The 48265-nt window shown below is 71.9% G+C and carries 48 protein-coding genes and 1 tRNA gene (1 of these 49 running past the window's edge); 35 read left to right on the forward strand and 14 right to left on the reverse strand.

Features of this window, described 5'->3' with window-relative positions; translation table 11 throughout:
* Together K5S26_RS04215 and mmsB are read left to right on the forward strand one after the other, a co-directional pair.
* Positions 1–66, forward strand: partial view of an ATP-binding cassette domain-containing protein gene (locus tag K5S26_RS04215; protein WP_246603579.1) — the 3' end only. 1536 nt of this gene lie to the left of the window's left edge; the window shows 66 of its 1602 coding nt (coding positions 1537–1602); its start codon lies beyond the left edge, outside the window; its stop codon occupies positions 64–66.
* Complete coding sequence (gene mmsB / locus K5S26_RS04220; protein WP_221856315.1) at positions 63–1286, forward strand: multiple monosaccharide ABC transporter permease; 1224 nt, start codon at positions 63–65, stop codon at positions 1284–1286. The genes K5S26_RS04215 and mmsB overlap by 4 nt, the downstream gene beginning before the upstream one ends.
* 52 nt (positions 1287–1338) lie before the next feature.
* Here the strand turns inward: mmsB and K5S26_RS04225 are convergent, their stop codons facing one another.
* Positions 1339–2970, reverse strand: coding sequence for an ABC-F family ATP-binding cassette domain-containing protein (locus K5S26_RS04225; RefSeq protein WP_221856317.1), 1632 nt, complete (start codon positions 2968–2970; stop codon positions 1339–1341).
* A gap of 117 nt (positions 2971–3087) precedes the next feature.
* A complete protein-coding gene (locus tag K5S26_RS04230) occupies positions 3088–3558 on the reverse strand; it encodes a DUF2000 domain-containing protein (protein WP_221856319.1) in 471 nt (156 codons plus the stop codon).
* A 105-nt stretch (positions 3559–3663) separates the two neighbouring features.
* Between K5S26_RS04230 and K5S26_RS04235 the strand changes: the two genes are divergently transcribed.
* Both K5S26_RS04235 and K5S26_RS04240 read left to right on the forward strand, forming a co-directional pair.
* Complete coding sequence (locus K5S26_RS04235; protein WP_281427124.1) at positions 3664–4134, forward strand: Lrp/AsnC family transcriptional regulator; 471 nt, start codon at positions 3664–3666, stop codon at positions 4132–4134.
* 58 nt (positions 4135–4192) lie between these two features.
* Positions 4193–4266, forward strand: a tRNA-Met gene (locus tag K5S26_RS04240).
* 142 nt (positions 4267–4408) lie between these two features.
* Here the strand turns inward: K5S26_RS04240 and phnF are convergent.
* Entirely contained in the window at positions 4409–5152 is a 744-nt protein-coding gene (gene phnF / locus K5S26_RS04245; protein WP_221856321.1) for a phosphonate metabolism transcriptional regulator PhnF, read from the reverse strand.
* A 165-nt stretch (positions 5153–5317) separates the two neighbouring features.
* Between phnF and phnG the strand changes: the two genes are divergently transcribed.
* From phnG to K5S26_RS04300, 11 genes are read left to right on the forward strand one after another with little or no spacing between them, the layout of a single operon-like run.
* Positions 5318–5800, forward strand: coding sequence for a phosphonate C-P lyase system protein PhnG (phnG, locus tag K5S26_RS04250; RefSeq protein WP_221856323.1), 483 nt, complete (start codon positions 5318–5320; stop codon positions 5798–5800).
* Positions 5797–6438 (forward strand): phosphonate C-P lyase system protein PhnH, encoded by a 642-nt coding sequence (gene phnH, locus K5S26_RS04255; RefSeq protein WP_221856325.1) that lies wholly within the window; start codon positions 5797–5799, stop codon positions 6436–6438. Before phnG ends, phnH begins: the two co-directional genes overlap by 4 nt.
* Positions 6438–7592 (forward strand): carbon-phosphorus lyase complex subunit, encoded by a 1155-nt coding sequence (locus K5S26_RS04260; protein ID WP_221856327.1) that lies wholly within the window; start codon positions 6438–6440, stop codon positions 7590–7592. Before phnH ends, K5S26_RS04260 begins: the two co-directional genes overlap by 1 nt.
* A complete protein-coding gene (locus tag K5S26_RS04265) occupies positions 7589–8479 on the forward strand; it encodes an alpha-D-ribose 1-methylphosphonate 5-phosphate C-P-lyase PhnJ (RefSeq protein WP_308122751.1) in 891 nt (296 codons plus the stop codon). The genes K5S26_RS04260 and K5S26_RS04265 overlap by 4 nt, the downstream gene beginning before the upstream one ends.
* The gene (locus K5S26_RS18950; RefSeq protein ID WP_221856329.1) at positions 8476–8901 is read left to right on the forward strand and encodes an ATP-binding cassette domain-containing protein; all 426 of its coding nucleotides are present in this window, start codon (positions 8476–8478) and stop codon (positions 8899–8901) included. Before K5S26_RS04265 ends, K5S26_RS18950 begins: the two co-directional genes overlap by 4 nt.
* A complete protein-coding gene (locus K5S26_RS18955; RefSeq protein ID WP_221856331.1) occupies positions 8901–9329 on the forward strand; it encodes an ATP-binding cassette domain-containing protein in 429 nt (142 codons plus the stop codon). Before K5S26_RS18950 ends, K5S26_RS18955 begins: the two co-directional genes overlap by 1 nt.
* A gap of 2 nt (positions 9330–9331) precedes the next feature.
* Positions 9332–10084, forward strand: a complete 753-nt coding sequence (gene phnL / locus K5S26_RS04280) for a phosphonate C-P lyase system protein PhnL (protein ID WP_221856334.1) — start codon at positions 9332–9334, stop codon at positions 10082–10084.
* Positions 10081–10758 carry a DUF1045 domain-containing protein gene (locus K5S26_RS04285; protein WP_221856336.1) on the forward strand — a complete coding sequence of 226 codons (678 nt, stop codon included), beginning with the start codon at positions 10081–10083 and terminating at the stop codon, positions 10756–10758. The genes phnL and K5S26_RS04285 overlap by 4 nt, the downstream gene beginning before the upstream one ends.
* The gene (locus K5S26_RS04290) at positions 10755–11945 is read left to right on the forward strand and encodes an alpha-D-ribose 1-methylphosphonate 5-triphosphate diphosphatase (protein ID WP_221856338.1); all 1191 of its coding nucleotides are present in this window, start codon (positions 10755–10757) and stop codon (positions 11943–11945) included. Before K5S26_RS04285 ends, K5S26_RS04290 begins: the two co-directional genes overlap by 4 nt.
* Positions 11942–12583 (forward strand): phosphonate metabolism protein/1,5-bisphosphokinase (PRPP-forming) PhnN, encoded by a 642-nt coding sequence (gene phnN, locus K5S26_RS04295; RefSeq protein WP_221856340.1) that lies wholly within the window; start codon positions 11942–11944, stop codon positions 12581–12583. Before K5S26_RS04290 ends, phnN begins: the two co-directional genes overlap by 4 nt.
* Positions 12580–13470, forward strand: coding sequence for an oxidoreductase (locus K5S26_RS04300; protein ID WP_221856342.1), 891 nt, complete (start codon positions 12580–12582; stop codon positions 13468–13470). The genes phnN and K5S26_RS04300 overlap by 4 nt, the downstream gene beginning before the upstream one ends.
* Positions 13471–13626: 156 nt before the next feature.
* On the opposite strand, the gene K5S26_RS04305 is transcribed toward K5S26_RS04300, so the two are convergent.
* Together K5S26_RS04305 and K5S26_RS04310 are read right to left on the reverse strand one after the other, a co-directional pair.
* A complete protein-coding gene (locus K5S26_RS04305) occupies positions 13627–14721 on the reverse strand; it encodes an NAD(P)-binding domain-containing protein (protein WP_308122783.1) in 1095 nt (364 codons plus the stop codon).
* 134 nt (positions 14722–14855) lie between these two features.
* Complete coding sequence (locus tag K5S26_RS04310) at positions 14856–15410, reverse strand: ribonuclease H family protein (protein ID WP_308122752.1); 555 nt, start codon at positions 15408–15410, stop codon at positions 14856–14858.
* Between the two features lie 93 nt (positions 15411–15503).
* On the opposite strand from K5S26_RS04310, the gene pepN reads away from it, so the two are divergent.
* From pepN to K5S26_RS04325, 3 genes are all read left to right on the forward strand, one after another.
* A complete protein-coding gene (pepN, locus tag K5S26_RS04315) occupies positions 15504–18011 on the forward strand; it encodes an aminopeptidase N (protein WP_221856344.1) in 2508 nt (835 codons plus the stop codon).
* A 113-nt stretch (positions 18012–18124) separates the two neighbouring features.
* The gene (locus tag K5S26_RS04320; RefSeq protein ID WP_221856346.1) at positions 18125–18868 is read left to right on the forward strand and encodes an ABC transporter ATP-binding protein; all 744 of its coding nucleotides are present in this window, start codon (positions 18125–18127) and stop codon (positions 18866–18868) included.
* The gene (locus K5S26_RS04325; protein ID WP_221856347.1) at positions 18865–20247 is read left to right on the forward strand and encodes an FtsX-like permease family protein; all 1383 of its coding nucleotides are present in this window, start codon (positions 18865–18867) and stop codon (positions 20245–20247) included. The genes K5S26_RS04320 and K5S26_RS04325 overlap by 4 nt, the downstream gene beginning before the upstream one ends.
* Before the next feature lie 5 nt (positions 20248–20252).
* On the opposite strand, the gene K5S26_RS04330 is transcribed toward K5S26_RS04325, so the two are convergent.
* The 4 genes from K5S26_RS04330 to K5S26_RS04345 are packed head-to-tail and all read right to left on the reverse strand — an operon-like array spanning position 20253 to position 24229.
* Entirely contained in the window at positions 20253–20636 is a 384-nt protein-coding gene (locus K5S26_RS04330) for a protealysin inhibitor emfourin (protein WP_221856349.1), read from the reverse strand.
* A gap of 32 nt (positions 20637–20668) precedes the next feature.
* Positions 20669–21772, reverse strand: coding sequence for a M4 family metallopeptidase (locus K5S26_RS04335; protein ID WP_221856351.1), 1104 nt, complete (start codon positions 21770–21772; stop codon positions 20669–20671).
* Positions 21773–21827: 55 nt separating this feature from the next.
* A complete protein-coding gene (locus tag K5S26_RS04340) occupies positions 21828–23117 on the reverse strand; it encodes an MFS transporter (protein ID WP_221856353.1) in 1290 nt (429 codons plus the stop codon).
* Positions 23114–24229: an LOG family protein gene (locus K5S26_RS04345; RefSeq protein WP_221856355.1), complete on the reverse strand. Its 1116-nt coding sequence runs from the start codon at positions 24227–24229 to the stop codon at positions 23114–23116. The genes K5S26_RS04340 and K5S26_RS04345 overlap by 4 nt, the downstream gene beginning before the upstream one ends.
* 177 nt (positions 24230–24406) lie before the next feature.
* Here K5S26_RS04345 and ftsE point away from each other — a divergent pair, with 177 nt between their 5' ends.
* From ftsE to K5S26_RS04360, 3 genes are all read left to right on the forward strand, one after another.
* The gene (gene ftsE, locus K5S26_RS04350; RefSeq protein WP_221856356.1) at positions 24407–25549 is read left to right on the forward strand and encodes a cell division ATP-binding protein FtsE; all 1143 of its coding nucleotides are present in this window, start codon (positions 24407–24409) and stop codon (positions 25547–25549) included.
* Positions 25546–26454: a permease-like cell division protein FtsX gene (gene ftsX, locus K5S26_RS04355; RefSeq protein WP_221856358.1), complete on the forward strand. Its 909-nt coding sequence runs from the start codon at positions 25546–25548 to the stop codon at positions 26452–26454. The genes ftsE and ftsX overlap by 4 nt, the downstream gene beginning before the upstream one ends.
* 75 nt (positions 26455–26529) lie before the next feature.
* On the forward strand, positions 26530–27309 hold the full coding sequence (locus K5S26_RS04360) for an alpha/beta fold hydrolase (protein WP_221856360.1): 780 nt from the start codon (positions 26530–26532) through the stop codon (positions 27307–27309).
* A 110-nt stretch (positions 27310–27419) separates the two neighbouring features.
* Here the strand turns inward: K5S26_RS04360 and K5S26_RS04365 are convergent, their stop codons facing one another.
* A complete protein-coding gene (locus tag K5S26_RS04365) occupies positions 27420–28856 on the reverse strand; it encodes a Fic family protein (protein WP_221856362.1) in 1437 nt (478 codons plus the stop codon).
* A gap of 208 nt (positions 28857–29064) precedes the next feature.
* Here K5S26_RS04365 and smpB point away from each other — a divergent pair, with 208 nt between their 5' ends.
* The 6 genes from smpB (at position 29065) to K5S26_RS04395 (ending at position 32529) form a co-directional block, all read left to right on the forward strand.
* Positions 29065–29541, forward strand: coding sequence for an SsrA-binding protein SmpB (gene smpB, locus K5S26_RS04370; protein WP_221856364.1), 477 nt, complete (start codon positions 29065–29067; stop codon positions 29539–29541).
* A 31-nt stretch (positions 29542–29572) separates the two neighbouring features.
* A complete protein-coding gene (locus K5S26_RS04375) occupies positions 29573–29941 on the forward strand; it encodes a DUF1905 domain-containing protein (protein WP_246603581.1) in 369 nt (122 codons plus the stop codon).
* Between the two features lie 106 nt (positions 29942–30047).
* Entirely contained in the window at positions 30048–30527 is a 480-nt protein-coding gene (locus tag K5S26_RS04380; RefSeq protein ID WP_221856366.1) for a prepilin peptidase, read from the forward strand.
* Positions 30528–30616: 89 nt separating this feature from the next.
* Positions 30617–31651 carry a YihY/virulence factor BrkB family protein gene (locus tag K5S26_RS04385; protein WP_221856368.1) on the forward strand — a complete coding sequence of 345 codons (1035 nt, stop codon included), beginning with the start codon at positions 30617–30619 and terminating at the stop codon, positions 31649–31651.
* Between the two features lie 9 nt (positions 31652–31660).
* Positions 31661–31894: a response regulator gene (locus tag K5S26_RS04390; RefSeq protein ID WP_221856370.1), complete on the forward strand. Its 234-nt coding sequence runs from the start codon at positions 31661–31663 to the stop codon at positions 31892–31894.
* On the forward strand, positions 31891–32529 hold the full coding sequence (locus K5S26_RS04395) for a CYTH domain-containing protein (RefSeq protein ID WP_221856372.1): 639 nt from the start codon (positions 31891–31893) through the stop codon (positions 32527–32529). The genes K5S26_RS04390 and K5S26_RS04395 overlap by 4 nt, the downstream gene beginning before the upstream one ends.
* 156 nt (positions 32530–32685) lie before the next feature.
* On the opposite strand, the gene lpdA is transcribed toward K5S26_RS04395, so the two are convergent.
* Positions 32686–34083: a dihydrolipoyl dehydrogenase gene (lpdA, locus tag K5S26_RS04400; protein WP_221856374.1), complete on the reverse strand. Its 1398-nt coding sequence runs from the start codon at positions 34081–34083 to the stop codon at positions 32686–32688.
* A gap of 40 nt (positions 34084–34123) precedes the next feature.
* Positions 34124–34825, reverse strand: coding sequence for a copper resistance CopC family protein (locus K5S26_RS04405; RefSeq protein WP_221856376.1), 702 nt, complete (start codon positions 34823–34825; stop codon positions 34124–34126).
* A gap of 118 nt (positions 34826–34943) precedes the next feature.
* Here K5S26_RS04405 and K5S26_RS04410 point away from each other — a divergent pair, with 118 nt between their 5' ends.
* The 3 genes from K5S26_RS04410 (at position 34944) to K5S26_RS04420 (ending at position 36837) form a co-directional block, all read left to right on the forward strand.
* Positions 34944–35444, forward strand: coding sequence for an FHA domain-containing protein (locus K5S26_RS04410; protein ID WP_372454382.1), 501 nt, complete (start codon positions 34944–34946; stop codon positions 35442–35444).
* Positions 35444–36145: a transcriptional regulator FtsR gene (gene ftsR, locus K5S26_RS04415; protein ID WP_221856378.1), complete on the forward strand. Its 702-nt coding sequence runs from the start codon at positions 35444–35446 to the stop codon at positions 36143–36145. Before K5S26_RS04410 ends, ftsR begins: the two co-directional genes overlap by 1 nt.
* A gap of 182 nt (positions 36146–36327) precedes the next feature.
* On the forward strand, positions 36328–36837 hold the full coding sequence (locus tag K5S26_RS04420) for a MerR family transcriptional regulator (protein WP_246603582.1): 510 nt from the start codon (positions 36328–36330) through the stop codon (positions 36835–36837).
* Positions 36838–36967: 130 nt separating this feature from the next.
* On the opposite strand, the gene K5S26_RS04425 is transcribed toward K5S26_RS04420, so the two are convergent.
* A complete protein-coding gene (locus K5S26_RS04425) occupies positions 36968–37786 on the reverse strand; it encodes a ParA family protein (protein WP_221856382.1) in 819 nt (272 codons plus the stop codon).
* A gap of 90 nt (positions 37787–37876) precedes the next feature.
* Between K5S26_RS04425 and K5S26_RS04430 the strand changes: the two genes are divergently transcribed.
* The 3 genes from K5S26_RS04430 (at position 37877) to K5S26_RS04440 (ending at position 43934) form a co-directional block, all read left to right on the forward strand.
* Positions 37877–41284 (forward strand): pyruvate carboxylase, encoded by a 3408-nt coding sequence (locus K5S26_RS04430; RefSeq protein WP_221856384.1) that lies wholly within the window; start codon positions 37877–37879, stop codon positions 41282–41284.
* 83 nt (positions 41285–41367) lie between these two features.
* Positions 41368–43446: a MinD/ParA family ATP-binding protein gene (locus K5S26_RS04435; RefSeq protein ID WP_308122753.1), complete on the forward strand. Its 2079-nt coding sequence runs from the start codon at positions 41368–41370 to the stop codon at positions 43444–43446.
* Entirely contained in the window at positions 43443–43934 is a 492-nt protein-coding gene (locus K5S26_RS04440; RefSeq protein WP_221856386.1) for a peptide deformylase, read from the forward strand. The genes K5S26_RS04435 and K5S26_RS04440 overlap by 4 nt, the downstream gene beginning before the upstream one ends.
* Before the next feature lie 134 nt (positions 43935–44068).
* On the opposite strand, the gene K5S26_RS04445 is transcribed toward K5S26_RS04440, so the two are convergent.
* Positions 44069–45898 (reverse strand): AMP-dependent synthetase/ligase, encoded by a 1830-nt coding sequence (locus K5S26_RS04445; protein ID WP_221856388.1) that lies wholly within the window; start codon positions 45896–45898, stop codon positions 44069–44071.
* 170 nt (positions 45899–46068) lie between these two features.
* On the opposite strand from K5S26_RS04445, the gene K5S26_RS04450 reads away from it, so the two are divergent.
* Together K5S26_RS04450 and K5S26_RS04455 are read left to right on the forward strand one after the other, a co-directional pair.
* On the forward strand, positions 46069–46812 hold the full coding sequence (locus tag K5S26_RS04450) for a lysophospholipid acyltransferase family protein (protein WP_221856390.1): 744 nt from the start codon (positions 46069–46071) through the stop codon (positions 46810–46812).
* 41 nt (positions 46813–46853) lie between these two features.
* Positions 46854–48191, forward strand: coding sequence for a class II 3-deoxy-7-phosphoheptulonate synthase (locus K5S26_RS04455; protein ID WP_221856392.1), 1338 nt, complete (start codon positions 46854–46856; stop codon positions 48189–48191).
* Positions 48192–48265: the final 74 nt, after the last annotated feature.

The raw sequence follows: 48265 nt of genomic DNA on the forward strand, positions 1-48265 counted from the left end.
GCCACGCAGGAGAGCCTGATGAGCCTCATGACCATCGAGAAGAACCAGAAGGAGGCCGCGGCATGAGCAATGTCCTGGCTGAGACCAAAGACCTGTTCACGCGCAACCTCCGGACGTCCGGCATCTACATCGCCTTCGTGGCGATCGTGCTGCTGTTCACGATCCTGACGGGCGGCACGCTGCTCGCGCCGGAGAACGTCACCAACCTGGTGCTGCAGAACGCGCACATCCTGATCATGGCGCTCGGCATGATCATGATCATCGTCGCCGGCCACATCGACCTGTCGGTCGGATCGGTGCTCGCGTTCGCGTCGGCCGTCGCCGCCGTGCTCGTCATCAGGCTGGGCATGCCGTGGTGGGTGGGCCTGCTCGCGGCCGTCGTGGTCGGCATCCTCGTCGGCGCATGGCACGGCTTCTGGGTCGCGTTCGTCGGCATCCCCGCGTTCATCGTCACCCTGGCGGGCATGCTGCTCTTCCGCGGCCTCACGTGGGTCGTGCTCGAGAACGTCTCGCTCTCGCCGTTCCCCGGCGAGTACAAGACCCTCGCGACCGGCTTCAGCCGCGGCCTGTTCGGCGAGGTCGTCGTGGGGCAGGGATCGGGGCTGCTGGCACAGCCGCAGACCGTCGACGTCTTCACGCTGCTGATCGGCGTGGTCGCCGTGGCCGGCTTCGTGGTGTCGCAGGTGCGCAGCCGCCGCGCGCGCATGGGCTACAACCAGAAGGTCGAGTCGATGCCGCTGTTCGTCGTCAAGCTCGCCGCCGTCGCGGTCGTGGCCATGGCGTTCGCGTGGGCGCTCGCCTACAACCGCGGCTTCCCGCTGGTGCTGATCGTGCTGGGCCTGCTCATCCTGATCTACCAGCTGATCACCAACCGCACGGTGTTCGGTCGTCACGTGTACGCGATCGGCGGCAACCTCTCGGCCGCGCAGCTGTCGGGCGTGAACGTGCGTCGTGTCAACTTCTGGCTGTTCGTCCACATGGGCATGCTGACGGGCATCGCGGCGGCCATGTTCTCCGCGCGCTCCAACGGCGCCCAGCCGGGCATGGGCAACAGCTTCGAGCTCGACGTGATCGCCGCCTGCTTCATCGGCGGCGCGTCGACCACGGGCGGCATCGGCCGAGTCACGGGTGCGCTCGTCGGCGGTCTCGTGATGGCCGTGATGTCGAACGGCATGTCGCTCATGGGCGTGCCGCAGTCGGTGCAGCCGATCGTCAAGGGCCTCGTCCTGCTGATCGCCGTCGCCTTCGACATCTACAACAAGCGCCGGGCCGGCGCCGCGCGCTGACCCGAGCCCACAGACGGCGGGCCGTTCCCCTTCCGGGGGAGCGGCCCGCCGTCTATCCGTCCAGCGCCGTCTCGTCGCGCTCGGCGAGGCGGCCGCCCGGCTCGAGGCCGATCACCAGGTCGATGCCCAGGCGGCGCAGGAAGGCGTGGTCGTGGCTCACGATCAGCAGAGCGCCGCGGTATGAATCGAGGGCCTCGGCCAGCTGCTCGACGCTCGCGATGTCGAGGTTGTTGGTCGGCTCGTCCAGGATCAGCAGCTGCGCGGGCGGGTCCGCGAGCAGCAGCTTGGCCAGCGCGACGCGGAAGCGCTCGCCGCCCGAGAGAGAGCCGACCGGGCGGTCGAGGGCGCTGCCGCGCAGCAGCAGGCGGGCGAGCTGGTTGCGCAGCTCCCCGGGCGCCGTCGCGGGGGCGGCGTCGCGCACGTTGTCCACCGCCGAACGCGCGTCGTCGAGGTCGTCCAGGCGCTGGCGCAGGTATCCGACCCGCTCGGTCAGCAGGATCCCACGGGTCGCGTCGCCCGTCACCAGCGCCTCGAGCAGCGTGGTCTTGCCGGCACCGTTCGGACCGACCAGCGCGACGCGCTCGGGCCCCTGGACCGTGACGGTGCGCGATCCGTCCGTCAGCTCGGCGATCCGCTTGCCGCGCGGCACGTCCGGATCCGGGAGCGTGATGTGGATGTGCTCCTCCTCGCGCACGCGCGCATCCGCGGCGTCCACGGCATCCTGCGCGTCCTGCACGCGCTCGTCGAGCGTGCCGCGCAGCGACCCGGCGGTCTCCTCGGCCTTGCGCTTGCGGGCGTTCGCGAGGATCTTCGGCATGTTGTCGGCCGACTTCCTCCCTGCGCGTGCGCGCGCCGCGATGCGCTGCTCGGCCTCCACGCGCTGACGCCTCTCGACCTTCAGCGTCTGCTGCGCGGTGCGGGCGGCCTGGGTGGCGGCGGCCTGCTCCTGCGCGAGCGCCGCACGGAACGCGCTGTAGGGTCCGCCGAACACCTCGAGCCGCGCGCCGCGTCCGCGGGCGACCTGGCCGAGGCCGCTCGACCGCAGCTCCGCCGTGTGCTCCATCCTCTCCAGCAGCTCGAGGTCGTGGCTCACGACGACGAGCGTGCCCGGCCACGCGTCGACCAGGCTCGCCAACCGCGCGCGGGCGGGTCGGTCCAGGTTGTTGGTCGGCTCGTCGAGCAGCGTGATGGGCGTGCGGCGCAGCCGCAGGCCCGTGATCGCGATCAGCATCGACTCGCCGCCGGAGAGCCCGCCGACGCGGCGGTCGAGGTCGGCGGCGCCGAAGCCGATCTCGTCGAGGGCCTCGTCGGCGCGGGCCTCGATGTCCCAGTCGTCGCCCACGGCGTCGAAGTGCCGCACGTCGGGGTCGCCCGACTCGATCGCACGGAGGCCCGCCAGCGTCGGCGCGATGCCGAGCAGGTCGGCGACCGTCGCGTCGCGGTCGAGCGTCAGCGTCTGGGGCAGGTAGCCGACGTCGCCGTCGGTCTCGACGCGGCCGCGCGTGGGCGGCAGGAGACCGGCGACGAGCTTCAGCAGCGTGGACTTGCCGACGCCGTTCCGGCCGACGAGCCCTGTGCGCCCGGACGGCAGCGTGCCGTCGAGACGGTCGAGGGCGACGGAGCCGTCCGGCCACTCGAACGTGAGGTCGCGGAGGGTGATGGCGGGCGTGGAGAGAGCGGGCATGAGAGGCCTTTCGAGGTGGGTGTCTAGGGCGCACCCGAACGGCTCTCCGCGGGGCGCTAGATGGTGCCGACCTCGATCTCCATGCCGACACCGTATCACCGCCCCGCCCGGCGTGCCCTACGTCAGCAGCGGCAGCCTGCCGACGATGCGGTCGACGCGGCCCCGCGGGCCCACCAGCGCGACCGCGAGGTAGCCGAGGTCGTCGGGCGCGCGGTGCGAGACCTCCTGCAGGTACTCGTCGTAGACCCGCGTGAGCTGCGCGTGCGCGGGCATGTCGGCGACCAGGACGCCGTCGGAGGATGCCGCGCGGGAGCGGATCGTCGTCAGCTGCGTCTGATCGCCCGCCAGCACCGTGCACCCGATCCACGGCAGCCCCGGATGCGAGGACCCCTCGGCGTCGACGGCGTCGGGGCCGAGCAGGCCGGAGACCGCGGCGCCCATCGCCGCGCCGACGCAGGCGGTGGCGTTGGCGATGCGACCGGCCGGGAGGCCGCCGTCGACCACGATCACCCACTTGAGCCGGGCCGCGCGGGTCGGCGCTCCCGTGTCGATCTCGTCGGCGGTGAACCCGAACGCGGGTGTATCCATGAGGCTCCTTGCGGTGTGCGGATCGTCGTGAGAACAGGGGACAATGTATCCAGATGATCCGGATGATGTTTCTACTGCCGGACGAAATACGGAGGAGACACCGAGATGGCGGATCTGGACGGACTTGATGCGGCGATCGTGGCCGCTCTCCAGACGAATGCGCGGATGACGAACCGCGAGGTCGCGGCGCGCGTCGGGGTCTCTCCGACGACCGCCCTCGACCGCACCCGTGCCCTGCGCCGTCGCGGCGTGATCCGGGGCGCCGTGCTCGACCTCGACCTCGCGAGCGTCGGAAGGGGCGTGCAGGCGCTGGTCTCGGTGCGGGTGAGGCCGCCCTCGCGGCGCAACATCGAGGCCTTCCGCGACTGGATCTCGGTGCTGCCCGAGACGCTGGGGGTGTTCGTGGTGAGCGGCGACGTCGACTTCATCGTGCACGTCGCGGTCGCCGACAACGATGCGCTCTACGCCTTCGTGATCGACAGGCTCACCGAGCGCGAGGAGGTGGCGGACGTCAAGACGACGGTCGTCTACGAGCACCTGCGCAACCACGAGATCGGCATCGCGTCGGCGCGCTGACCGTCACTCTCTGTCACATCGCCCTGTGCGTCCCGGGGCCGACGTAGCGTGGGGGCATCGCGGCGATCCGGGCGGTCCCGGGGCTCGGTTCATAACCGTCAGTCGTTGCGGGTTCGACTCCCGCCGTCGCGTCTGATCCGGCCCCGGTCCGCGAGACCGCGGCACCCGCGCGAGACCGAGAAAGCTGTGCGAGACCGTGGTCGCCGGCGCCGGTCTCAGCGGGAAACGTCGGTCTCGGCAGGGAACGTCGGTTTCGTGATGCAGCAGCAGCAGCTCAGGCGGGCGGGGGCGGGTGCTCGATGTCGAGGCGGACGCGCTGGGCGGAGAAGCGCGTCACGCCGTACTGCAACGGGGTGCCGTCCGTCAGCGTGTCGAGCGACTCGGTGACCAGGACGATCGCGCCCGGGTCGAGCCGCAGCAGCGCCGCCTCCGCGGCCGTCGCGTGCCGGGCGGACACCACGGTCGAGGCGCGGACGTAGTCGTCGATGCCGTGGGCGCGCAGCGCCGCGGTCACCGAGGACGTGCGCCGCAGCGCCGTCGCGATGTCGGGCAGCCGCCCGGCGTCGAACCAGTGCGCGCCCAGCGCGACGGGCTCGCCGTCCACGGTCCGCAGCGACTCCACGCGCACCACCGGGCCGCCCGCGATGCCGAGGCGCTCGGCGATCTCGGGCGACGCGGTCACCGTCTCGCTCTCGAGCACACGACCGGACGCCGAGTGCCGGTCGCCGATGCTCGTCGACAGCCGGGTGCGCATGCCGATCCGGTGCACGTGGACGGCGCCGCCGGTGACGAACGTGCCGCTGCCGCGGCGCGACTCGACCAGTCCGTCGGCGGCGAGCGAGGCGACGGCCTGTCGGGCGGTGTGGCGGTTCACGCCGAAGCGCTCGGCGAGGGCGTTCTCGGTCGGCAGCCGGTCGCCGGCGCGCAGGCCGCCCTCGGTGATCTCCGCGCGCAGCTCCTCCGCGATGAGGCGCCATGCGGAGTACCCGGTCGATCGGCTCGCGGCGGGATCGGTCATGCCTGCTCGCTCATCCTTCCTCGGTCTCGACCGGGCGGTTCACCGCACGTACATCCGTTCGTGGGCATCCGTTCGTGGGCTGTTCGCCACCCCGGGGGCTTCCCTTCTCCCCATCGTGCCACTACCTTGGCAGTTGTCTAGATAAATAGACAACTTGGAGGAGCGATGGAACACGGAGTCGACGAGCGCCGGCGCACCGCGCGCGTGCTCGCCCTGGCCTCCGCGGAGGAGCTCGCCGGGCTGTGGGCCGCGTGGCCCGACCCGCCGGAGATCGAGTACCTGCGCGGGCCCGAGGCGGGGCTGGTGATGGTGCAGGGCCGGATGGGCGGCACGGGGGACCGGTTCCACCTGGGCGAGGCGACCGTGACCCGGGCGACGGTGCTGGCGCGTATCGCCGACGCCGGCGAGACGGTCGGCACGGCGTACGTCCTCGGCAGCCACCCGGAGCACGCCGGGCTCGCCGCGGTCTTCGACGCGCTGCTGCTCTCCGCCCAGCGCGACCGCGTGCTCTCCGACGTGATCGAGCCGCTGGAGAGCGCGCAGCGCGAGCGCGACGAGCACGCTCGGGCGCAGGCCCGCAGCACCGTCGTGGACTTCTTCACGGTCTCCCGGGAGAACTCCGGGCCGGACGAGGACGACGACGAATGATCGGCGCCACGACCGCGACACACCTGCCCGGCTTCTCCGCCCCCGTGCACGACGCGCAGCGCACGTTCCGCGCGGTGCTCCAGGCCATGGCGCGGCCCACCCTGCCCCAGGACGTCGACCCCGTGCGCGAGGGCCGCCTGCGCACCCCGGCGCCGCTCGGCGCGGTCGCCGGCGCCGTGCTCCTGACCCTCTGCGACGAGCAGACGCCGATCTGGCTGGACCGGGCCCTCGCCGCCTCCGAGGACGTCCGCGAGTGGATCCGCTTCCACACCGGCGCCCGCCTGGTCGCCTCGTCCGGCGACGCGCTCTTCGCCGTGGCCTCCTCGCCGTCGGCAGCGCCTCGCCTCGCCGACCTCGCACAGGGGACGGACGAGGAGCCCCACCTGTCGGCCACGCTCGTGATCGACGCCACCGGCACCGCGCCGGTCGGGGCGTTCGTCGCGACCGGGCCGGGCGTCGACGGATCCGTCGCGTGGGACGGCTCCGGCCTGCCGCGCGTGCACGGCGAGGACGGCTTCCTCGCCCAGTGGCGCCGGAACCGCGTCGGCTTCCCGCGCGGGGTCGACGTCGTGCTCGCGGCCGAGACCACCGTGCGCGCACTGCCGCGCACCACCGAGCTCAGCGAGGGGAGCGCCTGATGTACGTCGCCGTCAAGGGAGGCGAGAAGGCGATCGCCAACGCGCACGCCCTGCTCGCCCAGCGGGGCCGCGGCGGCGACGCCGAACCGATCGCGTGGCGCGGCGTGCGCGACCAACTCGGCGTCCTCGTCTCGCGCGTCATGGCCGAGGGATCCCTCTACGACCCGGACCTCGCCGCCAAGGCGCTGCTGCAGGCGCAGGGCGACGTGCTCGAGGCCGTCACGCTGCTGCGCTCGTACCGCACCACGCTGCCGCGCTTCGGCACCACCGCCGCTCTCGACACGTCCGGTCTTCCGGCCGAGCGGCGCATCTCCGCGACCTTCAAGGACGTGCCCGGAGGGCAGCAGCTCGGCGCGACGTTCGACTACACGCACCGCCTCCTCGCCGACGACATCCCGGCGCCCGAGGTGCCGACGGACGGCGTGCCCGACGAGCAGCCGATGCCGCGGATCACCGACCTGCTGGGCGTCGACGCGCTCATCGAGCCCGATCGCGTGCCCGCCGACGGCGAGGCGGAGTGGACCGACCCGGAGCCCGCCGACCTCACCCGCGAGCCCACGGTGTTCCCGATGTCGCGCGCCGAACGGCTGCAGGCGCTCACCCGCGGCGACGAGGGCTTCCTGCTGTCGCTCGGCTACTCGACGCAGCGCGGCTTCGGCCGCACCCATCCCTTTGCCGGGGAGGTGCGGGTGGGCGAGGTCGAGGTGTTCTTCGACGCCCCCGAGCTGGGCTTCGAGGTGCCGATCGGACGCCTCGAGGTGACCGAGTGCCAGATGGTGAACCAGTTCGTCGGCAGCGCCGACCGGCCACCGCAGTTCACGCGCGGCTACGGCCTGGTGTTCGGCCGCGCCGAGCGCAAGGCCATGTCGATGTCGCTCGTGGACCGCGCGCTGCGCGCCGAAGAGTTCGGCGAGCGGCGGGTCTCGCCGGCGCAGGACGAGGAGTTCGTCGTCAGCCACGCCGACAACGTGCAGGCGACGGGCTTCGTCGAGCACCTGAAGCTGCCGCACTACGTCGACTTCCAGGGCGAGCTCGTGCTCATCCGTCAGCTCCACCGTGAGTTCCGCGAGCGCGTCGCCGCCGCGACCGAGGGGGACGAGTCCGCGGATGTCGTGTCGCCCTCCGCGACCATGTCGAGCGAGGGAACGAAGTGACCGAGACGAGACACGAGCCGCGCATCGTCTACAACGAGGGCTACCTCGACGAGCAGACCAAGCGCGTCGTGCGGCGCGGCCTGCTGAAGGGGGTCGCGGTCCCGGGCTTCCAGGTGCCGTTCGCCTCCCGGGAGGTGCCGATGCCGCGCGGCTGGGGCACCGGCGGGGTGCAGGTGACCGCCTCGGTCGTCGGCTCGTCCGACACGCTCAAGGTGATCGACCAGGGCGCCGACGACACGACGAACGCGGTGTCCATCCGGCAGTTCTTCGAGCGGGTCGCGGGGTCGCGCAGCACCACCCGCACCGACCTCGCCACGGTCATCCAGACCCGGCACCGCATCCCGGAGACGCCGCTCTCGGACGGCCAGATCATCGTCTACCAGGTGCCGATCCCCGAGCCGCTGCGGTTCCTCGAGCCGCGCGAGACCGAGACGCGCCGCCTGCACGCGCTGGAGGAGTACGGGCTGATGTACGTCAAGCTCTACGAGGACGTCGCGCGGTACGGCCACTTCGCGACCACCTACGACTACCCGGTGCTCGTGAACCAGCGCTACGTCATGGCGCCGTCGCCGATCCCGAGCTTCGACAACCCGAAGATGCACCAGAGCCCGGCCCTGCAGCTGTTCGGCGCGGGCCGGGAGAAGCGGATCTACGCGATCCCGCCGTACACCGACGTCGAGAGCCTCGGGTTCGAGGACTTCCCGTTCGAGCCGCAGAGCTTCGAGACGCCGTGCGAGATCTGCGGATCCGAGGGCGTCTACCTGGACGAGGTGGTGATGGACGACGCCGGCGGCGCGATGTACGTCTGCTCGGACACGGACCACTGCGAACGGACGGTCGCGAGCGACGAGGGCGCGGCCGGCGCGAGGAAGGAGGCGGTCCGATGATGGGCGCTCTCCGCACCCAGGTCGAGCGAGGGAACGAGGCGACCGAGTCGAGACCCGACGAGACCCCGCTGCTGAGCGTCGCCGGCGCGGGACACCGCTACGGCGACCGCTTCGGCTGCCGTGACGTGAGCTTCGACCTGTGGCCGGGAGAGGTGCTCGCGGTCGTGGGCGAATCCGGATCCGGCAAGTCCACGCTGCTCGGCATGCTGTCCCAGCGCCTGTCGACCGACGAGGGAGCCATCCGATACCGGCTGGCCGCCGGCGGCGACGGCAGGACGCGCGACCGGCTCGCCGACCTCGCGAGCCTCAGCGAGCGCGAGGTGCGGCGGCTGTGGCGGACGGACTGGGGCTTCGTGCACCAGCACCCCGCGGACGGCCTGCGCATGCACGTCACGCCGGCGGCAACATCGGCGAGCCCCTGATGGCGAACGGATGGCGGCACTTCGGTCGCATCCGCGCGCAGGCGGAGGGGTGGCTCGCCCGCGTCGAGATCCCCGCCGCGCGCATCGACGACGCGCCGGCGACGTTCTCGGGCGGCATGCGCCAGCGGCTGCAGATCGCCCGCAACCTCGTCTTCGGGCCGCGGCTGGTGTTCATGGACGAGCCCACGAGCGGCCTCGACGTGTCGGTGCAGGCCCGCCTGCTCGACCTGATCCGGTCGCTGGTCGCCGACCTCGGGCTCTCCGTCGTGATCGTCACGCACGACCTCGCGGTCGCCCGGCTGATCTCGCACCGCACCCTCGTGATGAAGGACGGCGCGGTCATCGAGTCGGGCCTCACCGATCGCGTGCTCGACGACCCCCAGGCCGCGTACACCCAGCTGCTCGTCTCCTCGATCCTCCAGGGCTGACCATGAACCTCGACACCTCCCGCACCATGCCTCCCGGCTGTGTCCTCTCCGTCCAGGACGTCGACAAGACGTTCACGCTGCACCTGCAGGGCGCCCAGCGCCTGCCCGTGCTGCGCGGGCTCTCGTTCGACGTGCCCCGCGGCGCATGCGTCGTGCTGGGCGGCGAGTCCGGCGCGGGAAAGAGCACCGTGCTGAAGATGGTGTTCGGCAGCTACGGGGCGGACGCCGGGCGCATCCTGCTCGCCGACGGCGATCCGCGGGACGGCGGCGTGCTCGATCTCGCCTCGGCCGCGCCGCGCCGAGTGCTCGCCGCCCGTCGCGAGACCATGGGCTACGTGAGCCAGTTCCTGCGGGCGGTGCCCCGCGTCCCCGCGCTCGACGTGGTCGCCGAGCCGCTGGTCGAGCGCGGCGTCGCGCGCGAGACGGCCCGCGAGCGGGCGGCCGAGCTGCTGGAGCGGCTCAGCATCCCCGACCGGCTCTGGGCGCTGCCCCCGGCGACGTTCTCCGGCGGCGAGCAGCAGCGCGTGAACATCGCCCGCGGCTTCGTCGCCGAGCGGCCGCTGCTGCTGCTCGACGAGCCCACCGCGTCGCTCGACGCGCGAAACCGCGGAGTCGTCATCGAGCTGGTCCGCGAGCGCCTCGCGCGCGGCACCGGGATGCTGGCGATCTTCCACGACCAGGACGTGCGGGACGCGGTGGGCGACGCGATCGTCGATGTCCGCGCGTTCACCCCCGAGCGGGAGGCGGCCGCATGACCCGCTACGCCGTCTACGCCCTGCCGGGGGCTCTCGGCGACGCCGACGCGCCCGAGGCGCTCCGGCTGCGCGCCGCCGCGGAGGAGTGGTACGCCCGAGAGGAGTTCCGCGACCTCACGGCCGGCGCGCGCCGCTACGGCTTCCACGCCACCCTCAAGGCCCCGTTCCGCCTCGCCGACGGCACGACCGAGGCCGGCCTGCGTTCCGCGGCCGACGCGTTCGCCGCCGAACGGGCGCCCGTGACGATCGCCGCACCGCGCGTGGAGGCACTCGGATCCTTCCGAGCGCTCCGGCCCGGCGGCGACGAGTCCGCCATCGACGCGCTCGCCGCAGACGCCGTCCGGGCCTTCGACGGGTTCCGCGCCGCCCCGAGCCCGGCCGAGACCGCGCGCCGCCGGCCCGACCGCATGACGCCGCGACAGCGCGAGCTGTTCGAGCGCTGGGGGTACCCGTACGTGCTCGACGAGTTCCGTTTCCATCTGACCCTCACCGACCCCGTCCCGGTGGATCGCGCCGCCCGGGTCGACGCGGCGCTCGCCGACGAGTTCGCGGGCGTCGCCGGCGCGGACGTGCCGTTGCTCTCCGTCGCCCTGTTCGTCGAGCCGGAGCCGGGCGCGCCGTTCGAGGTCCATTCCGTCCACCCGTTCCCCCGCCCGCAGGAGAGCCGCCGATGAGCACGACAGCAGAGACCGCCACCGAGACCGTCTTCACCAACGCCCGTGTCGTCCTGCACGACGAGGTGGTCCACGGCGCGGTCCGCGTGGTGGACGGCAGGATCGCCGACGTGTCCGAGAGCGTCGTCGCGACGGGCGTCGACCTGGAGGGCGACTTCCTGATGCCGGGCGTGGTCGAGGTGCACACCGATCAGGTCGAGGCGCACTTCCAGCCGCGTCCGCAGCGGTTCTGGGACCCGATCCCAGCCGTGATCGCGCACGACGCGCAGATGGCCGCCTCCGGCACGACGACCGTGCTGGACGCCCTGCGCATCGGCACGGGCCCCACCGACGGCAACGACATGGCGAAGAACGCGCGCACGCTCATCGACGCCGTCGTGCACGCCGCCGAGTCGGGGCTGCTGCGCGCCGACCACTTCGTGCACCTGCGTTGTGAGGTCTCCACACCCGACGTGGTCGACGTGTTCGACGCCGTCGGCGCGCACGAGCGCGTGCGCATGGTGTCGCTGATGGACCACACGCCGGGGCAGCGGCAGTACGCCGACGTCGAGGCCTTCCGCACCTACATGGTCGGCAAGGGACGGCTGAGCCACGAGCAGTTCGATGCGCACGTCGCCGAGCTGCACCGGCTCTCGGCGCGCTACGCCGACGCGCACCGACGTCAGATGGCCGAGCGCGCCGCGGCGCGGGGGATCACGATGGCCGCGCACGACGACGCGACGCAGGCGCACGTCGACGAGGGCGTGGCGCTCGGCGTCGGCATCTCGGAGTTCCCGACGACGCTCGACGCCGCCCGCGCGGCCCGTGCCGCGGGGCAGCTGGTGGTCATGGGAGCGCCCAACATCGTGCGGGGCGGCTCGCACTCGGGCAACGTGGCGGCCGTCGACCTGCTGGCGCAGGGGCTCCTCGACATCCTCTCCAGCGACTACGTGCCCGCGAGCCCGCTGCAGGCCGCGTTCCTGCTGTCCGCCCGCGGCGACGTCACGCTGCCGGAGGCGGCACGGCTGATCAGCGCCAACCCGGCGCGCGCCGTCGGGCTCGACGACCGCGGCGGGATCGAGCCGGGGCGCCGCGCCGACCTCGTCCGGGTGCACGCGTACGACGAGGCACCCGTCGAGCACCACCCGATCGGGTCGCCCGTGCCGATCGTGCGAGGCGTGTGGCGCGAGGGGGTCCGGGTCGCATGAGCGGGGCGTTCGTCGCCGTGATGGGGCCGAGCGGCGTCGGCAAGGACGCCGTCATCGGCTGCGCGAAGGACCTGCTGGCAGACGGCACCGGGCGGTACGTCTTCGCCCGGCGGGTGATCACCCGGCCGGCCGGTCCCGCCGAGGAGTGCACCTCGGTGACGGAGGACCGGTTCGCCGCGCTCGAGCGTCGGGGCGCGTTCGCGCTGTCGTGGCGCGCCCACGGCCTGGCCTACGGCATCCCGGACGAGTACGCGACGCACGTGCGCGACGGATCCGTCGTGGTCGGCAACGTCTCGCGCTCGGTGCTGACCCGGCTCGACGAGCGCTTCGCACGCTCTCTCGTGGTGCGGATCACGGTGCCCGACCACGTGCGCCGCGCCCGCATCGCGGCGCGCGGCCGCGAGGACGACCTCGGCGCCGCCGCGCGGCTGCACCGGGCGGATCCGGCGCCCGGGCACCGTCCCGACCTCGAGATCGTGAACGACGGCGCGCTGGCCGATGCGGGGGAGACGCTGGCAGCGTTCCTCCGAGAGGTCGCGGCGGTCGGTTCCTCGGAGATGCCGCCTTCTTCGGATCCCGCAGCCCGGTCGCGTCCGGAGAACACGGGATCTCCGTCGCAACCGGCACAGGACGGATGAGCGCGCCGGCCGAGGTCGCCGTCGTCGGGCCGGGGGCGATCGGCACGACCGTCGCGGCCGCACTGCACGAGGCGGGTCGCACGCCGCAGCTCTGCGGCCGCACCCCGCGGCGGAGCCTGGAGCTGCGCACGGGCGACGAGCGGATCGTCGTCCCCGGGCCGGTGCGGACCGACCCGGCGTCGATCGAGAGGACGGCGGGGATCGTCCTGCTGTCCGTGAAGGCGACGCAGACCACGGCCGCCGCGCCCTGGCTCGCCGCGCTCTGCGGGCCGGAGACCGTGGTGTGCGTCCTGCAGAACGGGGTCGAGCAGGTCGCCGCGGTCTCGCCGCTCGTCTCAGGGGCCCGGGTGATCCCTGCCGTGGTGTGGTTCCCCGCTGCGGCCCAGGAGGACGGGACCGTCTGGCTGCGCGGCGAGCCGCGCCTCACGCTGCCGGACACGCCCGCCGCGGCGGTCGTGGCCGAGGCACTGCGGGGCACGCGGTGCGTCACCGAGCTCGCCGCGGACTTCCGCACCGTCGCGTGGCGCAAGCTGCTGCAGAACGCGGCGGCCGGGCTGATGGCGCTCTCCGGCCGACGGGCGGGGATGTTCGCCCGAGAGGACGTGGCCGATCTCGCGCTGGCCTACCTGCGCGAGTGCCTCGAGGTGGCGCGTGCCGAGGGCGCGGAGCTCGGCGACGACGTGCCGGACCGGATCGTCGCCGGCTTCCGGGCGTCCCCGGCAGACCTCGGCACGTCGATCCTCGCGGACCGTGAGGCGGGCAGGGCCCTCGAGTGGGACGTCCGCAACGGCGTGATCGGGCGGCGTGCGCGCGCACACGGCATCCGCACGCCCATCGGCGACGTGCTCGTCCCGCTGCTGGCCGCCGCGTCCGACGGCCCCGGCTGACCCGTCGAGGGGCGTCCGGCACCGCGTGTCCGCGCCGAGACCGCGTGTCCGCGCCGGGACCGCGTGTCCGCGCCGAGACCGGGTTTCCGCGCCGAGACCGTCGCCGACGGACACGGTGTCGCGCGTCGAACGCTGTCTCGCCCGGTCGCCGCCGCGTCAGACCGCGACGCCCGCGACCTCGTCGGCGAACCCCTCGTCCAGGTAGCGGACGATGGCGGTGACGGCCTCGCGGCCCGCGCGGTTCGCGCCGACCGTCGACTGCGACGGGCCGAAGCCGATCAGGTGCACCCGCGGCTCGCCGCGCACCTGCGTCCCGCGCATCGTGATGCCGCCGAGGGAGCCCCGCAGGTACAGCGGGTCGAGATGCCGCAGGGCGGCCTTGAACCCCGTCGCCCAGAGGATCGCGTCCAGGGGCGTGAACGACCCGTCGGCCTCTCGCACCCCGTCCCGCTCGATCGCCGCGAACATCGGCCGCCGCACGAGCGCGCCGCGATCGCGCGCCGCGCGCGCGTAGGGCGTCCAGCCGAGGCCGGTGTAGCCGACGACGCTGCCCGTGGGGCGCCCCGCCTCGACGTCGGCGATCACTTTCTCGATCGTCGCCCTGCCGGTCGTCTCGGGCTCGAAGTCGCCCTCGACGAAGACCGGCTCGCGCCGTGTGTACCAGAACGTCTCGGCCACCCGCGAGATCTCCTCGAGCTGCTGCACCGCCGAGATGCCGCCGCCCACGATCGCCACGCGCTGCCCCTCGAAATCCTCCAGCGCGCCGTAGTCACGGGTGTGCAGCTGCCGCCCGCGGAACGCGTCCCCGCCGGGGTAGGGCGGAAGCACGGGGTTGTCCCAGGTGCCGGTCGCGTTGACGACGGCGCGGGCGACCCAGACCCCGGAGTCGGTGCGGACGACGAGGTCGCCGTCCTCGTCGTCGTCGGCGTAGTCGACGCTGACGACCCGCACGGGGCGCAGGATCGGCAGGCCGTAGCGCTGCTCGAAGGCCGAGAAGTAGCGCGGCACCGCGTCGCGGCTGGGCTCGTCCGGATCCATGTCCGGCTGCGGCAGCCCGGGCAGGTCGAAGATGCGGTTCAGCTTGTCCACGTGCAGCGACTCCCAGCGGTGCTGCCAGGCGCCGCCCGGGCCGGGGTTCGCGTCGAGCACGACGTACGTCCGCTCGGCGTCGGGCGCGGCGAGCGCGCTCCCGAAGCCGTGCCGGCGCAGATGGTACGCGGCCGACAGGCCGGCCTGGCCGGCGCCGATCACGACGACCGTGGCGCCGCGACTGAGATCGGGGGCGCGCCGAGAGCGCCTCTCGGCGCTGTCCGCCTCGTCGCCGGTCTCCGGGCTCGCGATCTCGGTCACGCCGGATCCAACCGCGCCCGTCGCCCGGGCATTCCTCAGCGTCGGGGCCGGTCCTCGCCGCCGCGGGGCGGGGCGGACGCGACGTCGACCGCGGGATGACCGGCGCGCGACTCCCAGGACCCGGCGAGCCCCTTGGCCGCATGCCGTGCCGCGCGCACCGCCCGCTCGTCGGCCCAGCTGTTGAGCCGGTGCCCCGCGTGCCCCTTGACGTGCTCGAGGATCACGTCGGGCAGCCCGGCCGCGCGTCGCGCGTCGCGGGCCTCGATGAGCGCCTCGAGGATCTCGACGTTCTTGACCGGCTGCTTGGCCGAGGTCTTCCACCCGCGGCGCTTGTGGGCGTCCATCCACGACGCGTACGTGTTGATGGCGTACATCGAGTCGGCCTGCACCGTCAGGCGGCGCACGTGGGCGTTGTCCACGATGCCGCGCAGCAGCGCGGTGAGCTCGCCGACGTTGTTGGTGCCCTGCGGGATCGCTCCGGCCGCCCACTGCCCGTCCTCGCCGATCCAGGCCCAGCCGGTCGGCCCGGGGTTTCCCTGGCAGGCCCCGTCGGTGGCGATCGTGTACGAGTCGAGGACAGCTTCCGGCACGGGATCAACCGTAGCCGCCCCGCGCTGCAGGGACGGGCCACGGCCCCACCACGTCCCGGGGCGTCGACGGCGCGCGCATGAAACGATGGGCGGGTGACCTCCGCCAACGCCGCCGCCAACCTCACGAGGGAGGAGACCGCCGCGCGTGCCGCCGCGATCTCGCTCCACGACATCCGGGTCGAGCTCGACCTCACCGGCGCCCCCGATGCGAGCCGCACGGGGTTTCCGACCACGACCGTCCTGACCTTCGACGCGAGCGCGCCCGAGACCTGGATCGACTTCATCGGCGAGGAGGTCGTGCGCGTCGTCGTGAACGGCGACCCGCAGCCGATCGAGTGGGACGGCGCGCGGATCCGCGTCGCCGGGCTCGCCACCGGTGCCAACGAGGTCCGGGTCGAGGCGGTGGGCGCCTACAGCCGCACCGGCGAGGGCCTCCACCGGTTCCGCGATCCGGTCGACGGAGAGACGTACCTGTACACGCAGTACGAGCCCGCCGACGCGCGCCGTGTCATGGCGTGCTTCGAGCAGCCCGACATGAAGGCGCGGGTCACGTTCGCGGTCGACGCCCCCGCGGGCTGGCACGTGCTGTCCAACCAGGCGTCCGTGCGCACGGGTGGCGGGGACGGGGAGCAGGCCGGCGGGACGCAGACGGTGGAATTCGCGCCGACGCTGCCGCTGTCGAGCTACATCACCGCCGTCGTGGCGGGCCCGTACCACCGCGTCGCGGGCGAGTGGACGAACGGCGAGCTGACGGTCCCGCTCGGCGCGTACTGCCGCGCCTCGCTCGCGCCCCACTTCGACGGCGAGGAGATCCTCGAGCTCACCCGCCAGGGTCTCGGCTTCTTCGACGAGGCTTTCGGCTTCCCCTACCCGTGGTCGACGTACGACCAGGTCTTCGTGCCCGAGTACAACCTCGGCGCCATGGAGAACCCGGGCCTCGTGACGTTCACCGAGGCCTACGTCTTCCGCGGCGCGACGACCGACGCCCAGCACGAGGCGCGCGCCAACACGATCCTGCACGAGATGGCGCACATGTGGTTCGGCGACCTCGTCACCATGCGGTGGTGGGACGACCTGTGGCTCAAGGAGTCGTTCGCCGACTACATGGGCGCCCACGCGTCGGCCGCCGCCACGCGCTTCACGGGCGCGTGGGTGTCGTTCGCCGCCCGCCGCAAGGCGTGGGCCTACCAGCAGGACCAGCTGCCCACGACCCACCCGATCGTGGCGGACATCCCCGACCTCGAGGCCGCGAAGCTGAACTTCGACGGGATCACCTATGCGAAGGGGGCGTCGGTGCTCAAGCAGCTCGTCGCCTACGTCGGCGAGGACGCCTTCTTCGAGGGCGCACGTCGGTACTTCCGCGCCCACGCCTACGGCAACACGACCCTCGACGATCTCCTCGTGCAGCTCGAGGAGGCGTCGGGTCGCGACGTGCGCGCCTGGTCCCGTGCCTGGCTCGAGACCACGGGCATGTCGACCCTCTCGTACGACCGGGCCTCGGGCGAGCTGATCCAGGCAGACCCGCGGCCGCACCGGCTCGCCCTCGGGTGCTACGCGCTCGCCGAGGGACGCCTCGCGCGGACGGCGCTCGTCGAGACCGACATCCGCGAGGAGCGGACGGCCGTCGAGCTGCCCGACGCCGACCTGATCCTCGTCAACGACCTCGATCTCACCTATGCCAAGGCCCGTCTCGACGAGCGCTCGCTCGACGCGGTGCAGGAGGCGCTGTCGACCCTGGAGGATCCGCTCGCTCGGGGCCTCGTCTGGTCGGCGCTGTGGAACGCGACGCGCGATGGCGAGCTGCCGGCGGCGCGCTACCTCGCGATCGTGCGCCGTCACGCGCCCCTCGAGTCGAACGTCGGCCTGCTCTCCGCCGCGACGGCGAACGCCGCGTTCGCCGTCGAGCACTACGTCGCCGAGCCCGCGCGTGCGCAGGAGCGCCGCGCCTGGCTCGACGCGACGTGGCAGCAGACGCACGAGGCCGAGCCCGGCAGCGGGGCCCAGCTCGCCTGGGCCCGCGCCCTGGCCGGCGCCGCGTCGCACGACGACGCGCGGGCGGCCGAGCTGCGCGGGATCCTCGACGGCGACGCGCCGGCGCCGGCCGGACTCGCGCTCGACGCCGACCTGCGGTGGTCCTGGCTCGCCGCGCTCGCCGCGACCGGGCACGCCGCGCAGGCCGACGCCGACGCCGAGCTCTCGCGAGACGACACGGCGACCGGACGCACGGCCTGGGTCCGGGTGCGCGTCTCGCGACCGGAGGCTGCGGCGCGCGCCGCCGCGTGGGACGCCGCGTGGAACGACCGGGAGCTGACGAACGACCACCTCGCCGCGACGATCGGCGGCTTCCACGCCGGTGAGTCCCGTCCTCTCGTCGCGGGCTTCGACGCCGAGTACTTCGCGCGGATCCGTGACGCGTGGGCGGAGCGCAGCATTGAGATCGCACGCCGTCTCGTCGTCGGCCTCTTCCCGTCGTCCGACTCGCTGGAGCCGGTCGACGAGTGGCTGCGGCAGAACGCGGATGCGCCGGGGGCGCTGCGGCGCCTGGTGGTCGAGCAGCGCGATCACCTCGCGCGCGACCTGCGCGTGCGGGCTCTGCAGTAGGCCGCACGGAGCGGCGTCCGCGTTCGCCGTCGCACGGGACGTACATCCTCAGGATGACCCGGATCCCCATGCGGAGGGACGCGCGTCGGGCGCGGGATCACGAGGCTGGAGTCATGACCTCGACTCCGACTCCGACTCCGATCCCACCGTCGACCTCGACCCAGGCGCTGCTCTCGGCCGCCGGCCTCGTCAAGACCTACGGCCCCACGCGGGCGCTCGATGGCGTCTCGCTCGACGTGCGGGCGGGCGAGGCGGTCGCCATCATGGGCGCGTCCGGCTCCGGGAAGACGACCCTGCTGCACGTGCTCGCGGGCATCCTCCCTGCGGATCAGGGCGCCGTGACGCTGCAGGCCCGGTCCGGGCCGATGCGGATCGACGGGCTGGGGGAGCGGGAGCGTTCCCGCGTCCGCCGCGAGGAGTTCGGGTTCGTGTTCCAGCAGGGGCTGCTGATCCCCGAGCTGACCGCCGTCGAGAACGTGGCGCTGCCGCTGCTGCTCACCGGACATGCACGCGATGCGGCCGAGGCGCACGCCGCGCAGTGGCTGGGGGCGCTCGGGCTCGGCGGCATGGAGCAGCGGCGCATCGGTCAGCTGTCGGGCGGACAGGCGCAGCGGGTGGCGATCGCCCGCGCCCAGGCGACCGGGGCGCGGGTGCTGTTCGCGGACGAGCCGACCGGGGCGCTCGACTCGGCCACCTCCGCGGACGTGATGACGGCGCTGCTGGACTCGACGCTCGCGCAGGGGCACGCGCTCGTGGTCGTGACGCACGACCCCCAGGTGGCCGCGCGCTGCGGCCGCACGATCCGCATGCGCGACGGCCGCGTCGTGCCGGAAGAGGCGCCGGAGGTCGCGCGATGACCGCCGTCCTCGCGCCCCGTCCGCTCGCCTCCGCCGGCCGGCGCGCGCCGGTCCTCCGGCTGACCTGGCTGGTGTCGCGGCCGAGCGCGCAGAGCGGCGCCGCGCTGCTGCTGCCGGCCGTGGCGTTCGCCGTCACCACCGCGCTGATGCTGATCGTGCTGGGCGGCGTGCTGATGTTCTGGGCCTGGCCGCCCGATGCCGACGGCACGACGGGCCTATACCAGGCTCTCAGCGCCATCGCCCTCGCGATCCTCGCCGTGCCGCTGCTGTCGCTGGGCGGCGCGGCCGCGCGGCTGTCGGCTCGCCGCCGCGACGAGCGCCTCGCCACGCTCCGCCTGCTGGGCGCGACTCCCGCCACCGTGGCGGCGATGACCGTGCTCGAGTCGACCGCCGTGGCTGTCGCGGGCGCCGTCGGGGGTGTCGTGCTCTACGCGCTCGCCATGCCGCTGGTCGGGCTGATCCCCTTCGCCGGCGAGCCCATCGGGGCGATCTCGCTGTGGGTGGGGCCCGTCGCCGTCGCCGCGGTGGTCGCCGGCGTGGCCCTCGTCGCGGCGATCAGCGCGGTGGTCGGCCTGCGCCAGGTCGTGGTCTCGCCCCTCGGCGTCCGCACGCGTCAGACGGCTCCGCGCCTGCACTGGATCCGCGTGGTCGTGACCGTGGTCGCCCTCGCGGTCGGATACGGCGTGCTCGACGGGCTGTCGGCGCTGCCGGGCTTCGCGTTCGTCGTCCTGGCGGTGGCGGCGACGTTCGCGGTCGGCATCGCGGTGCTGGGTCTGATCGGCCCGTGGGCGATCGGCGTGTTCGCCCGTGTGCAGGCGCGCCGCGCCCCGGATGCTGCGAGGCTCATCGCCGCACGCACGGTGCTGGAGTCGCCCAAGGCGGCCTGGCGTCAGGTCGGCGGCGTCGCGATGACCACGTTCGTCTCGGTCGTCGGCGGGTCGGGGATGGCGCTCGCCGGCACCGTGGACGACCCCTCGTCGGCGGTGCTCACCGGCGACATCCGCACGGGCATCCTCATCACGCTCGTGGTGTCGTTCCTGATGGTCGCCTGCTCCGTGGGGGTGAACCAGGCGGCGGCGATCCTCGACCGCCGTGGGCTGCACGTGGGGCTCGACCGCATCGGCATGCCGCGCGAGGTGATGGAGTCGGCCCGGATGCGCGCGACGATGGGGCCGCTGCTGTTCACCGTCGTGGTGTCGGCCCTGGTGGGCGGGCTGTTGGTGTTCCCGCTGGTGGGCGTCGCGATCATCGCCGCGCCGTTGTCGCTGCTGGTGATCGCCGCATGCTTCGCGCTCGGGATCGCGGTCGTGTGGCTCGCGCTGCGCGCCACACGACCGGTGCTGACGCGGGTGCTGGCGGAGCCCGATCGCGCGGAGTGAGCGGCTCAGCCGCGGTCGGGTCCGCCGGGCGGGTCCGGCCGCGCCGCGCCGCGGGCGCCGGCCGCGTCGTCGGGGGAGGGCGTGCCCTCCCGGGGCTCCCCGGGATCCGCCGCGGCGCCGGACGCGCCGCGCGACCGCGACCTGACGCGCTCGACGAGCACGCGCCAGGGCCCCTCCAGGGCGCGCTCGGAGAGCACCGCCTCGTGCGGCTCGCAGGTGATCCGGTACACATAGCGGTCGGGCTCCGCCGCCACCGCGGGCACCTCCTGCCACGGCATCGACTCGACGAGCTCCCGCCACGCGTGGCGATCCGGCTGCGCCTCGACGTGCACCTCCCAGGTGACGCGGACGCCCGCGAAGCCGCCCGTCCTCGAGACGATCACCCTCATGGCGTCAGCGTAGCCACGCCGCGCCGTCCGGGCTATGCCGGCACGACCCCCACGCTCTCCCACGCGTCGGCCACGGCGGCGGCCTCGACGGCGTCTGTGCCGTAGAGCTCCCGAGCGACGGACAGCGTGGCGCCCGCGAACTGCGCGAACGACGCGGTGGCGGTGATGCGGCCTCCGGTCAGGGTCTCGTACCAGATGCGCCCGGCCCGCTCCCCAGCGTGCCCGCCCAGCGTCTCGGCCAGCGCGACGAACGCGCGGTTCGGGATGCCCGAGTTGATGTGCACGCCGCCGTTGTCGTCGCTGGTCTCGACGTAGTCGCGCATGTGCGCCGGCTGCGGGTCGGCCCCGAGCATCGGGTCGTCGTACGCCGTCCCGGGCGCGCGCATGGACCGGATCGCCTCGCCCCGCACCTCCTCGGTGAAGACGCCCGCGCCGACCAGCCACGTGGCCTCTCGCGCCGTGTGGCCGAGAAGCCGCTGCTCGACGAGGACGCCGAACACGTCGGACACGTGCTCGTTGAGAGCGCCCGACTGGCCCTGGTAGACGAGGTTCGCGGTGCGCTCCGTCACCCCGTGGGCGAGCTCGTGGCCGATGATGCTGAGCGAGCCGGTGAAGCCGCGGAAGATCTCGCCGTCTCCGTCGCCAAACACCATCCGGGCGCCGTCCCAGAACGCGTTGTCGTACCGCTCGCCGAAGTGCACCGTCGCGTCGAGCCGCATGCCCTCGTCGTCGATGGAGTCGCGGCCGAACGCGTCCCAGAACAGCGCGTACGTGTCGCCCAGGCCGTCGTACGCCTGCGAGACGGCGACGTCGCCCGTGTCGGGCTCGCCCTCGGCGCGCACCTCGACACCCGGCAGGTCCTCCCCGCCGCGGGCGTCGAAGATCAGCCGGTCGGGAGCCCCCGGCGCGGCGGAGCCGCGGACGGTGCTGCCGAGCGCGGTCCGTGCCGACGAGCGCACGAGCCCCGGGAGGGTGCGCTCGTCGCCCCGCTGCTCGCGGAAGGGCTCGTCGATGCCGAGCGTGCGGCGCGCGGCGGCCGGGGCATGGTCGAGCACCGCCTCGTCGAGGCGCGCGATGCGGCTGAGCAGGAACGGCGGGACGATCCCGTGGCGGGCGGAGGAGGTGGGCGGCGTCATGCCTCGATGCTGACACCGGCCGCCGACATCCGCACCGGGTGCCGTGCCGCCGGCGTCAGAGCATACGCCGCGTGCGGGCGCGCTCGCGCAGGATCATCGTGCAGCCGAGCAGCCACAGCGGGATCTGCGTCGCGAACGCCCAGCGGAACGCGGTGTCCGTGTACAGCTCGGGGCGCGACGCCCCCTGCACGTCCAGCGCGACGCCGATCAGCAGGATGGCCGTGAGGCCCGCGAGGAAGCCGCCGACGTTGGTGACGCCCGTGGCCGTGCTCAACCGGTGGGCGGGGTTGTGGGCCCGGGCGAAGTCGAAGGCCACCATCGACGCGGGTCCGCCCGACGCCAGCGCGATGACGAGCAGGACGAGCAGCCATGCTGGCACGGGAGAGGGCCAGAGCAGCACCGCGACCCACGCGACCAGCTGGGCGCCCACCGCGGGCAGCACCAGCATCCGCGACCGGCGATGGGGATGACGGGCCGAGAGCGCGCCGACCACCGGTCCCAGCACGATGCCCGCGACGACGTAGACCGAGGTCACCGCCGACGCCTGCGCCGTCGTGAGCCCTTCGCCGGCTGTGAGGAACGGAACGCCCCAGAGCATGACGAACGCCGTGCCGGCGAACGGGGCGGTGAAGTGCGTCCAGAAGGCGAGACGGGTGCCGGGGTGCGACCAGGCCGCGCGGATCCCCTGGCGGGTGTCGACGGCGCTCGTGACCACGGTGATCGCGCCCGTGTCGGTGTTGACCGACACGTCGGCGGGTAGCTGCGGGGGATGGTTGCGCACGAACGCGGCGATCAGCACGGCGAAGACGATCGCGAGCCCCGCGAGCCCGCCGAAGGCCACCTGCCAGGAGGTCGCGTGCAGCAGCAGCGGCAGCGGCACGAGCGCGACCACCTGGCCGAGCTGGCCGGTGATGCCGGTGAGCTGCATCATCAGCGAGCTGCGCTGCGCGGGGAACCAGGTGGCGACCAGGCGCAGGACGCCGGGGAAGATCGCCGCGTCGCCGGCGCCGAGCAGCATCCGCGCGGCGATCGCGATTCCGACGTTCGGCGACAGGGCCATGACGATCTGTCCCGCCGCCATGAGCACCATGCCGATCGCCATGATCGGCCGGGCGCCCCAGCGGTCTAGCCACAGCCCGACGGGCAGCTGCATGAAGCCGTACACGGCGAGCTGCAGGACCGCGAACATCGACAGCGTCGACGCGTCGGCGTCGAAGCGGTGCGAGGCGTCGACGCCGACGGCCGCGAGCGACGTGCGGTTCGTGATCGCGAGGACGTAGCCGAACACCCCGATGCCCCACATGAGCCACATCCGCCACGACGGGGCGGGGGCGACGAACGTCATCGGTCGGCCCCCCGCACGATCTCCGCGGCGTCCTCCACGGTGTCGACGAGATGGACGTGCCGCTCCATGGGCCGCCCCTTCGCGAGGGCGCGCAGCAGGGGCCAGGCGGGCAGCGTCTCGGTCCAGTGCTCGCGCCCCACCAGCACCATCGGCGCGATCGCGTCCTCGGCGGCGTAGTAGTTCTCGCAGGCGTCCTGGAAGATCTCCTGCACCGTGCCGCCTGCGCCCGGCAGGAAGACGATGCCGTGGCCGCAGACCTGCAGCAGGATCGCCTCCCGCAGCGCGTTGCGGAAGTACTTCGCGATGGCGGTCGCGAACAGGTTGGACGGCTCGTGCCCGTAGTGCCAGGTGGGCACGCCGAGCGTGTCGACCCGCGGCAGCCCTGCCGCGTCCGTGAGCACGGTCCGCGCCGCCGACACCCACGCCTCCACGGACGGACGGTAGGACGGGACGGCGGCCAGCTCGTCGAGCGCGCCCTCGAGCGCCGCCGCGCCCCCGGCGCTCAGCCGGGCGCCGAGGTTCGCCGCCTCCATGGCCCCGGGGCCGCCGCCGGTGGCGACCGTGAAGCCGTCGCGGGAGCCGTCGCTCGCCGAGAGCAGCCGCCCGAGGCGCGCGGCCTCCGCGTAGCCGGCGCTGCCCCGCGGCAGGCCGTGGCCGCCCATGACGCCCACGAGACGACGGGGCTCGACCCAGTGCGCGAGGGCGCGATCGATGCCGTCGTCGTGCAGCGTGCGGTCGAGCAGGACGTCCGGATCGTGGCGCCGCTGCGTCCAGGCGTACGTGCGGCCGTCCAGGCTCGCGCCGTAGGCGTCGTCGTCGTACAGCTCGTCCGCCGTGTAGAGCGCCGTCCGTCGCGGATCCGCCGGCGGCCGCGGCACGGCCGGCAGCACCAGCGCCCCGCGCGCCGCATGCAGTGCGTCGTCGCCGGCGGCGAAGACGCACCCGGCGAACGTGGTGCGCGACGTGTCGCGGGCCGCGAGCTCCGCCGAGCGGTCCCGCAGGTCGAGTCCCACGACCCGCCATCCGACGAGGCGGGTGCCGCCCTGTTCCAGACGCCGATCGAGGTCCGCCAGCGACTCGATCGTGATCAGTCGCCCCGCGTGCCTCGTCATCCTGCGTTCCCCGTGTGATCCGTCTCGTCGTCCGCTGGCCAGTCTGCCCCATCCCATGCCCCGGCCCGACCGCGCCGGGCCGGCCGCGGGCATGGCCGGATGCGGCGACGCGCCCGGAGCCGCTCGGGGGTGTCGCTCGGGCCGTGGAGCCGCGCGCCGCTTAGGCTCGCAGATGCCATGATCCGGTTCGAACACGTCAGCAAGCGATACCGGGGGACCGCGAAGCCGGCCCTCGACGATGTCGACTTCGAGGTGCAGCGCGGGGAGTTCGTCTTCCTCGTCGGCGCGTCGGGATCGGGGAAGTCCTCGTGCCTCCGCCTGATCCTGCGGGAGGACACCCCGAGCGACGGGCGCGTCGTCGTGCTCGGCCGCGACACGAAGACCCTCTCCAACCGTCGCACCCCGTACTTCCGCCGGCACATCGGGTCGGTGTTCCAGGACTTCCGGCTGCTGCCGTCCAAGACCGTCTTCCAGAACGTCGCCTTCACCCTGCAGGTGATCGGCTCGTCCCGCGCGTTCGTGAAGCAGGCCGTTCCCGAGGCCCTCGAGCTGGTGGGCCTGGCCGACAAGGCCAAGCGCTTCCCCCACGAGCTGTCCGGCGGCGAGCAGCAGCGCGTGGCGATCGCGCGCGCCCTGGTGAACCGCCCGCAGGTGCTGCTGGCGGACGAGCCGACCGGCAACCTCGACCCGGCGACGTCCGTCGACATCATGATGCTCCTCGCCCGGATCAACGCGTCGGGCACCACGATCCTCTGCGCCACGCACGAGGCGACGTTCGTCGACCAGATGCAGCGACGGGTCATCGAGCTCAAGGACGGCCGTCTGATGCGCGACGAGCGGCACGGCGGTTACGGCGACCGCTCGGGGATCAAGACCCTCGAGCCGCAGGTGGAGCGTGGAGCGGCGGCGGTCGCGGCGCTCACCGCCGTGCTGGAGCTGCAGCGCGAGGTCACGGGCGGAGCCACGGCCGAGCCGGCCGGCGGCGCAGCCGCGCCCGAGGCGATCGCGCCGGTCGTGGAGGCCGTCGCCGCCGCGCAGGAGGAGCTGTTCGCCGACCTGCTGGATGATCCCGGGTCGGCGCAGCCGGACGCCGGTCCCGTGGACGGCGCATCGCCGGACGCGGCGACCGCGGCAGCGGAGCCCGAGGCGACGAGCACGCCGGCGGTGACCACGCCGCGGGAGGACGAGCCCGCACCGCGCACGGGCGCGGTTCCCCGATCCGACCTGCCGGTGGCTGACGTCGACGTGGAGGAGCTCGGCATGGCCGATCGACTGGGCCTGCGGCCCGCCGACGACGACGAGGTGGGTCCGACGACATGAGGCTGGGACTGATCCTCTCCGAGGTGTTCACCGGCCTGCGACGCAACGCGTCGATGGTCGTGTCGGTGATCCTCGTCACGTTCGTGTCGCTGACCTTCGTCGGCGCGGCGATCCTGATGCAGGCGCAGATCGCGACCATGCGCGACTACTTCCAGGACCGCGCGCAGGTCGACGTCTACATGTGCTCGGCGATCTCGACCACCGACACGTGCACGGGCGGCGCGGCGAACGACGACCAGACGGCGGCCGTGCAGGCCGAGCTGCAGGGGCCGACGCTGTCGCCGCTCATCCAGGAGTTCTCGTATCAGTCGGCCGGGGACGCCTACCAGGACCTCGTCGACAACTTCCCCGAGTACTCGAACCTGATGACCGAGGAGCAGACGAGCGCGGTCTTCCACATCAAGCTGCTCGATCCGACCCGCTCCGACGTGATCGCCGAGGGCTTCCAGGGCATCGAGGGCGTCGAACAGGTCACGGACCAGCTGGAGAACCTCGACCCGCTGTTCTCGGCGCTCACGATCGCGACGTACATCGCGATCGGCGTGGCGGCCCTCATGCTGATCTCCGCGGTGCTGCTGATCTCGACGACCATCCGACTGTCGGCCTTCGCACGTCGCCGGGAGGTGGGGATCATGCGCCTGGTCGGGGCGTCCAACAGGTTCATCCAGACGCCGTTCGTGCTGGAGGGCGTCGTGGCGGCCCTCATCGGCTCGCTGCTGGCGGGGGCGACCGTGCTGGTCGGCGTCAAGACGGGGGTCGAGGGATACCTCACGAGCCGCATGGGCTGGACGCCGTGGGTCGGCATGTCCGACGCGCTGCTGGTGGTGCCCGTGCTGATCGTGCTGGGCGTGCTGCTTGCGGCGCTCTCCGCGGGCTTCGCGATCCGTCGCTGGCTGCGCGCCTGAGCGCATGGCCCCGGAGTCGGCCGCGCGCCTGAGCGAGTCGCACCTCTCCCAGTCGTTCGCTGGCGCGGGCGCGACGTGGCCTGGGACCGTCTCGGCTCCGGCCCGCCCGTCGTGCTGCTGCACGGCACGCCGTGGTCCTCCGCCCTGTGGCGGCCCGTCGCGCGCGCCCTTTCGCGTCGTCACTCCGTCTACCTGTGGGACATGCCCGGGTACGGCGCCTCGTCCAAGGCGGCTGACCACGACGTGGACCTCGGCACGCAGGGCGAGCTGTTCGCGCATCTCCTCGAGCAGTGGGGCATCGAGCGTCCCCATGTGGTGGCGCATGACTTCGGCGGTGCGGTGGCCCTGCGCGCCCGGCTCCTCCACGGCGCGCGGTTCGCGTCGCTGTGCCTCGTCGACGTCGTCGCGCTCTCCCCGTGGGGGTCGCCGTTCTTCGCCCTGGTCCGGGAGCATGCCGAGGTCTTCTCCCAGCTGCCCCCGGCGATCCATCGCGGGGCGCTCGAGGCGTACATCCGCGGGGCGAGCCACAGAGGGCTGCGCGACGACGACCTCGAGATGCTCGTCCGGCCGTGGCTCGACGACGTCGGACAGGCGGCCTTCTACCGTCAGATCGCGCAGGCGGACGAGCGTCTCACCCGGGAGATCGAGGCGCGATATGGCGAGATCGACGAGCCGGTGCACATCGTGTGGGGCACGGCGGACACCTGGATCCCCGTGGATCGTGCGCATCGCCTCGCCGAGGCGATCCCGCACGCCTCGCTCACCCTGGTCGAGGGCGCGGGGCACCTCATCCAGCTCGACGCGCCGTCGGAGCTGGCGACCGAGCTGTCCGACTGGCTGGCGCGCGTCCGCTGAGCGCGGCTGTCGCGCCCGTCAGACCGCGTAGGGGGTCGTGACGCGCAGCGAGATGCGAGACAACGCAGATGCGAACTGGATCAGGTTTGTGGTGGCGAGAGACATCGGGGTTATGAGAGGTATCCCGCCTTGCGTAGAGAGGCGGCAGCCTTCTCCCGCACCTCTGCCACGAGTTCCCGCAGCTCTCGCAGCGCGGCGGTCTCAGCGCGGAAGACCAGAGCTTGGCTTATGGTCGGGTGCGCCTCGCGCAGATACATTTCGAGCATAGGCTCTCCGCTCGCGCGGTACACGATGAAATCAGCGTCGTCGTTATCGGGCAGACGGGTAACGCAGTAATACTGCCGTGAGACTGCCACATCTGCAGGCCCACCGATGGTCACCCGGAGTTCCGCACCCGAAGTATCTCCTGGAACTCGTCGATAACCACGTGGTGCGCGCGTTGTGACGCCTCTTGAGTGTCTGTGGACTCGACCGACGAGCGGCACTGAGAAGTGTTGATCGGTCACCTGCTTCGCTAATGCCTCAGAGAAGACGGTGAGTAGGCGGAGAGTGATAGCGTCGATCTCCTCATGCGGAAGGCCCGCCTGGCCGCTTAAGAGCGGCATAAGCTCGCCGATCTGCTCAGAAACGTCGGGCACGGCAGCGGCCAACACCTGTTCGCGAAGCATCCCGATTGTGTCGATGACGCGCTCACCGATGAACCGCACGAACTGTGAAGTGCGTCCTTGGTCTGCCTGCTCAAGGCCTGCGATGTAGTCTGCCTTCTGGTCTGCGAAAACCACGAGCGGGATACCGTACGCGCGGTACAGGAACATCGCCGAGAGAGCTCGTGCGACGCGCCCGTTACCGTCCGCGAAGGGGTGAATGCATACGAACGCGTAGTGCGCGTATGAAGCCTGCACGATCGGGTGCTCAGCAGCGAACGATTCGCTTCGCAACTCTTCGAGGAAGCGAGCCATCTCGGCCGGTGTCTCACTTGGCGAGGCGTAGCCATGCACAGTGTTCGAATCGAAGTTCAGTGGACTGTTCGGATGAGACTTGTATCGACCCTTAGGGAGATCGTGCTCTTGGGGTCCCACCGCTGTGATAACTGTATACTTGTCTTGAGAGGAAGTCACGATCTCATGAAGCTCGCGAACCCATACTTCAGTGAGCGGATGAGAACCAGTCGCTGCATCCAGGACGAAGTCGTACGCCTTCACTGCATCAGCGATGTGTTGAGCCGCAGAATCTCCCTTTATGGCTTCGATTTTTTGCCAGGCAACCGACGAGACCGCGACGCTATAAGTGAAGCCTCTGTCGACTTGATACAGCCCCTCGATCGCGCCGGTATTGACCGCAGCCCAGTTCGTTGCGATCCGAATGGCTTCCGAAAGCTGCTTGGGTGTGACAGATTCCTTCAACGCAGACAGCTGTCGTAAGAACCGGTCTACCGACGTTCCATCGAAGGGCGTTTCGAGCCAAGACTGGAACGTAGGAAAGGGCTCATACGGTCGAACCTTGGGCTCGGCTATCGACGCTGCGTCTGCAACTGGATCGTTGTTCATAGCCTCTCCTACACGTGTGCTCAGAACGATACACATTCGCGGCGGCCGCGCTGTTCGCGTGGGCGAACCGCCTCATGCTCACCCTCGGCGCGCCGGTGTCGCGGCAGGGCTGACATCCGCCCCGGCGCATGCGGCTCCCCGCATCCGCGTATAATGAAAGGCTGTGCCCGATCGGGCGCGAGACCGGTCACGAGGAGGAGGTGAGCACATGCCGAAGGAACAGGGCGAGAAGATCGTCGCGACGAACCGTCGCGCACGTCACGAGTACACGATCGAGAAGACGTACGAGGCAGGCCTCGTGCTCACCGGCACCGAGGTGAAGTCGCTGCGTCAGGGGCGCGCGAACCTCAGCGACGGCTACGCGTACATCAACGGCGGCGAGGCGTTCCTCGACGCGGTGCACATCCCCGAGTACTCCCAGGGCAGCTGGACGAACCACTCTTCGAAGCGGATCCGCAAGCTGCTGCTGAACAAGGACGAGATCGTCAAGCTCAGCCACGCGGTCTCCGCCGGCGGCTACACGCTGGTGCCGCTGAGGCTCTACTTCCTGAACGGCCGCGCCAAGATCGAGATCGGCGTGGCGAAGGGCAAGCGCGAGTTCGACAAGCGCCAGACGCTGCGCGAGCGCCAGGACAAGCGCGAGGCGGAGCGCGCGATGCGCATGCGCAACCGCACGGGCGAGTAACCACGTCGGAGGGCGCCGATACGCTGTCGCCATGGCGGTGCGGATCGAGTTCGAGGCGGAGGTCGTCCGCTGGCAGGCGCGTACGGAGGCGTGGTACTTCGTGCACGTGCCGGAGGAGATCTCCCGTGACCTGCGCGAGCTCCCGGCCCCGCGCCGCGGCTTCGGCTCGCTGCGGGTGGAGGCGCGGATCGGCGGGACGACGTTCCGGACGTCCATCTTCCCGGGGGCCGTGTCGGCCGCCGGGCATTCAAACGGTCCGGGGGCCGTGTCGGCCGCCGGGCATTCGGGCCGTCCCGGGGCCGTCGCCTATTCGCTGCCCGTGAAGCGGTCGGTGCGCGAGGCCGAGGGGCTGGCGGAGGGCGACGTCGTCCCGGTCCTCATCGACGTGCTCGAGCTCTGACGGCGATCCGACGGCCGGCACCCCGGTTGTCCACAGGCCGCCCCCGGCTCGGACGTCCTTTCCCTACCCTCGGGTGCCAGGGGAGGCACGAGCGGAGGGAGCGAGGATGGCGGCTGACGACGCCTCGGCGACGCTGGTCGTGGTCGCGCATGCGGGCTTCTTCGCGGTGTCGCTGCTGCTGGTCCGCATCGACGTGATGGAGCACCGGCTGCCCGATGCGATCGTGCTGCCGGCGACGCTCGGGCTGGCGGCGCTCTTCGCGGTCTCGGGTGTCGTCGGGGGAGACCTCGCCCCCGTCGGCCGTGCGGCCGGCGGCGGGCTGATGCTCTTCTCCGCGTATCTCGCGCTGCGCGCTGCGGCGCCGGCGGGGCTCGGCGGGGGAGACGTGAAGCTCGCAGGCCTGGTCGGCGTGTTCCTCGGCTGGCACGGGTGGACGGAGCTCGTGGTGGGGGCGGCAGCGGCGTTCGTGCTGGGGGCCGCCTGCGCGCTCGCGCTGCTGGTGGCCGGCCGGGCCGGGCGCGACACCCGCATCGCCTTCGGGCCGTGGATGCTGGTCGGGGCATGGACCGCGCCGCTGGTCGCCTGAGTCGCCGTCGCACGTCTCGTGGTCTGCCTGCTCGGGCGGCGGATGTCAAGCGGCGCCCGCCGCGGAGGGCGTCCCGCTAGCGTGGGGACATGGCGAAGCTCATGGCGCAGGTGAAGGTGCTCATCGCGTGGGCGCTCGCGCGCAAGCCGGTACGGGCGTTCCTGCTCTACTCCGAGCAGAAGGGCGCCCTGCTGGCGTCGGCGATCACCTACCGGGCGCTGTTCTCCATCTTCGCGGCGGTGCTGCTGGGGTTCTCGGTGGCCGCCGTCTGGCTCGCCGGCCGGCCCGAGCTGATCCAGGCCATCCTCGACGCCGTCGACAACGTCATTCCCGGTCTCGTGGGCGAGGGCGGGCTGATCGACACCGACGCCCTGCTGGAGCCCGCGAGCTTCACCGTCGCCGGGATCATCTCCCTGGTGGGTCTGCTCGTCGCCGCGATCGGCGCGGTGGGTGCTCTGCGCGAGGCCATCCGGATCATGGCCGACAACACCCACGCCGCCGCCAACGGCCTCGTGCTGATGCTGCGCGACCTGCTGTTCGCGGTGATCCTCGGGGCGCTGCTGCTCGCCGCCGCCGCGACCACGTTCCTCGGATCGGCTTTCGTGTCGACGGTGCTGGGTTGGATCGGCGCGAGCGAGTCGGGTTTCGCCGAGGTCCTCACCCGCGCCGTCGCGGTCCTCGTCACTCTCGCCCTCGACGCGGTGTTCATCGCGCTCATGTTCCGCATGCTCTCCGGGCTGCGCCCGTCCGCACGGGCTCTGTGGAGCGGCTCGTTCCTGGGCTCGGTCGGGCTCGTCGTGCTGCAGCAGCTGTCGGGACTGTTCGTCGGCGGCGCGACCTCGAACCCGCTCCTGGCGACCTTCGGATCGCTCGTGGCGCTGCTGCTGTGGGTGAACCTGTCGGCCCAGGTGCTGCTGATCTCGTCGGCGTACATCGTCACCGGCATCGAGGAGGACCACGACCGCGTGGGGGAGCGCTACGGCGCCGAGACGTTCGCGCAGCGCCGCGTGCGCCGGGCCGAGAGCTCGGTGCAGTCCGCTGTCGAAGAGCTGCGTCACGCTCGTGACGCGGAGGAGAAAGAGCGCACCGCCGACCTGCAGCAGGTGCGCGAGAGCCGGGAGTAGGTTGATCACATGGCCATCGCACGACTTCACGGAGGACCCCTCGACGGGCAGGTCCTGCCGCTAGAGACCCCTGACCTCGACCAGCTGATCCTGCCGTACTCGGAGGGGCAGGTCGTCTACGACCGCGACGGCGGCGCCGAGAACACGGGAGACGCGGACGGGCCCACGGAGGTGCCGTTCCGCTTCACGGAGGAGCCTCAGGAGATCACGCCGTCCGACGACGACGTGCGACCGGGAGAGTGAGCGCGGCGGTTCCCGACGGTCACGGCCCGTCACGCTCGGTCGAGATCGAGCGCAAGTTCGACGTCGAGGCGGGGACGCCGGTGCCGGACTGGATCGGTGTGCAGGGCGTCGCCGCGGTGTCGGCGGGGGAGGAGCGCCATCTCGACGCCCTCTACCTCGACACCGACGACCTCGCGCTCGGACGTGCCGGGGTCGCGCTGCGTCGGCGCACCGGCGGGCCCGACGCCGGCTGGCACATCAAGGGGCCGCTCGTGGACGGCGGCCGCACCGAGCTCGGCTGGCCGCTGTCGGACGGCGACGCCGTCCCCGACGAGGTCGCGGCCGAGGTGGCGCGTTGGTCGACCGAGGGGCTGTCGCCGCTCGCCCGCATCGTCAACGACCGCACGGCGTACGCTCTGCTCGACGCCGACGGCGGCGTGATCGCGGAGTTCGTCGACGACCACGTCCGTGCGACGGATCTGCGCGGCGGCGCGACGCGCGAATGGCACGAGTGGGAGGTCGAGCTCGGGCCTGCGGCCTCGAGCGACCCCACGGCGCGCGAGTCGTTCTTCGCCGCGGTCGCGGACGCCGCCCACGCGGCCGGCGCCCGCCCGGCCGGCTCGTCGTCGAAGCTCGCCCGCGCTCTCGGCCGCTGACCCCCACGAGACCGCATCTCCGCGGCGAGACCGTGGCCTACCTCTACGGTCTCGCGCGCGGTATGGGGTCTCGTACAGGAGAGTCCGCCTCGCAAGACGGCGACGGCCCCCGGATCATCCGGGGGCCGTCGTCGTAAGTGCTCTCACTTCATCAACTCACATGTTGATGAAGTGCCCCTGCAGACCGTGGAAGCCCTCCTGCAGCGTCTCCGACAGCGTCGGGTGGGTGTGCACATTGCGTGCCGCCTCCACCGCGGTGAGGTCCCACTTCTGCGCCAGCGTCAGCTCGGGCAGCAGCTCCGACACGTCCGGGCCGATCAGGTGTCCGCCGATGAGCTCCAGGTGCTCGGCGTCCGCGATCAGCTTGACGAAGCCGACGGGCTCGCCCAGACCGTTCGCCTTGCCGTTCGCGCTGAACGGGAACTTGGCGACCTTGATCTCGCGTCCCTCGGCGCGGGCCTGCTCCTCGGTGAGCCCGAAGCTGGCGACCTGCGGCGAGCAGAACGTCGCGCGCGGCATCATCCGGTAGTCGCCCAGGGTCTGCGTCTCGGCCTTGCCGATCTTCTCGGCGGCGACGACGGCCTGCGCCTCCGCGACGTGCGCCAGCTGCAGCTTGGCGGTCACGTCGCCGATCGCGTAGATGCCCTCGACGTTGGTGCGCATGTGGTCGTCGATGTCGATCGCGCCGCGCTCCGTGAGCTTGACACCGGTGGTCTCGAGACCGAAGCCCTCGATGTTCGGCGCGAAGCCCACGGACATCAGCACCTTGCCCGCGGTGATCTCGCCCGCGACGCCGTCGCGCGACTCGTAGGCGACGTGCACCGAGTCGCCGTTGTCGGTCACGGTCTTGACAGCCGTCGAGGTGAGGATGTCGATGCCGTACTTCTTGTACTGCTTCTGGATCTCCTTGGAGACCTCGACGTCCTCGTTCGGCAGGGCGCGGTCGAGGAACTCGACGATGGTGACCTTCACGCCGTAGTTCGACAGCACGTAGGCGAACTCCATGCCGATGGCGCCCGCGCCCACGATGACGATCGACTCGGGCAGCTCACGCGTGAGGATCTGCTCCTCGTAGGTCACGACGTTCTCGCTCAGCTCGACGCCCGGCAGCAGGCGCACCTTCGAGCCGGTGGCGATGATGACGTTGTCGAACGTGATCTCCTCGGTGGAGCCGTCCGACTTCGCGACCGAGACGGCCTTCGGGCCCGTGAAGGTTCCGCGACCCTCGTACTCGGTCACCTTGTTCTTCTTCATCAGGAAGTGGATTCCCTTGACGTGCGTGTCCGCGACCTTGCGGCTGCGGTCGAACGCCGTGCCGAAGTCGAAGTGCACGTCACCCGAGATGCCGAACAGATCGGCCTTGTGGGTGAAGGTGTGGGCGATCTCCGCGTTCTTCAGCAGCGCCTTCGACGGGATGCACCCGACGTTGAGGCAGACGCCGCCCCAGTACTTCTCTTCGATGATCGCGACGGAGAGTCCGAGCTGAGCGCTGCGCACGGCCGCGACGTAACCGCCGGGACCCGCGCCGAGGATGACGACGTCGTAATGAGCCATGCCCCAAGCCTATCGCTCGGCGGGCGTGCCCCCGGCGGTCTCAGGGGGCCGGCGACCCGCCGTCCCGATCCGCGCCGCCGCGGGCGCGCGACACCAGCAGGGCGACCACGCCGCCGAGCACCGCGATGCCGGCCGCGCCGAGCAGCAGCCACGGCAGCACCTCGCCGAAGGACGTTCCCTCGCCGTCGGACTCGCTCGCTGCGCCCGCGCTCGTCTCGGGCGTCGTGGCGGCCTCCGACGACGAGCTCGGCTCGAGCGTGGGCGTCGTCACGGGCTTCTTGGACGGCTGTGCGGTCGTGGTCTCGTCGTTCGCGGGCGGCACGGCGGAGCCGTCCTCGTCGCCCGGAACCGACTCGAGGGTGAAGGTGAAGGTACCGTCCGGCACGTGCCCGTCGACGCCGGCGGCGCGCCAGTTCACGGTGTAGACGCCCGTCTCGGTCGGCGTCTCGAACTGCTGGCGGATGATCGCGCCCTCGACCTCGGCGTCGCCGGTCGAGATGTTCGTGCCCGAGGGCGCGATCACGTCGATCTGCGCGGCGCCCTCCTGCATCGCCTCGGTGAACTCCAGGTCGACCGTCTCGGGCATCTCGTCGATGACGGCGCCGTCGTCGGGGTTCGTGTCGTACAGACCGCCGTGAGCGGCGGCCGGCTGCGCGAGCAGCAGCGAGCCGAGGATGACGAACAGGGCACTGCCGCCGACAGCGAGGAGGCGGCGCGGGCGGGAGGTGCGAGCGGCGGACATGCCGCCACGCTACCCCGATCGTCTCGACGTACGCCGGGCGTCGTGTCCCGACTGTCGTGACCCGCTTGTGATCTGCCGAAACCGATCGGTTAGGCTGGACGGATAAGGAGGGGATGACGTGTCACAGAACGAGCCCGGAGCCGGTTCGCCGATCCACCGCGACGGCGACAGCACGCGATTCGGCCACGACGGTGCGGGGGACTCCACCCAGACGTTCGGGCACGACTCCGATCTGTCGTTCGTGCCGTTCGGGGGTGAGCTGAACCCCGCCGAGCGCGATGCGATCGCCGCTCTGCCGTCGGGCTCGGCGCTGCTGCTCGTGCGGTCGGGTCCGACCGCCGGCGCGCGGTACCTGCTCGACACCGACGTCACCACCGCGGGGCGGCACCCGGAGGCGGACATCTTCCTCGACGACGTCACGGTCTCCCGACGTCACGCCGAGATCACCCGCCACCGCGCGGCCTTCGAGATCGTGGATCAGCGCTCGCTCAACGGCACGTACGTGAACGGCGAGCGCGTCGACCGCGCCGAGCTGCGCAACGGCGCCGAGGTGCGGATCGGCAAGTTCCGCCTGAACTTCTTCGTCTCGCCCCTCGACCGAGAGGGCCAGGGCGCCTGATGGCGGCTGCCGCCGCCCGCGAGCCGGCTTCCGCACGGAAGGCGCCCGCGGGGCTGCTGAGCATCGGCCAGGTGCTGGCGAAGCTCACGCCCGACTTCCCCGCGCTGACCTCCAGCAAGCTCCGCTTCCTCGAGGTGCAGGGGATCGTGACGCCGCAGCGGACGGCATCCGGTTACCGGAAGTTCTCCACCGACGACCTCGAGCGGCTGCGCCTGGCGCTCACGCTGCAGCGCGATCACTACCTGCCGCTGGTCGTGATCCGCGACTACCTGGACGAGGTCGACGCGGGACGCTCGCCGGCGATGCCTCAGGTACCGCCGCCCTCGATCCACCCCGCCGTCCGTCGACGCACCCGTCAGGAGCTGCTGAGCGCCGCCGGTGCGGCGCCGCAGCTGCTCAACGACGCCGTGAGCACGGGTCTGCTGAAGGCCGCGGACCACTACGACGACCAGGCGCTCGCGCTGCTGCGTGCGCTCGTCGCCCTCGACCGGCACGGCATCGAGCCGCGTCACGTGCGAGGCATGCGCCAGAGCGCTGAGCGCGAGGTCGCGCTCGTCGAGTCGGCGATGTCCGCGCTGCTGCGTCGCACCGACGCCGCCTCCCGTGCCAAGGCGAGCGAGCTCGCCCCCGAGCTGGCCGCGCGCCTCGACGACGTCCGGGGGATCCTGGTCAAGGAGGCCCTCGGCCGGCTGCTGTCGTGACGCGGATCGTGTCGCGTGATTGAAGTTCACGTTGAAGGTCACTGTTGGGTAACGCCGTGGCGACACGCCTCGCGGATCGCACGGATGTCGTTGCCGGTCCGGCGGGCCTCCCATACGGTGGATGAAGTAGCCGCTGCACGAGGAGGACGACAATGAGCGCTGACGATCGCACGGATCGTGGCATGACGGATCTCCTCTTCACCGACGGGCTTCCCGACCTCGACCCCGAGATGGGCTACCGCGGCGCGGTCGCCGCGCGGGCGGCGGGCATCACCTATCGCCAGCTCGACTACTGGGCCCGCACCGAGCTCGTCGAGCCGACCGTGCGCAGCGCCACCGGCTCGGGATCGCAGCGTCTCTACGGCTTCCGCGACATCCTCGTGCTCAAGCTCGTCAAGCGGCTTCTCGACACCGGCATCTCCCTGCAGCAGATCCGCACGGCCGTCGAACAGCTGCGGGCGGCGGGCATCCGCGACCTCGCGGGGACGACTCTGATGAGCGACGGCGCATCGGTCTACCTCTGCACCTCGAACGACGAGGTGATCGACCTGGTCAGCCGTGGGCAGGGCGTGTTCGGCATCGCCGTGGGGAAGGTCCTGCACGAGGTCGAGGCCACGCTCGTCGACTTCGAGGCGACCGAGCCCGACCAGCTCGACGAGCTCGCCCAGCGTCGGGCGAAGCGCACCGCCTGACGCGATACGGCTGAACCCCCGCGGGAGCGCGGGGGTTCTTTGGCGTCGCCGGAGAGGTCGGACGCGCCGTTCCCGGGCGTCGCCGATCCCGCCGCGAGCGGGGATCGGAGGGGACGAGCGAGCGTCCGCGTCAGCGCGAGGCGTCCTGGGTGTCGGACGGGTCCTCGATGCGGCCGGCTCGCATGATGCGGTCGAGCAGGGCGTCGAAGTCGGTGGCGAGCTCCTGCGCGGACTCGCCCGGCCAGACGTGCAGCGGCTTCGCCGCGCCCTGCGCCTGCTGCAGCGAGGTGCGCTCCGGCAGCTGAGGCTCGAGCACGAGCGGCCCGAACATGTCGCGGAGCTCCTTGATGCGGAACTGGTGCTCGACCGACTGCGGGCGCACGCGGTTCACCACGATGCCGAGCGGCTGCAGACGGGGGGAGAGGCCTCGGCGGATCTCTTCGATCGCGCGCAGCGCGCGGTCGGCGGCCGCGACCGAGAACAGGCCCGGCTCCGTGACCACCATCACGCGATCGCTCGCGGCCCAGGCCGTGCGCGTGAGGGCGTTCAGCGAGGGAGGGCAGTCGATCAGCACCAGGTCGTACTCCGACTCGATCGACGCGAGCGCCTCCTCGAGCTTCCAGACGTCCGCCACGGTGGGGTGGGGGCCGTCGAAGTTGATCGCCGACGGGCTGCCGAGCATCACGTCGATCGTGCCGTCGTGCACGCGGGTCCAGCCGCTCGAGGTGATCGCCTGGCGGACGATCTTCTCCTTGGGGCTGGTGAGCACGTCCGAGACGTTGAGACGACCGGCGATCTGGACGTCCAGACCGGTCGAGACGTCCGCCTGAGGGTCGAGGTCGACCACGAGCGTGCGCAGTGAGCGTGCGAAGGCGGCGGATGCGAGACCGAGGGTCACGGTCGTCTTTCCGACCCCTCCCTTGAGGGAACTGACGCTGAGTACGTGCACAATCCCCAACGTTACAACGCCCTATGCTGTGAGACACGTCAGCCCGGGCGACGAGTCCCCACCTCGCCCGGCCCCGCCAGAAGGGTGCCCATGTTTTCGAAGATCCTCGTGGCCAACCGTGGAGAGATCGCGATCCGGGCGTTCCGGGCCGCCTACGAGCTGGGAGCCCGCACCGTCGCGGTGTTCCCCTACGAGGATCGCAACTCGCTGCACCGCCTGAAGGCCGACGAGGCGTACCGGATCGGCGAGGAGGGTCACCCCGTGCGGGCCTACCTCGACGTCGACGAGATCGTGCGGGTCGCGGTCGAGTCGGGCGCCGACGCGATCTACCCCGGCTACGGCTTCCTCTCTGAGAACCCCGAGCTCGCGGCGAAGGCGGCGGCAGCGGGCATCACCTTCATCGGGCCCGGGTCCGACGTCCTCGAGATGGCAGGAAACAAGGTCACCGCCAAGGAGCACGCGATCAAGGCGGGCGTTCCCGTCCTGCGTTCGACGGAGGCCTCCGACGACGTGGAGGCGCTCGTCGCGCAGTCGGACGAGATCGGCTTCCCGCTGTTCGCGAAGGCGGTCGCCGGCGGCGGCGGCCGTGGCATGCGCCGCGTGGAGACGAAGGCGGAGCTCGCACCGGCGCTGGCCGAGGCGATGCGCGAGGCGCAGAGCGCCTTCGGCGACCCGCGGATGTTCCTCGAGCAGGCGGTGCTGCGTCCCCGGCACGTCGAGGTGCAGGTGCTCGCCGACAAGACGGGTGCGACGGTGCATCTGTTCGAGCGCGACTGCTCGGTGCAGCGCCGTCACCAGAAGGTCATCGAGATCGCGCCGGCGCCGAACCTCGACGACGCCGTGCGTGCCGACCTGCACCGCTACGCCGTCGCCTTCGCCGAGTCGATCGGCTACGAGAACGCCGGCACCGTCGAGTTCCTGCTGGAGACCGCGGGGGAGCGCACCGGCGAGGTCGTGTTCATCGAGATGAACCCGCGTATCCAGGTCGAGCACACGGTGACCGAGGAGGTCACCGACGTCGACCTGGTGCAGTCGCAGATGCGGATCGCGGCGGGCGAGACGCTGGACGACCTCGGCCTGACGCAGGACACGATCCGCCTGCGGGGCGCCGCGCTGCAGTGCCGCATCACGACGGAGGATCCGGCGGCGGGCTTCCGTCCCGACACCGGCAAGATCACGACGTACCGCTCGCCGGGCGGCGCCGGCATCCGCCTCGACGGCGGCACGACCGCCGCGGGCAGCCAGATCAGCCCGCACTTCGACTCGATGCTCGCGAAGCTCAGCGTCCGCGGACGGGACTTCGGCGCCGCCGTCGCCCGCGCCCGCCGCGCGCTGGCCGAGTTCCGCATCCGCGGCGTGGCCACGAACATCCCGTTCCTGCAGGCGGTCCTCGACGACCCGGCGTTCGTGGCCGGGGACCTGTCGACGTCGTTCATCGACGAGCGTCCCGAGCTGCTCGAGGGCCGGGTCTCCAAGGACCGCGGATCGAAGATCCTCAACTGGCTCGTCGACGTGACGGTCAACAAGCCCAACGGCGAGAAGCCGCTCGCGATCGCCCCTGCCGCCAAGCTGCCAGCGGCCGACCTGACGGCCGCCGCCCCGGACGGGTCGCGGCAGCGGCTGCAGGAGCTCGGCCCGGCCGGCTTCGCCCGCGCGCTGCGTGAGCAGAGCGCCCTGGCGGTGACCGAGACGACGTTCCGCGACGCCCACCAGTCGCTGCTGGCGACGCGCGTGCGCACACGCGACCTCGTCGCCGTGGCGCCGCACGTCGCCCGTCTCACGCCCCAGCTGCTGTCGGTCGAGGCCTGGGGCGGGGCGACGTACGACGTCGCGCTGCGGTTCCTCGGCGAGGACCCGTGGGAGCGGCTCGACAAGCTGCGCGAGGCGCTGCCGAACGTCGCGATCCAGATGCTGCTGCGCGGCCGCAACACCGTCGGCTACACGCCGTACCCCACGGAGGTCACCGACGCGTTCGTCCGCGAGGCGGCCGCGTCCGGCGTGGACATCTTCCGCATCTTCGACGCCCTCAACGACGTGTCGCAGATGCGTCCCGCGATCGACGCGGTGCTCGCCACGGGCACGTCGGTCGCCGAGGTCGCCGTCTGCTACACGGGCGACCTCCTGGATCCCGCGGAGGACCTGTACACGCTCGACTACTACCTGCGCCTCGCCGAGCAGATCGTCGACGCCGGCGCCCACGTCCTCGCCGTGAAGGACATGGCGGGCCTCCTGCGCCCGGCCGCGGCCGCCCGCCTCGTGTCGGCGCTCCGCGAGCGGTTCGACCTGCCGGTGCACGTCCACACCCACGACACCCCGGGCGGTCAGCTGGCGACCCTGCTGGCGGCCAGCGCCGCCGGCGCCGACGCGGTCGACGCAGCGTCCGCTCCCATGGCGGGGACCACCAGCCAGCCGTCGCTGTCGGCGCTCGTGGCGGCGCTCGCCCACACGGATCGCGACACCGGCATCGACCTGCAGGCTGTCTCCGACCTCGAGCCCTACTGGGAGGCCGTGCGCCACCTGTACCGGCCGTTCGAGTCGGGCCTGGCCGGTCCCACCGGGCGGGTCTATCGCCACGAGATCCCGGGCGGGCAGCTGTCGAACCTGCGGCAGCAGGCGATCGCGTTGGGCCTCGCCGACGACTTCGAGCTGATCGAGGACATGTACGCCGCGGCGGACGACATCCTCGGGCGCGTGCCGAAGGTGACGCCGTCGTCGAAGGTCGTCGGCGACCTGGCGCTGCATCTCGCGGCGGTCAAGGCCGATCCCGCCGACTTCGCCGAGAACCCCCACAAGTACGACGTGCCGGACTCGGTGGTCGGCTTCATGGCCGGCGAGCTCGGCGACCTGCCCGGCGGCTGGCCCGAGCCCTTCCGCACGAAGGTGCTCGCGGGACGCGACGTGCGGCCGACGGTCACCCCGCTCGAGCCCGCGGACGAGCAGGACCTGTCCGGCGACGCCCCGACGCGGCGCGCCACCCTCAACCGCCTGCTCTTCCCGCAGCCGACGAAGGCGTTCGAGACCGCGCGCGAGACGTACGGCGACCTCTCGGTGCTCGACACGGCCGACTACCTCTACGGCCTCGAGCCCGGCGGCGAGCACGTCGTCGAGATCGAGCGCGGAGTGCAGCTCTATGTGGGCCTGGAGGCGATCGGCGAGCCCGACGAGAAGGGCATGCGCTCGGTGATGGCCACGCTGAACGGCCAGCTCCGTCCGGTCTCCGCGCGCGATCGCAGCATCGACGTCGAGGTGCTCGCCGCCGAGAAGGCCGACACCTCGAAGCCCGGTCAGGTCGCCGCGCCGTTCTCGGGCGTGGTGACGCTGAAGGCCGCGGTCGGCGACCGGGTCCAGGCGGGTCAGGCGGTCGCGTCGATCGAGGCCATGAAGATGGAGGCGGCGATCACGACCCCCGTCGACGGGGTCGTCGAGAGGCTCGCGATCGGCCCCACGCAGCAGGTGGACGCGGGCGACCTTTTGGTCGTCGTCGCCGCGGCCAAGTAACCTGGGGGCGCCCGGTCACCGGGCGCCGGGGCGGGAGGGGCTCGCCCGGTGGGGATCGTCATCCCCGTTGGAGTGAACCCGCAGTGGCCAAGAAGATCACGACCGAACACGACGACGTCCAGATGCAGGGCGAGGACCACGGCGTCCTCGACCACAGCGGACTCGACACGACCGCCATCGGCATCCTCGGCACGCAGACCGCGCAGGTGCGCGTCGTGCTGCCGCAGGTGCTGGAGGAGCCGGACGACGAGGTCGTCGACGACGAGCTCGAGCCCGGGGACCTGCGCAGCGGCGAGATCGTGATCGAGCTCCCCGCCGATCGCTTCGACGGCGATCGCGCCGAGACGGCCGCCCCCGCATCCGACGAGGACGCGGCGATCACCGGCGAGATCGTCGAGGACGTGGTCGCCGCCGTGCGGGAGCAGGCCGCTGCCGCCGCCGACGATGCCGAGGCCGATGAGGCGGACCAGGTGATCGACGTCGTCGTGATGCCCGAGCCCGAGTCCGCCGGCCCGGCACAGGAGGTCGCCGCCGACGATGCGGCGGACATCGACGACACCGAGGACGTCGACGACACCGAGGACGTCGAGGACACGGCGGACGTCGACGACGTCGTTGCCGACGACACCGATGGTCTCGATCCCGACGACGTCGAGCGGGAGGACGCCGCGGACGCGGCTGAGGACGATGTGGAGGAGGCGCCCTCGATCGAGGGTGGCGCGCCCGACGATGACACCGCCGCGAGCGACGCCGGCACCGTGAGCGATGACGTCGAGGCGGACGACGAAGGGGACGCGGCGGACGACCCGTCGCCGGTGGACGACTGGCGCGCGGCCGCCGCCGAGCTGCTCGCCGAGGTCGACGACGCCGGCCACGAGTCCGACGCCGAGGCGGAGGAGCCTCGCGAGGAGCCCGCCACGGACGACCTGGACGAGACCGACGCAGGCGCCGAGCCGGACGTGGCGGCCGTCGAGGACGACGAGGCGGAGACCGAAGCCGAGGCGGACGAGCCGGTCGTCGAGGACCGGGCCGCCGTCGTAGCCACGGCCTCCGCCGGCGCGGCACGCGCCACGTCGCACGCCCGGGCTTGGGCCGAGGAGACGGCGGCGCAGCGGGCAGCCGTCGAGGCGGCCCCGGAGAGCACGCAGAAGACCCAGACGACAGGAGCACTCACGATGACCGCCCGACGTCTGGAGGACCTCGGCAAGGACGCGGAGCGCGAGTCGAGCGACCTCCTCACCGCCGATCGCGTGCTCAACCCGCACCGGGTCGCGCGCCCGGCGCCCGAGGGCGCGTGGAGCGAGTTCGTCTACGGCCTGACCGGCGGCCGGGTCAACCTGGGCGACGGTCGCAAGGCGCGCGCCCGCAAGGCGCTCGACGCGCGCGTGGCCGCCCCCCTGGCGGGCGAGACCCGATTCGTGCCCGTGCTCAGCCGCAAGGGCGGCGTCGGCAAGACCACCGTGACGACGCTGCTCGGCATGGCGCTGGCGGACGGACGCGACGACCGCGTGATCGCGATCGACGCGAACCCCGACCGCGGCACGCTGGCGGACCGCATCGCGAAGCGCACCGACAGGACCGTGCGCGACCTGGTGCACCGCGCGGGGGAGATCCGCGGCTACAACGACATCTCGCGCTTCGTCGCGCGCGACGAGACCCGTCTGGACGTCCTCGCCTCCGACACCGACCCGCGCATCGCCGAGGCGTTCGGCGAGGAGGACTACCGACGCGTGGCCAAGGTCGCCGAGCACTTCTATTCGCTCGCGCTCACCGACACCGGCACCGGCATCATCCACTCCGCGATGTCGGCCACCCTGGCCCACGCCGACCAGCTGGTCATCGTGACGGGGCTCAACCTGGACGAGGTGCGCCTCGCGTCCGAGACCATCACCTGGCTGGAGTCCAACGGGTACGACGAGCTCGCCCGCCGGGCGATCGTCGTGCTGAACCAGCAGTCTCCCGGTGCGCCCATGGTGCGCCTGAGCGAGCTCGAGGTCCATTTCGGCAGCCGGGTGCAGGCGGTCGTGCACCTGCCCTACGACGCGGCCCTGGGAGCCGGCAGCGCCATCGTCTACCGCGATCTGCGCGCCGAGACGCGGCAGGCCGCCCGCGAGCTGGCCGCGCGTGTCGTGGACGGTCTGCGCGAGGGCCGCTCCGCGTGACCGTCCGCGAGATCCGCCTGTACGGCGACCCGGTGCTGCGGACGCCCTGCGCCGAGATCGAGAAGATCGACGACGGCGTCCGCGCCCTGGTCCAGGACCTGCTCGACTCGGTCGCCCTGCCGGGCCGTGCCGGCGTCGCTGCTCCGCAGATCGGCGTCGGCCTTCGCGCCTTCAGCTACAACGTCGACGGGACCATCGGCTACGTGCTGAACCCCCGCATCGTCGAGGTGCGCGGCGAGCCGCAGCCCACGGGGGAGGGGTGCCTGTCGGTGCCCGGCCTCTGGCACGACGCGCTCCGTCATCCGTACGCCCGCGTCGAGGGCATCGACCTCGACGGCGCGAAGGTGGTGCTCGAGGGCGAGGGGCTCATGGCGCAGATGCTGCAGCACGAGACCGACCACCTCGACGGGATGGTGTACCTGCAGCGCCTCGCTAAGGACGAGCGGGCCAAGGCGATGAGGGCCGTCCGCGAGAGCGACTGGTTTTGACGCCGCGTCAAGGTTGAGCGAGGGTGCGCAGCGCCCGAGCCGAGACCCGACCCTGTCGCGCCTGACTCCTCGTGCGTGAAGAGGCCCGGTCCCGATCTTCCGGGGCCGGGCCTCTTCACGGCACATCGGACGGCTCAGCCGGCGACCGAGATGTTGGTGGTCGAGACCGGCGCGGCGTAGATGTCCTCGATCTCGTGCGCGAAGTCCTTGATGATCTCGGCACGCTTGATCGACAGCTTCGGCGTCAGGTGACCGGTCGCCTCGGTCCACTCGGTGCCGAGGATCGTGAACTTCCGGATCGACTCCGCTCGGGACACGCGCGAGTTGGCCTCGTCGATCGCGCGCTGCACCTCGGCTCGGACGGTCAGGTTCTTCGCCGCCTGCTCGAGCGTGAGGTCAGCGCTCTCGCCGTGCGTCGCCAGCCAGGCCGGCAGCATCTCGGGATCGAGCGTGACGAGCGCCGAGATGAACGGCTTCTGATCGCCGACCACGACCACCTGGCCGACGATCGGGTTCGCGCGGATCGGGTCCTCGAGCGCGGCGGGAGCGACGTTCTTGCCTCCGGCCGTGACGATGATCTCCTTCTTGCGTCCCGTGATGGTGAGGTAGCCGTCGTCGTCGAACGAGCCGAGATCGCCCGTGCGGAACCACTCGCCGTCGAATGCCTCCGCCGTCGCGTCGGGGTTCTTCCAGTACTCGCGGAACACATTGACGCCCTTGACCTGGATCTCTCCGTCGTCGGCGACGCGGAGGCCGATGCCGGGCAGAGCGGGGCCGACCGTGCCGACCTTGATCTTGCCCGGCAGGTTGACGCTCGCGGGCGCCGTGGTCTCGGTGAGTCCGTAGCCTTCGAGGATCTTGATCCCCAGGCTGTGGAAGAAGTGTCCGAGGCGCGGGCCGAGCGGAGCCGAGCCGGAGACGGCGTAGGTGACCCGCCCGCCCATGAGCGCACGCAGCTTCGAGTACACGAGCCGGTCGAACAGCGAGAACCGGAGCCGCAGGCCGAGCCCGATCTTGTCGCCGTCCTGGAGCCGGCGCGAGTGCTCGATGGCCGTCTTGGCAGCCGCGCGGAAGATGCGGCCCTTGCCCTCGCCCTCGGTCTTCTGCTCGGCGGAGTTGTAGACCTTCTCGAACACGCGCGGCACGGCCAGCAGCAGTGTGGGCTGGAACGAGCCGAGCGTCTTGACGAGGTTCTTCGTGTTCGGCTCGTGACCCGTCTTCACCCCCGCGTGGATGTAGAGCACGGACATGAACCGCGCGAACACGTGCGCCGTCGTGATGAACAGCACGGTCGAGGCGCCCGGCTGGTGCACGATCTCCGACAGCGCCTCGGCGGCGTTGCGCGACAGCTCGACGAAGTTGCTGTGCGTCAGCACGCAGCCCTTGGGTCGTCCGGTGGAGCCGGAGGTGTAGATGAGGGTCGCGATGTCCGCGCCCTTGGCCAGGCCGCGACGGCGCTCGATCTCGTCGTCCGCCACGTCGGCGCCCTGAGCGCTCAGCGACGCGACGGCGTCCTCGTCCATGCGCCACACGGTGCGGATCAGCGGCAGCTCGTCGGCGACGGTCTGGAACGACTCGGCGTGCGCGGCGCTCTCCGTGATGAGGCCGACGGCGCCGGAGTCGGACAGGATCCACTGGATCTGGGCGGGGGAGCTCGTCTCGTAGACGGGGACCATGATCGCGCCCGCATAGAACAGCGCGAAGTCGATCAGCGTCCACTGATACGTGGTCTTCGCGAGGAAGCCGATCTTCTCGCCCGGCTGCACCCCCGCGACGACGAACCCCTTGGCCAGCGCGATCACCTGCCGCTCGAACTCCGCGGCGGTCACGTCTCGCCAGCCGTCGCCTTCCGGGATGCCGAAGAGCGGTCTGTCGGGTGTGGCCTTCACGCGTTCGACCAGCAGATCGGCGACGTTCGCCTCTGGGTCGGCGGGGACGATCGCGGGTGTCGAGAACTCGATCACGGCAGCTCCTTCGGTACCGGATGGGCGGGCTGGCTCGATTCTAATCGCACGCATTCACCGCGCCACCTGTCCCATGGGGCGCGGTGGCGGCGGCGAGTCGGCCGTTAGACTGCTGAGCGGCCCGCCCTCTGCGCCGGGCGTCCGGCGGCAGGGAAGGGACGTGCTCCGCGGTGTTCTACTGGCTGATGAAGTACATCGTCATCGGTCCGCTCGTGAAGGCGATCTTCCGCCCCTGGGTCATCGGGGCCGGCAACATCCCGCAGACCGGACCGGCGATCCTCGCGAGCAACCACCTCTCGGTGTCCGACTCGGTGTTCCTGCCGCTCATGATCGAGCGCCCCATGACGTTCCTCGCGAAGGCCGAGTACTTCACGGGCAAGGGGCTCAAGGGCTGGGCCACGAAGTGGTTCATGAGGGGCACCGGGCAGATCCCGATCGACCGGTCCGGAGGATCGGCGTCGGAGGCCGCGCTGAACACGGCCCTGCAGGTGCTGGGGCGCGGTGACCTGCTCGGCATCTACCCCGAGGGCACCCGCAGCCCCGACGGCATCCTGTATCGCGGGCGGACGGGCATCGCCCGCATGGCGCTCGAGGCGAAGGTGCCGGTCGTCCCCGTCGTGATGATCGACACCGACACCATGATGCCGATCGGCACGAGCCTGCCCCGGGTCGTGCGCGTCGGCGTGGTCATCGGCGAGCCGCTCGACTTCAGCCGCTACGCGGGCATGGAGAACGACCGCTACATCCTGCGCTCCGTGACGGACGAGATCATGGTCGCGCTGCAGCGCCTCGGCCAGCAGCAGTACCGCGACGTCTACGCGTCGTCGGTCAAGCAGCAGCGGCAGGCCGGCGTGTCGGGCGCCGCCTCCACCGGCGGGGAGGCGACGGACACCGCCACGATCGCGGCCGACTGAGGGTGGTCTTCGGCGTCGCGCGGCGGCGCTAGCATCGAAGAATGCACCTCACTTCCGATGCTCTGGATGCCTGGCGATCCCTTCCGATCAAGCAGCAGCCGGAGTGGCCGGACTATGCGGAGGTCGAGCGCGTCTCGACCGAGCTCTCGCAGCAGCCCCCGCTCGTGTTCGCGGGCGAGGTGGACAGCCTCAAGGAGCGCCTCGGTCAGGCTGCCGCCGGCAAGGCGTTCCTGCTGCAGGGCGGCGACTGCGCCGAGACGTTCGCGGGAGCCACCGCCGACAAGATCCGCAACCGTGTGAAGACCGTGCTGCAGATGGCGGTCGTGCTCACGTACGGCGCGTCGATGCCCGTCGTGAAGATGGGGCGCATGGCCGGTCAGTTCGCCAAGCCCCGCTCGAACAACGAGGAGACCCGCGGCGACGTGACGCTGCCCGCGTACCGCGGCGACATCGTCAACGGCTTCGACTTCACGTCCGCGTCGCGGCAGGCGGACCCGCAGCGGCTGCTCAAGGGCTACCACATGGCCGCCTCGACGCTGAACCTGATCCGCGCCTTCACGCAGGGCGGTTTCGCGGACCTGCGCGAGGTGCACTCCTGGAACAAGGGCTTCGCGCAGAACCCGGCGAACCAGCGGTACGAGCGGCTCGCCGGCGAGATCGACCGCGCGATCCGCTTCATGGAGGCGGCGGGCGCCGACTTCGACACGCTCCGTGGCACCGAGTTCTACACCGGCCACGAGGGCCTGCTGATGGACTACGAGCGTCCGCTCACGCGCATCGACTCGCGGACCGGCACGCCGTACAACACGTCGGCGCACTTCGTCTGGATCGGCGAGCGCACGCGCGACCTGGACGGCGCGCACGTCGACTACTTCTCGCGCATCCGCAACCCCATCGGGGTCAAGCTCGGCCCCAGCACGACGCCGGAGACGGCGCTGGCGCTCATCGACAAGCTCGACCCCGAGCGCGAGCCCGGACGCCTGACCTTCATCACGCGCATGGGCGCGGGCAAGATCCGCGATGCGCTGCCCCCGCTGCTCGAGGCCGTGAAGGACTCGGGCGCGACCCCGCTGTGGGTCACCGACCCGATGCACGGCAACGGCTTCACCACCGAGACCGGGTACAAGACGCGTCGCTTCGACGACGTCGTCGACGAGGTCCGCGGCTTCTTCGAGGCGCACCGGTCCGCCGGCACCCACCCGGGCGGTATCCACGTCGAGCTGACGGGCGACGACGTGACGGAGTGCCTGGGCGGCTCCGAGCAGATCGACGAGGCGACTCTCGCGACCCGCTACGAGTCGCTGTGCGACCCGCGCCTGAACCACATGCAGTCGCTCGAGCTGGCGTTCCTGGTCGCCGAGGAGCTCGAGAAGCGCTGACCTGACGGTGGTGGCGGGCGCGCGGGGGGCGGGGCCCCCCCCCCCCAGGGAGCCCCCCACCCCCCCCCACACGA

The sequence above is a fragment of the Microbacterium marinilacus genome (assembly GCF_019753765.1).
Classification (GTDB): domain Bacteria; phylum Actinomycetota; class Actinomycetes; order Actinomycetales; family Microbacteriaceae; genus Microbacterium; species Microbacterium marinilacus.

Coding starts and splice junctions, on each gene's coding strand:
- K5S26_RS04230 (WP_221856319.1), bottom strand. CDS start 3,558: ATGGATACACCCGCGTTCGGGTTCACCGCCGACGAGATCGACACGGGA.
- K5S26_RS04300 (WP_221856342.1), top strand. CDS start 12,580: ATGAGCGCGCCGGCCGAGGTCGCCGTCGTCGGGCCGGGGGCGATCGGC.
- K5S26_RS04430 (WP_221856384.1), top strand. CDS start 37,877: ATGTTTTCGAAGATCCTCGTGGCCAACCGTGGAGAGATCGCGATCCGG.
- K5S26_RS04380 (WP_221856366.1), top strand. CDS start 30,048: ATGGCGGCTGACGACGCCTCGGCGACGCTGGTCGTGGTCGCGCATGCG.
- K5S26_RS04285 (WP_221856336.1), top strand. CDS start 10,081: ATGACCCGCTACGCCGTCTACGCCCTGCCGGGGGCTCTCGGCGACGCC.
- K5S26_RS04365 (WP_221856362.1), bottom strand. CDS start 28,856: ATGAACAACGATCCAGTTGCAGACGCAGCGTCGATAGCCGAGCCCAAG.
- phnF (WP_221856321.1), bottom strand. CDS start 5,152: ATGACCGATCCCGCCGCGAGCCGATCGACCGGGTACTCCGCATGGCGC.
- phnN (WP_221856340.1), top strand. CDS start 11,942: ATGAGCGGGGCGTTCGTCGCCGTGATGGGGCCGAGCGGCGTCGGCAAG.
- mmsB (WP_221856315.1), top strand. CDS start 63: ATGAGCAATGTCCTGGCTGAGACCAAAGACCTGTTCACGCGCAACCTC.
- K5S26_RS04330 (WP_221856349.1), bottom strand. CDS start 20,636: ATGAGGGTGATCGTCTCGAGGACGGGCGGCTTCGCGGGCGTCCGCGTC.
- K5S26_RS04335 (WP_221856351.1), bottom strand. CDS start 21,772: ATGACGCCGCCCACCTCCTCCGCCCGCCACGGGATCGTCCCGCCGTTC.
- K5S26_RS04385 (WP_221856368.1), top strand. CDS start 30,617: ATGGCGAAGCTCATGGCGCAGGTGAAGGTGCTCATCGCGTGGGCGCTC.
- ftsR (WP_221856378.1), top strand. CDS start 35,444: ATGGCGGCTGCCGCCGCCCGCGAGCCGGCTTCCGCACGGAAGGCGCCC.
- K5S26_RS04390 (WP_221856370.1), top strand. CDS start 31,661: ATGGCCATCGCACGACTTCACGGAGGACCCCTCGACGGGCAGGTCCTG.
- K5S26_RS04405 (WP_221856376.1), bottom strand. CDS start 34,825: ATGTCCGCCGCTCGCACCTCCCGCCCGCGCCGCCTCCTCGCTGTCGGC.
- K5S26_RS04345 (WP_221856355.1), bottom strand. CDS start 24,229: ATGACGAGGCACGCGGGGCGACTGATCACGATCGAGTCGCTGGCGGAC.
- K5S26_RS04290 (WP_221856338.1), top strand. CDS start 10,755: ATGAGCACGACAGCAGAGACCGCCACCGAGACCGTCTTCACCAACGCC.
- K5S26_RS04320 (WP_221856346.1), top strand. CDS start 18,125: ATGACCTCGACTCCGACTCCGACTCCGATCCCACCGTCGACCTCGACC.
- ftsX (WP_221856358.1), top strand. CDS start 25,546: ATGAGGCTGGGACTGATCCTCTCCGAGGTGTTCACCGGCCTGCGACGC.
- phnH (WP_221856325.1), top strand. CDS start 5,797: ATGATCGGCGCCACGACCGCGACACACCTGCCCGGCTTCTCCGCCCCC.
- K5S26_RS18955 (WP_221856331.1), top strand. CDS start 8,901: ATGGCGAACGGATGGCGGCACTTCGGTCGCATCCGCGCGCAGGCGGAG.
- K5S26_RS04455 (WP_221856392.1), top strand. CDS start 46,854: ATGCACCTCACTTCCGATGCTCTGGATGCCTGGCGATCCCTTCCGATC.
- K5S26_RS04325 (WP_221856347.1), top strand. CDS start 18,865: ATGACCGCCGTCCTCGCGCCCCGTCCGCTCGCCTCCGCCGGCCGGCGC.
- K5S26_RS04225 (WP_221856317.1), bottom strand. CDS start 2,970: ATGCCCGCTCTCTCCACGCCCGCCATCACCCTCCGCGACCTCACGTTC.
- lpdA (WP_221856374.1), bottom strand. CDS start 34,083: ATGGCTCATTACGACGTCGTCATCCTCGGCGCGGGTCCCGGCGGTTAC.
- K5S26_RS18950 (WP_221856329.1), top strand. CDS start 8,476: ATGATGGGCGCTCTCCGCACCCAGGTCGAGCGAGGGAACGAGGCGACC.
- K5S26_RS04235 (WP_281427124.1), top strand. CDS start 3,664: ATGGCGGATCTGGACGGACTTGATGCGGCGATCGTGGCCGCTCTCCAG.
- phnL (WP_221856334.1), top strand. CDS start 9,332: ATGAACCTCGACACCTCCCGCACCATGCCTCCCGGCTGTGTCCTCTCC.
- smpB (WP_221856364.1), top strand. CDS start 29,065: ATGCCGAAGGAACAGGGCGAGAAGATCGTCGCGACGAACCGTCGCGCA.
- K5S26_RS04260 (WP_221856327.1), top strand. CDS start 6,438: ATGTACGTCGCCGTCAAGGGAGGCGAGAAGGCGATCGCCAACGCGCAC.
- K5S26_RS04340 (WP_221856353.1), bottom strand. CDS start 23,117: ATGACGTTCGTCGCCCCCGCCCCGTCGTGGCGGATGTGGCTCATGTGG.
- ftsE (WP_221856356.1), top strand. CDS start 24,407: ATGATCCGGTTCGAACACGTCAGCAAGCGATACCGGGGGACCGCGAAG.
- phnG (WP_221856323.1), top strand. CDS start 5,318: ATGGAACACGGAGTCGACGAGCGCCGGCGCACCGCGCGCGTGCTCGCC.
- K5S26_RS04375 (WP_246603581.1), top strand. CDS start 29,573: ATGGCGGTGCGGATCGAGTTCGAGGCGGAGGTCGTCCGCTGGCAGGCG.
- K5S26_RS04420 (WP_246603582.1), top strand. CDS start 36,328: ATGACGGATCTCCTCTTCACCGACGGGCTTCCCGACCTCGACCCCGAG.